The 48969-nt window shown below is 39.1% G+C and carries 42 protein-coding genes, 1 tRNA gene and 1 pseudogene; 29 read left to right on the top strand and 15 right to left on the bottom strand.

What is annotated here, in order from left to right; all coding sequences use genetic code 11:
- The first annotated feature begins 64 nt into the window (after nt 1–64).
- The gene (locus I4641_RS13960; RefSeq protein ID WP_229641151.1) at nt 65–730 is read left to right on the top strand and encodes a hypothetical protein; all 666 of its coding nucleotides are present in this window, start codon (nt 65–67) and stop codon (nt 728–730) included.
- 22 nt (nt 731–752) lie between these two features.
- Here the strand turns inward: I4641_RS13960 and I4641_RS13965 are convergent, their stop codons facing one another.
- The gene (locus I4641_RS13965) at nt 753–1013 is read right to left on the bottom strand and encodes a hypothetical protein (protein WP_229641152.1); all 261 of its coding nucleotides are present in this window, start codon (nt 1011–1013) and stop codon (nt 753–755) included.
- A gap of 312 nt (nt 1014–1325) precedes the next feature.
- On the opposite strand from I4641_RS13965, the gene I4641_RS13970 reads away from it, so the two are divergent.
- The 3 genes from I4641_RS13970 to I4641_RS13980 all read left to right on the top strand — a co-directional run bounded on the left by I4641_RS13970 (nt 1326) and on the right by I4641_RS13980 (nt 4816).
- Nucleotides 1326–2543, top strand: coding sequence for an RNA-guided endonuclease InsQ/TnpB family protein (locus I4641_RS13970; protein WP_229641153.1), 1218 nt, complete (start codon nt 1326–1328; stop codon nt 2541–2543).
- A gap of 84 nt (nt 2544–2627) precedes the next feature.
- Nucleotides 2628–2699, top strand: a tRNA-Thr gene (locus I4641_RS13975).
- Between the two features lie 188 nt (nt 2700–2887).
- A complete protein-coding gene (locus I4641_RS13980; RefSeq protein WP_229641154.1) occupies nt 2888–4816 on the top strand; it encodes an AMP-binding protein in 1929 nt (642 codons plus the stop codon).
- 169 nt (nt 4817–4985) lie between these two features.
- Here the strand turns inward: I4641_RS13980 and I4641_RS13985 are convergent, their stop codons facing one another.
- Nucleotides 4986–5201, bottom strand: coding sequence for a hypothetical protein (locus I4641_RS13985; protein WP_229641155.1), 216 nt, complete (start codon nt 5199–5201; stop codon nt 4986–4988).
- A 434-nt stretch (nt 5202–5635) separates the two neighbouring features.
- Entirely contained in the window at nt 5636–6253 is a 618-nt protein-coding gene (locus I4641_RS13990; protein WP_229641156.1) for a COP23 domain-containing protein, read from the bottom strand.
- 209 nt (nt 6254–6462) lie between these two features.
- On the opposite strand from I4641_RS13990, the gene I4641_RS13995 reads away from it, so the two are divergent.
- The gene (locus tag I4641_RS13995; RefSeq protein ID WP_229641157.1) at nt 6463–7551 is read left to right on the top strand and encodes a serine/threonine-protein kinase; all 1089 of its coding nucleotides are present in this window, start codon (nt 6463–6465) and stop codon (nt 7549–7551) included.
- 30 nt (nt 7552–7581) lie between these two features.
- On the opposite strand, the gene I4641_RS14000 is transcribed toward I4641_RS13995, so the two are convergent.
- Nucleotides 7582–9789, bottom strand: coding sequence for a CHAT domain-containing protein (locus I4641_RS14000; protein ID WP_229641158.1), 2208 nt, complete (start codon nt 9787–9789; stop codon nt 7582–7584).
- A gap of 346 nt (nt 9790–10135) precedes the next feature.
- Here I4641_RS14000 and I4641_RS14005 point away from each other — a divergent pair, with 346 nt between their 5' ends.
- From I4641_RS14005 to I4641_RS14020, 4 genes are all read left to right on the top strand, one after another.
- On the top strand, nt 10136–10585 hold the full coding sequence (locus I4641_RS14005; RefSeq protein ID WP_229641159.1) for a YlqD family protein: 450 nt from the start codon (nt 10136–10138) through the stop codon (nt 10583–10585).
- Between the two features lie 144 nt (nt 10586–10729).
- Entirely contained in the window at nt 10730–11725 is a 996-nt protein-coding gene (locus I4641_RS14010; protein WP_229641160.1) for a carbohydrate kinase family protein, read from the top strand.
- Nucleotides 11726–11848: 123 nt separating this feature from the next.
- The gene (locus tag I4641_RS14015; RefSeq protein ID WP_229641161.1) at nt 11849–12817 is read left to right on the top strand and encodes a DMT family transporter; all 969 of its coding nucleotides are present in this window, start codon (nt 11849–11851) and stop codon (nt 12815–12817) included.
- 212 nt (nt 12818–13029) lie between these two features.
- The gene (locus I4641_RS14020; RefSeq protein ID WP_229641162.1) at nt 13030–13224 is read left to right on the top strand and encodes a hypothetical protein; all 195 of its coding nucleotides are present in this window, start codon (nt 13030–13032) and stop codon (nt 13222–13224) included.
- Nucleotides 13225–13241: 17 nt separating this feature from the next.
- On the opposite strand, the gene apcB is transcribed toward I4641_RS14020, so the two are convergent.
- Nucleotides 13242–13751 carry an allophycocyanin subunit beta gene (apcB, locus tag I4641_RS14025; RefSeq protein WP_229641163.1) on the bottom strand — a complete coding sequence of 170 codons (510 nt, stop codon included), beginning with the start codon at nt 13749–13751 and terminating at the stop codon, nt 13242–13244.
- Between the two features lie 498 nt (nt 13752–14249).
- On the opposite strand from apcB, the gene I4641_RS14030 reads away from it, so the two are divergent.
- Both I4641_RS14030 and I4641_RS14035 read left to right on the top strand, forming a co-directional pair.
- Nucleotides 14250–16424 (top strand): glutamine synthetase III family protein, encoded by a 2175-nt coding sequence (locus tag I4641_RS14030; protein ID WP_229641164.1) that lies wholly within the window; start codon nt 14250–14252, stop codon nt 16422–16424.
- 448 nt (nt 16425–16872) lie between these two features.
- Nucleotides 16873–18357 (top strand): ammonium transporter, encoded by a 1485-nt coding sequence (locus I4641_RS14035; protein WP_229641165.1) that lies wholly within the window; start codon nt 16873–16875, stop codon nt 18355–18357.
- A gap of 75 nt (nt 18358–18432) precedes the next feature.
- Here I4641_RS14035 and I4641_RS14040 read toward each other — a convergent pair whose 3' ends face one another.
- Nucleotides 18433–19596 (bottom strand): class I SAM-dependent methyltransferase, encoded by a 1164-nt coding sequence (locus I4641_RS14040; protein WP_229641166.1) that lies wholly within the window; start codon nt 19594–19596, stop codon nt 18433–18435.
- A 190-nt stretch (nt 19597–19786) separates the two neighbouring features.
- Between I4641_RS14040 and I4641_RS14045 the strand changes: the two genes are divergently transcribed.
- Together I4641_RS14045 and katG are read left to right on the top strand one after the other, a co-directional pair.
- Nucleotides 19787–21562, top strand: a complete 1776-nt coding sequence (locus I4641_RS14045; protein ID WP_229641167.1) for a fatty acyl-AMP ligase — start codon at nt 19787–19789, stop codon at nt 21560–21562.
- A 350-nt stretch (nt 21563–21912) separates the two neighbouring features.
- Nucleotides 21913–24117, top strand: a complete 2205-nt coding sequence (gene katG / locus I4641_RS14050; RefSeq protein ID WP_229641168.1) for a catalase/peroxidase HPI — start codon at nt 21913–21915, stop codon at nt 24115–24117.
- 9 nt (nt 24118–24126) lie between these two features.
- On the opposite strand, the gene I4641_RS14055 is transcribed toward katG, so the two are convergent.
- The 3 genes and pseudogenes from I4641_RS14055 to I4641_RS14065 form a co-directional block, all read right to left on the bottom strand.
- A complete protein-coding gene (locus I4641_RS14055) occupies nt 24127–25314 on the bottom strand; it encodes an aspartate aminotransferase (RefSeq protein WP_229641169.1) in 1188 nt (395 codons plus the stop codon).
- Nucleotides 25315–25428: 114 nt separating this feature from the next.
- Nucleotides 25429–25656 (bottom strand): annotated as a pseudogene (locus tag I4641_RS24175) (D-aminoacyl-tRNA deacylase); the annotation flags it as partial.
- 9 nt (nt 25657–25665) lie between these two features.
- A complete protein-coding gene (locus I4641_RS14065) occupies nt 25666–26355 on the bottom strand; it encodes a Bax inhibitor-1/YccA family protein (protein WP_229641171.1) in 690 nt (229 codons plus the stop codon).
- 203 nt (nt 26356–26558) lie between these two features.
- Between I4641_RS14065 and I4641_RS14070 the strand changes: the two genes are divergently transcribed.
- From I4641_RS14070 to I4641_RS14105, 8 genes are all read left to right on the top strand, one after another.
- Nucleotides 26559–26846 carry a YiaA/YiaB family inner membrane protein gene (locus I4641_RS14070; protein ID WP_229641172.1) on the top strand — a complete coding sequence of 96 codons (288 nt, stop codon included), beginning with the start codon at nt 26559–26561 and terminating at the stop codon, nt 26844–26846.
- A gap of 54 nt (nt 26847–26900) precedes the next feature.
- Entirely contained in the window at nt 26901–27338 is a 438-nt protein-coding gene (locus I4641_RS14075) for a GNAT family N-acetyltransferase (protein WP_229641173.1), read from the top strand.
- A 14-nt stretch (nt 27339–27352) separates the two neighbouring features.
- Entirely contained in the window at nt 27353–29842 is a 2490-nt protein-coding gene (locus tag I4641_RS14080; RefSeq protein WP_229641174.1) for a glycosyltransferase family 39 protein, read from the top strand.
- 6 nt (nt 29843–29848) lie between these two features.
- Nucleotides 29849–30397, top strand: a complete 549-nt coding sequence (locus I4641_RS14085; RefSeq protein ID WP_229641175.1) for a 5-formyltetrahydrofolate cyclo-ligase — start codon at nt 29849–29851, stop codon at nt 30395–30397.
- Between the two features lie 303 nt (nt 30398–30700).
- Nucleotides 30701–31018, top strand: a complete 318-nt coding sequence (locus tag I4641_RS14090) for a slr1957 family protein (protein ID WP_229641176.1) — start codon at nt 30701–30703, stop codon at nt 31016–31018.
- A 193-nt stretch (nt 31019–31211) separates the two neighbouring features.
- Nucleotides 31212–31640, top strand: a complete 429-nt coding sequence (gene ccmS, locus I4641_RS14095) for a beta-carboxysome assembly chaperone CcmS (protein WP_229641177.1) — start codon at nt 31212–31214, stop codon at nt 31638–31640.
- Nucleotides 31641–31740: 100 nt separating this feature from the next.
- On the top strand, nt 31741–32592 hold the full coding sequence (locus tag I4641_RS14100) for a hypothetical protein (protein WP_229641178.1): 852 nt from the start codon (nt 31741–31743) through the stop codon (nt 32590–32592).
- 56 nt (nt 32593–32648) lie between these two features.
- Complete coding sequence (locus I4641_RS14105) at nt 32649–33008, top strand: phage holin family protein (RefSeq protein WP_229641179.1); 360 nt, start codon at nt 32649–32651, stop codon at nt 33006–33008.
- A gap of 98 nt (nt 33009–33106) precedes the next feature.
- Here I4641_RS14105 and I4641_RS14110 read toward each other — a convergent pair whose 3' ends face one another.
- The 4 genes from I4641_RS14110 to dacB form a co-directional block, all read right to left on the bottom strand.
- Nucleotides 33107–33457: a DUF1257 domain-containing protein gene (locus tag I4641_RS14110; protein WP_229641180.1), complete on the bottom strand. Its 351-nt coding sequence runs from the start codon at nt 33455–33457 to the stop codon at nt 33107–33109.
- A gap of 143 nt (nt 33458–33600) precedes the next feature.
- Nucleotides 33601–35112 (bottom strand): stress-responsive protein Ycf46, encoded by a 1512-nt coding sequence (gene ycf46 / locus I4641_RS14115; RefSeq protein ID WP_229641181.1) that lies wholly within the window; start codon nt 35110–35112, stop codon nt 33601–33603.
- Between the two features lie 72 nt (nt 35113–35184).
- Complete coding sequence (locus I4641_RS14120; protein WP_229641182.1) at nt 35185–35535, bottom strand: slr0373 family blue light stress response protein; 351 nt, start codon at nt 35533–35535, stop codon at nt 35185–35187.
- Between the two features lie 128 nt (nt 35536–35663).
- Nucleotides 35664–36551: a D-alanyl-D-alanine carboxypeptidase/D-alanyl-D-alanine endopeptidase gene (dacB, locus tag I4641_RS14125; RefSeq protein ID WP_229641183.1), complete on the bottom strand. Its 888-nt coding sequence runs from the start codon at nt 36549–36551 to the stop codon at nt 35664–35666.
- Between the two features lie 548 nt (nt 36552–37099).
- On the opposite strand from dacB, the gene I4641_RS14130 reads away from it, so the two are divergent.
- Together I4641_RS14130 and I4641_RS14135 are read left to right on the top strand one after the other, a co-directional pair.
- Nucleotides 37100–38035 carry a 2OG-Fe(II) oxygenase family protein gene (locus I4641_RS14130; RefSeq protein ID WP_229641184.1) on the top strand — a complete coding sequence of 312 codons (936 nt, stop codon included), beginning with the start codon at nt 37100–37102 and terminating at the stop codon, nt 38033–38035.
- Between the two features lie 38 nt (nt 38036–38073).
- On the top strand, nt 38074–39369 hold the full coding sequence (locus I4641_RS14135) for an efflux RND transporter periplasmic adaptor subunit (protein ID WP_229641185.1): 1296 nt from the start codon (nt 38074–38076) through the stop codon (nt 39367–39369).
- A 116-nt stretch (nt 39370–39485) separates the two neighbouring features.
- Here I4641_RS14135 and I4641_RS14140 read toward each other — a convergent pair whose 3' ends face one another.
- Nucleotides 39486–40625, bottom strand: coding sequence for a pyridoxal-phosphate-dependent aminotransferase family protein (locus tag I4641_RS14140; RefSeq protein WP_229641186.1), 1140 nt, complete (start codon nt 40623–40625; stop codon nt 39486–39488).
- A gap of 208 nt (nt 40626–40833) precedes the next feature.
- Here I4641_RS14140 and I4641_RS14145 point away from each other — a divergent pair, with 208 nt between their 5' ends.
- The 6 genes from I4641_RS14145 to I4641_RS14165 all read left to right on the top strand — a co-directional run bounded on the left by I4641_RS14145 (nt 40834) and on the right by I4641_RS14165 (nt 47333).
- Complete coding sequence (locus tag I4641_RS14145; RefSeq protein ID WP_229641187.1) at nt 40834–41472, top strand: peroxiredoxin; 639 nt, start codon at nt 40834–40836, stop codon at nt 41470–41472.
- Between the two features lie 68 nt (nt 41473–41540).
- Nucleotides 41541–42359 carry a nucleoside triphosphate pyrophosphohydrolase gene (gene mazG / locus I4641_RS14150; RefSeq protein ID WP_229641188.1) on the top strand — a complete coding sequence of 273 codons (819 nt, stop codon included), beginning with the start codon at nt 41541–41543 and terminating at the stop codon, nt 42357–42359.
- 27 nt (nt 42360–42386) lie between these two features.
- Nucleotides 42387–42515, top strand: coding sequence for a hypothetical protein (locus I4641_RS23830; protein ID WP_263858233.1), 129 nt, complete (start codon nt 42387–42389; stop codon nt 42513–42515).
- A 91-nt stretch (nt 42516–42606) separates the two neighbouring features.
- Complete coding sequence (locus I4641_RS14155) at nt 42607–45384, top strand: cation-translocating P-type ATPase (RefSeq protein WP_439655349.1); 2778 nt, start codon at nt 42607–42609, stop codon at nt 45382–45384.
- A 113-nt stretch (nt 45385–45497) separates the two neighbouring features.
- Entirely contained in the window at nt 45498–46421 is a 924-nt protein-coding gene (locus tag I4641_RS14160) for a hypothetical protein (protein WP_229641190.1), read from the top strand.
- 381 nt (nt 46422–46802) lie between these two features.
- On the top strand, nt 46803–47333 hold the full coding sequence (locus I4641_RS14165; RefSeq protein ID WP_229641191.1) for a pentapeptide repeat-containing protein: 531 nt from the start codon (nt 46803–46805) through the stop codon (nt 47331–47333).
- Nucleotides 47334–47357: 24 nt separating this feature from the next.
- Here I4641_RS14165 and I4641_RS14170 read toward each other — a convergent pair whose 3' ends face one another.
- Complete coding sequence (locus I4641_RS14170) at nt 47358–48884, bottom strand: bifunctional aminoglycoside phosphotransferase/ATP-binding protein (RefSeq protein ID WP_229641192.1); 1527 nt, start codon at nt 48882–48884, stop codon at nt 47358–47360.
- Nucleotides 48885–48969: the final 85 nt, after the last annotated feature.

Raw genomic sequence — 48969 nt, forward strand, 5'->3', positions numbered from 1 at the left:
TCCCACTAATAACACACTCATTCTTAGTGTAATTAATTTTGCCTAAGTACTTATTAATTTCCGAATGAGCAATCAAATAGTTGTCTCTATTCCTATAACTTTAAACAATAGGCAGAAAATTGCCAATGCTCTATGGGATAAGTACGGTACAGATTATTTATTTATCGGTCGAGTATTTCAAGAAACTACTACTAATCAAAGTTGTGCGATCGAGATAATTCAGACTATCGATCCCATGACAGAATGCGATCAAGCAATAATTTATCTGACTTCTCATGATGTAGGATATCAAGCTTGTCTGACAATTGCTCGCTTTGCTCAAGTATTGCTCAACATTGGCGGAATTGCAGTCAAAATCGAATCTGCTGAATTAACTCACAAAAGCAATAAATGGCTTTCTAACTACAATTCTCAAGATGTTTTTGAGATCTATTCTTTGTATGTAGGCTTAATTGAAGGAGAAGACACCTACTATTCCTGTGGGATGCACAATTTTGGCAAAGCAGATGTGTTTATCGGAGCTAGGGAAAACATCTGCTTAGCAATTTATGTGATGAATGTATTTAATTATTATCGTCTAACAGAGTCTCCCATACTGCAAGACAAACATACTTTTCAGCCTGATATTGAATCTCCCACTTATCAGATGAAATTACTAGAAGATCGAGAATATGAAGCAACCAGTCTACAATATAATCCCTTCGGCAGATGGTATTTATATCGATGCTGATAACTATTTTTTACTCTATGCTTTATACATAACTATTAACATCCTCTTGCAACCAGGCTTCTACCGGTTTACCATCCTTACGGCGCAATTCAATTTCTTGCATCACGATCAAATCCGATCCTGGTGGTGCGGGTTTCTCATGAAACAAGATTTCATAATCATCAGGGTTTTCATTCCGCTCTCTCAGCCAATCTTGTACCTTGATGCTACAGAAAAAAGATTGTCCCTGCTCAAACATACGGCTAATTTGCATTGACAGGCTATGAATATTTAATCGCGGCATAAGTTCTAAACTGATTTAGATTGGACTAGAAAACTAAGCATTGCTGTTAAACATACTATCTCGAACTTCTGGGAGTTTCAACATAATGTAGCAAGGATTCTCGTTCCAAATTTAAAGAATGGGAATTTGGGATGAGAGGAATTGCTAAGGCGCGTTTTATGTGGGAAGCTTCCCACATAAAAGCCGCCGTACCAGTATATAAACATTGCGAAGCACCCTCGGCAGTCACTCTATGAGGGAAGGCCTCAAGACCGTGCTGCCTCGCAATACAAAACTATTCTTACTTGCGACATGGGTGATATAATATTGTTTATGAATCAAGTTACAACAGTAGCCTGTAAACTCGAAGTATCTGTAAAGTTGTCGAAAGAAATCGACGAGACATTACAGGTATTTGCTGCTGCTTGTGAATGGGTGAATGACAATACTCCTAAAGATTTGACCAGCAAAACCAAGATGCAAAAGCTGGTATATAGCGATGTTAGAACTAGATTTGGTTTGTCAGCTAACTTGGCAATACAGGCACTTAGGAGAGTTTGTGCTAATAGAAAAACTGCCAGACAAAAAAAGCGTAATGTTAGAAAGTTCAGTCCGACCTCAGTAAGCTACGATGCCAGAATTTTTAGTTTTAAAGAGTTTGACTATACGGTTAGTTTAAGACTACTTGAGAATAGAGTTCGTTTTGAGCTAGACATTGGTAACTATCAACGTGGCATTTTGAAAGGACAAGATCCCAAATCGGCTACATTAGTAAAGCGTAAAAACGGTGATTACTACATTCATATAAATCTAGATAATGAAACCCCAAATCCTATCACTACAAAGGATGTGTTAGGTGTCGATCTAGGTAGAACAGATATTGCATACACATCGGATGGAGACTCTTGGAGTGGACACCAGTTAGACAAAGTTAGAAACAAATATGGGTGGGTCAGAAAGGTTCTCGCTAAAAAAGCCAGCTTAGGCACGAGAAGCAGTCGGCGCAGATGTCGGCAACTTCAGAAACGGTTATCTGGTAAGGAGAAACGATTCCAAAAGCATATAAACCATGAAATATCGAGACAGCTAGTTAATAATGCAGTGGCTAGCAAACAAGCTATATCTTTAGAAGACCTTACAGGAATTAGAGAGGGAACAAACCAGCAACCGAGAAACAAGCAAGAACGTAGAAAGTCTAACAGTTGGAGTTTCTATCAGTTAAGACAGTTTTTGACTTATAAATGCTTGTTAGCTGGCATTCCTTTGTACTTGGTAAACCCAGCCTACACTAGTAGAAGCTGCTATAAGTGCGGTTACATCGGCAACCGAAGTGGCAAGGGGTTTAGCTGTGTAAATCCTGCTTGTAAGAACAAGTGTGATGCCGATTATAACGGCAGCCAAAATATTTCTGCATTAGGGCTGACTATAAACCAGCCTGGAGGTTCAGGTTTAGTCTGTAGACTAAGGACTGGGAACGTAGAATACTTCCAGCTTAGTCTATTCGGCGACGACTTAGGGCTACTGAAAACTCCTTCTAAATCTTTGATTTAGGACGAGTAGTTTATGATTCCACCTTTTTTAATAATTCCTTCAATTACTCAAGAGTAGATGCTATACTGTTTTTTGAAGTTAAATGCCCCAATGGCTCAGTGGTAGAGTACATCTTTGGTAAAGATGAGGTCGCGAGTTCAATTCTCGCTTGGGGCTTAAAATAGGTCCCAGGTTGCATTTAATTGACAATTTGCGATCGCTTTTCGGGGGACTTTACCATTATAAGTCCGAGTTCGTATTGCAAATATTAAATTGTCCACTTATAGCATAGACATAGAGATATTACTGATTATCATTTGTTTATTCGTGGTAACAATAAACAAATAAATATACGATCGAGAATTATGACTAGGACATCAGATGCGATCGCTTTTGATTATATTAATCTTGAGTCTTTACCCGCCGTGTGGCAGATAGCAGCCGATAAGTTTGGCGATACTATCGCCCTCAAAGATCCTCATGCCAAACCAGAAGTAGCCATTAGCTACCGAGATTTATACGCCAAAATAAAACAATTTGCTACTGGCTTACAAGCATTAGGCATTCAACCCCAGAATAAAGTCGCCTTGTTTGCTGATAATAGCCCCCGTTGGTTTATTGCCGATCAGGGAATTATGACGGCAGGTGGGGTTGACGTAGTAAGATCTGCTGGTGCAGAACAACAAGAATTGCTTTATATCTTAGAGAATAGCGACAGTACTAGTTTAGTTGTTGAAGATTTAAAGACTCTCAAGAAATTAAGTTCCAAGTTGGGAGACTTATCGATAGAATTGATTATTATTCTTAGCGATGAAACCCCGCCAGAAGAAACATCAATTAAAACTGTCAATTTTTTAGGATTAATGGAGTTGGGAAGTAATAACTCCTTACAACCAGTAGAACAAACTAAAGACATCCTAGCGACTCTACTATATACTTCTGGTACGACAGGAAAGCCCAAAGGGGTGATGTTGAGTCATGGTAATCTTCTCCATCAGGTAAATTATGTTAAAACCGTCTTTCAGCCCCAAGCGGGAGATGTATTACTCTCAATTCTTCCTAGTTGGCACGCTTACGAAAGAGCGGCAGAATATTTCTTTTTAGCTCATGGTGGCACGCAAGTATATACCTCCATACGCTATTTCAAACAAGATTTAAAACAGTTTCAGCCGACTTATATGGTGGGCGTACCCCGTCTTTGGGAGTCTTTGTATGATGGAGTGCAAAAACTTTTGGGCGGACAGTCAGCATCCCAACAAAAGCTAGTTAAATTCTTCCTTAAACAGTCGGAGAAATATATTGCAGCCAAAAGAATTGCTGATAATACTAGTTTAGAACACTTTAATGCTTCTTCTCTAGAGCGATCGCTTGCCGATTTCAAAGCAGGATCTCTCTATCCCATCCACGCTTTAGCAGATAAATTGATTTACCGCAAAATAAGAGCTGGCATCGGTAACATTCAAGCAGTCTGTAGCGGTGGTGGATCTTTAGCAAAATATCTCGACGACTTCTATCAAACTATTGGTGTCGATGTTTTTGTGGGTTATGGACTTTCCGAAACCTCTCCCATTACTAACGCTCGTACTCCCCAGCATAATGTTAGAGGATCGGCAGGAAAACCCCTACCCAAAATAGAAATAAAAATCGTTCATCCTGAAACCCGTCAACCTTTATCCCAAGGAGAAAGAGGATTGGTTTTAATTAAAGGGGATTCGGTGATGCAGGGCTATTATAACAATCCCGAAGCAACGGCTAAAGCGATCGATTCTGATGGTTGGTTTGATAGTGGCGATCTCGGCTGGGTAACGCCCTATAATGACTTAGTACTAACGGGTAGAGCTAAAGATACTATCGTTTTAACCAATGGGGAAAACATCGAACCTCAACCCATCGAAGATGCTTGCGTGCGCAGTGTCTATATCGATCAGATTATGTTGGTAGGACAAGACCAAAGAGCTTTAGGGGCATTGATCGTGCCTAATTTAGAAACCCTACAACAATGGGTAACAGAACAAAAGTTAGACCTGAAATTACCAACTCCCGATAGTACCCCTGAAGAAGTAAATCAAAGCGATCTTAATAGCAACCCTATTATTAATTTATATCGTAATGAAATAACTCGCGAAGTGAAAAATCGCCCAGGCTACAAAGCAGACGATCGCATTTCTGATTTTCGTTTTATTAGCGAACCTTTTTCCCAAGCTAATGGTTTGATGACTCAAACATTCAAAATTAAACGCCCTCAAGTTAAAGAAAAATATCAACATCTCATTGATGAAATTTTTGCTAATTAGAACTTAAAAACATAATAAAGGCGATCGCAATATCGGGATTTTTTCAGTAGTACGATCGCCTAAAACTATAAATTATCACTTTTCAAACTTGGATATTAACTCGTCAATAGATCTTTGAAACATCGGGATCGATAGCTCATCTAAGTCGTAACTACATTCAATTTTGGCTCTAGTAGTTTGTGGGATGGTATTCATCACATATTTCTTCTGCTATCACTCCTGCAATCGTCCCTGGTGCTGCATAATCTTTTTCTCGACCTTGATTGGATTGCAAGTAATATTCGTCTGTTCGACAATTTACGGCGAATAGTCCACGTCCAAAATTTTCGTGGTCAACTTTGGCTGAACGCACTTCCCCTTTAATAACGACAGATTCGTTATCCATATGTATTGGAAAGTCATCAGATGAATAACCCACAACGTACCATTCTGCTTTTGCTTTGAGGGGAAACCAGAAAAATAAAATGTTACAAGTTGTTAGGATAGATAGACGAATGCACCATTTTTGTGTTCTTTTTATGTCTATAGATTGAAAAAATAATGGGTTTATTTAATAGAGTTATCTTATAGCGATCAGGAGTATCTTTTCCAGTATTTATATTCCACAGTAAGCAGTTTTTCTGTTGATTTGACTACAGAGTAATCAACATTCAAGTAAAGCAATAAAGTAAAAAAATATTATTAATAAAATGTCATGGCGAGACAGCAATACAAAATATCTACATAATAAATTAATATTCTCTAATCCTAAATCAATACAAGCATCAAAACTAGTAATCCGTTTTTTTTTGATAACGAGAATGCGATCGCACTATTTTTTTAGAAAACAGTAGTATCTTCTTCGGTAGCTTCTTCCGACTGAGCATTTTCTAAATTATCGGCAAAATCATAATAGACTCGGCTTCCTTCTTCAAAAGTTGGCTTATTCGCGCTTCTAGTTAAAGCTTGATTTTTACTGGGAGCTTGGCGAAAAGCCATAAAGTCTTGCAAAACTTCATTAGGATCGTCTTGAGTTTGTAGGGTAAACAAAAGATCGTCTTCTTCGCATCTAGTATCAATCTTTTTAGTACTACAAACTACATTTACTTCTCCGTCTCTAATCCATTGGGCACGATCGACGGTAATATAGCCCAAAGAATCGCGATCGTAAATAGCTTGAAATCTTTGGGAAACTTCTTCACAGCGTTTTTGGGGAGTCCACTCGCTACCAAAATATCCATTGTTAGGATCGAAATAGATGACTGTTAATGGTTGAGGAAGTTTGGGGTTATTAACTACTGTTGCGGGTACTGTTTCCCCATTCAACTGGCTTGTTCCACAAGAAAAAGTTACGCGCTCCGAATTATTATTAGTAGCATCTGCTTGATTTTCTTTGCTACAGGCAGAACTAACAAATATTGAACCACAAATAACTAAAGATAAATATTTCAGATTCATAATTAAAAGTTTTTCGATCTATATTTGTAGATTTTATAGAGTCTAAGATAGTACAAAAGAGGTTTTAGCTGTAGATCGAGCAGGAATTGTATCAAACCTTAATAAAGTTAGCCCTTAAAGAGCAAATACCCCATGATTTTTTTAGCTTCACCAAGTTAAGCCAGAAGTTCTAGGCTATATAGTTAAAAGATGTGTAGGGCAATTGATTTATGAAGGCAATAATTGGGGGACATTACCAAATAGTCAAAGAGTTGGCTAGTGGAGGTTTTGGTCAGACATATATAGCGAAAGATATTCATCTTCCAGATAAACCCCTGCGGGTAGTTAAACTGCTCAAACCTCTAACCATCAGCGGTTCGGAAATTGTTCCTTTAGCCAAAGATCATCCTACTTTTAGTCTGGCTCGACGCTTATTTGATAAAGAAGCCCAAGTCCTTTATAAATTGGGAGTAAACGACCAAATTCCCCAACTTTTTGGTCATTTTGAAGAAGAAGAAGATTTTTTTCTCGTTCAACAATTAATTGAAGGTAAAGATCTCAGTGAAGAAATTTTAGACAAACAATTGAGCCAAACAGAAGTTATAGATCTCTTGATTGATATTTTGACTCCTTTAGCTTTTGTCCACCAACACAAAGTTATTCATCGAGACTTGAAGCCAGATAACTTAATTCGACGTAAGAGCGATCGCAAAATTGTCTTGATTGATTTTGGTGCAGTTAAAGAAGTTATTTCCCAAACGACTATCACAGATCGCCAAGCTCGAACAATTGCTATTGGTACTCCTGGCTATATGCCTACCGAACAGGGCAATGGTAAGCCAACTTTGAGCAGCGATATCTATGCAGTGGGAATGATTGGCATTCAATCCTTAACTGGTTTATATCCCACTTTAATTCCCAACGATCCGATGACGGGAGAAATTCAATGGCAAGATAGCATTGAAGTAGATCCTAAACTGGCAGAAATCCTGAATAAAATGATTGCTGAAGATTTTCGCCAGCGTTATAAATCGGCGCAAGAAGCTTTGGAGGCAGTTAGCAGTTTACAAGATAAATCTGACGCTAGATCGGTAAGTTCCAAACCTGTAGAAACTTTTGTTATCGATGACAATACGACGGAGAAAAATAGCGATCGCACTAAAAGCAAGATTAACAACAAACTGATGCTATCAATAGTTGCTTTATTCTTAGCATTAGTCACGGGCTATGTAATTTTAACTCGCACCCTAGATACTACCAACACAAATAATTCACCCTCATCTCCAGAAAAATCTAAAGATGCCGATCCTGCATTTTAAGAGGCATTACAAGGATTGCTTGCTACTTACTCAATTGGATTCGCCAATCAAGCTAAATGCAGCCCAATTGTAAGGTTCTTTATGTTTTTTCATCGTTTCTAACATCGCACTTCGTAAAGCTTGAGCCTTATTTACCTCTTCGTCTAAATTTTCATAAAATGCTGTCATCAAAGTCGCAGTAGGTGCGTCGGGAATAGTCCACAAAGATGCAACTACACTAGGCGTTCCCGCAGAGATAAAAGAACGAGATAACCCAATCACTCCATCATCCCTAATATCGCCCCTAGCCGTCTCGCAAGCACTCAAGACAACTAAATCCGCGTTGAGTTGCAGATCGAAAATTTCGCTAGAAGTCAACCAACCATCATTGCTACTATCGGGAGTAAGAGCGATCGCCCCAGGCAGATCTAATCCTTTGATATCCTCGTGAGCGATAACGGCATGAGTAGCAAAATGCAACCTGTTTGATTGAGAAATTTGTTCTAAAATAGACGTTTCTGTGGCTTGACTGCCAATAATAGGCTGAATATTCAAAATTTCGGCAATATCTCGCGCTTCTTGCTCTGCTCCTGGTAAAGAAACCAGATCGGCTGGCATTTCAGGATTGCCGACTACTAAGCTGGCTTTGGATGTAGAATTCTTTGCTTGTAATGCTTTACTTTTATCCCTGGCTAGAGCCAAAAATTCAATAGCTGGGGAAGTAGAAATAGTATGTCTTTGAACCAAATATTTACCCCACCAGTTTTGTAAGGCTGCAAAAGGCACGAGAAACATAGACTCGTGGGGGATAAACACTACCTCTGCATCTTTATCTTTGGGCAAAGACTTGGCAATAGGATCGATTAATAATTTGTGTAATTCTTTTAAAGATTCTTGATTAGATAAACCAGTTTTTACACCATCATGCCAGTTGTCTGTCAAGTCTTTAATCGAGCTATCTCTTCCCTTAAGATCGACTTCTTCAAATACAATGTCGCCTGTAGGTTGCACTACCCAAATCAACAACTTATCTTCTTTTCCCTGAAACTTATCAAAAGTGCGATCGTGGATAACCGAATATTCAACTATGGTGATGTTTTTTTGCTGGGCTATTTGTTTGATTTCTTCAATGTTAGGCGATTTTATTTCAGGTGCTGCTGATTGCTTCACTTCATGTCCGTGTTGCGAACAACCTATTTGCTGTATATATTGAAGTTGTTCTGGGGTCAATTGATGGCTCTGTTGACTCCAATATTGGCAAGCATTAGCAAGAGGACTCTGACTGCTTGACTTAGGTGCAGAATTTGCAGTTGGTTCTAGTTTTCGACCAAATTTATCTATGGTGACGCGAGCGCGACCAGATTCTGAGGCTTCCAAAGCTTTTTCTGGTAAATCCTGCTCTATTAAAACTTGTTGTAACAACGAAGCAATAGAAGATGATGTTTCAAATTGCTCGACATCATCTTTCTTCCCATTGTGATAGTCATCCATATTAAAAGCAAATTGCGAGCGACCGATTAAATCGTTTACACTCGTTCTTTCATTTCTGTCTTGCTCGAAAGCTTCGTAGGATTTTCTCAGATAAGTTTCTGACTCTGGTAATTTATTTAACTTCCATAATGCCGTTCCCATCAACGCGGTGGCATCTCCCAAATCGTCTTGCTCTAAAGAATCAGCATCGACTAAAATCTTTTCGGCATAACTAACTGCTTGCTTGTAGTCGCCCATTGCACCGTAAACATTACCAATAGATAAATAAGCTAGTTGTAGATCTCTGGTGTCGTTAGTTTCCAGGGCTAATTTTTCTAGATCTTGAAACTGTTTTAAAGCTTGGGAATAATTTCCTTGTTGATAATAAGCTCTCCCCAAAAATAATTTAGTGGCATCATCTACAGACTTGGATGTTTCTTCGCTTTCCAGAAGAGCCACACGCTGTTCTAAAATATTGATACTTTTTTCATATCTACCTTCTGCAAAATTAGATATCCCTTGAACTAATAAAATATTCAACTGCATATCAGTGTTGCCACTATCTTGAGCAATTTTTGCTGCTTGGTCTAGTTTAGGGATAGCATCATCATGATTATAGTCATGTCCAAGTTTTCCAGCCTCCAATAACAATGAAGTGGCGGTATCTGGTTGTTCGGATTTAGTTTCTGGATCTGGTTGAGATGTATCGCTAGATTCAACGGGAGTTTGAGTTAGCTTTGATGTTGATTCTTGAGATTTTGAACCACAAGAAACCAAAAAACTGCTCAATATCAGAACTAGAAAAAATCTTGGCTGGAAACATTTCATGATGAATTATTTAAAAAGTATTAGAGAGAAAGTATCATGACAAGCTCGTAATACAAATCATTTACACAATCGATTTAAGATTTCTCAACACAAGAGTTAACACAGGAAATAAGTAAAGCGATCGCCTTTTGTGCCGTAACTTTTTGATGGTTCTTTTTTAAATTCTTATAAAAACTATCTAAAATGAATTTTTTGAGCTACAACTAAAAAGATTAAAAATTCAGGAAATAACCTAGCCAGACTAGTAAATAACCTGTACCCTTTAAGCTGCAATCGCAATCAAGAAATTAAAGAAGGAGTCGAGATCGTGGATTATTCCAATGCTAGTTTGCTTTTAAAACGCCCAGTGACAGTCAAAGCTATTGTGACGGCGCAATGGAAAGAAGAAGTAACTCAACAACTGCAAAAGCAAACCGCTCAACTAGACAAACAAATGCAGCAACTAGAGATGCAGGGCAAAAGAACCATTGAAGAAATCACCAAACAAATCAACGATCCTGCAAGCCCTCAACTCAAAAAACAAACTGAGAATATTATGGGGCAGGTCAATCAGAAAAAAGCAGAAATGCTAGAAAAGAAAAATCAATTCTTGCAGCAATTACAGCAGATTCAGCTATTGGAATTAGATCAAGAAGTAGTTCAAGCTCAAATGGAAAGCTTTTTTAGATTAGAGAAAGGAGACAATTTAGTTAAAAAACTTAATGTAGAAGTTGTCTTGAGAGATGGAGTAGTCGAAGAAATTCGTGGTGAGGTTTAAATTTCGCAGTAAAACGTTGCTTTATTAAATAAATATAAAAGTGACTACACTCAAAAATTTAAACCTTCTTAAACACTCTTGTTTTCGGGAAACGATACCCTGAGAATTAGTAAAGAAATTGGTATGTACTGATGAGGGAGCAAGTTGAATAATAAAGCGATCGCCCATGAACCAGCAAGAGTGATATGTTTGGGTGAAATATTGTTTGATTGTCTTGCTGATGATATTGGCAAGTCTGTTGCGGAAGTTTCTAACTGGACTCCCTACCCAGGAGGCGCGCCAGCTAATACTGCTTGTGCCTTGGTTAAATTGGGAACTCCCTCCGCTTTTATTGGCTGTGTCGGTAAAGATAAAGCAGGTAGTGAATTAGTTGAGTTGCTGCAATTGATTGGAGTTTCCACAAGTGGTATTCAATACAACGATCGCTTTCCCACTCGACAAGTGTATGTCACTCGTACCGTTGATGGCGATCGCTCTTTTGCAGGTTTTGGCGATAAAAAGCCAAATGAATTTGCCGATGCCTATCTAGATGCTAAATATCTACCCCCAGAGTTGTTTTTTGAAGCTGAATTTTTAGTCATAGGAACTCTAGAGCTAGCTTATCCTCAAACCCGTGCAGCAGTTTTTAGAGCCTTGGAATTGGCAGAAGAGTATCATCTGAAAATAATTCTTGATGTCAATTGGCGACCTATGTTTTGGCTTGACGAACAAGAGGCACTCCCCTTAATCAAGCAGCTTTGGCAATATGTTGATTTTCTCAAACTAGCAGCAGAAGAAGCCGAGTGGCTGTTTGATACTAGAGACGCAGGGGCAATTGCTCATCGTCTCAATTCAGTTGAAGGGGTTCTAGTCAGCGATGGAGGTGCTAGAGTAAGCTACTGTCTGAGCGAAAATGAAGGTACAGTAAACCCAATCAAATTATCCGCGATCGATACTACAGGGGCGGGAGATGCTTTTTTAGCAGGTTTTATTCATCGGCTATGTCATTATGGCAATCAACAATTACAAGACCCTAAAATAGCCCAGAATATTGTGGAATATGCCTGTGCGGTAGGTGGTTTAACCACTACCAACTCTGGGGCGATCGCGGCCCAACCAACTGCCGAGGAAGTTGAAGCATTTTTGGATCGCAGTCTGTAGGCTGGGTTCAACCTGATTCTCTATAAGTACTTAAAAGGTGAAAGTCAAGTAGACTATACTGCTAGATGCTATGGTTAAGGTTAAATTAAGCAATTATCAAAAATAAATTAACTTTTAATTAATTTGAATAAAAATAGCTTTTTAACCTCCTCCAAAGAAATAAATGAAATTACTAACAGCAGCAAGCAATCAAAAACAATTACAGATATTTTCAGTTGGGGAATTCTGGCGATCGCCGTAATTGCTTTAGCATTTTCTCCTGTATTTACCAAACTCAGCGAGATCGAAATTAGCCCCACTGCAACCATCTTTAATCGTCTGTGGATTGCAACTATCATTATGGGTGTTTGGCAGCTAATTCAAACGCCAACAGATTTTCCCGCGCTTAACTTAAAAGAATTTAAGTTTGAATATAAGCAACAAGGTTTATTAATTCTGGCTAGTATCAGTGCAACTGCTTCTTCAGTTTTGTGGGCAATTTCTTTTACCCAAACTAGTATCGCTAGCTCTACAGTATTACGTAGTCTGACACCGTTATTTATTAGCTTGGGTGCGTGGTTAATTCTCAAACAGCAATTTAACCGCCAATTTATCATCGGCATGACATTAGCCATAATTGGTGGAATGGTTATTGGTTGGGACGATCTACACCTAAGTACGGAGTATTTGGTGGGGGATAGTATTGCTATAGCTTCGGCTGCTTTGCACGGAGCAAATATACTAACCGTGGGCTATTTGCGCGATCGCAATTGCACTGTTTCTAGAGTTTTATTTTGGCGATGCGGTTTTGGCGCATTAATTGTTTTACCAGTTGTTTGGTTTACTGATGTCCAATTATTTCCCATTACTCTTCAAGGCTGGCTTATGGTAATTGCCTTAGCATTTGTCTGTCAGACTTTTGGACAAGGATTACTGGTATATAGTTTAAAAAAGTTTTCTTCTAGTTTTGTTGGAATTGTTACCCTGCTCAAGCCAATATTTACAGCTTTTTTAGCGTGGATTATCTTCAGGGAAACCGTAAGCTTGACTAGTGGTGGTGCATTACTACTGATCTTACTTGGCATTTATTTAGCGAAATCTAGCAGCGATTAATAACTGATGTTACGCATAAGGCATCACGCAGAAATAAATTCCCCTTATTTAGTTTAAATTAGGCAGAATTGAATAATTCCAATTTCCTTGAAAGCGATCGCGCTGAAGATTTACTTTCTCTAGCTCTTCATCACTAATTTTTTGTCCAATAATTCCATAGGGGATAACTTTTCATAGTTCCTGATCGGGAAAATCATGTGTCTTAAGCAAGATTGGCTCTATTAAGAATAACTCTAACTACGGAAGAAAATAAAACATTACAAGAGCTAGAAGTGGCAGACTCTGTGCCTCGACGAACAAAGCAAAGAGCAACCGCACTTCGTCTAAATGGAACAGAATGGAAAGTAAAAGCGATCGCCTTAATCTTTAAAAAGCGATCGCACGATCAACAATTGAATTGTATTTAAAATAAGCTCATAGCTATTTAAACTGAAACTTCACTCAACTGACGAGTCATATACTCAAAAGGCTCATCAATAAAACTAGTGTCAGCCACTCCGTTATCTGTTGCCATTTTTTTGAGCATATCCTTCATAATTTGGATGCCCACTACAGTAGGACCAATAGGTACGCCCAAAGAGTTGTAAGTTTCTCTCAAACCTTGCAATACCCTTTCATCCAGAACATCCATGCTACCTGCGACTAAAGCATAGCTAGCATAACGCAGATAATAGTCCATATCCCGCAAACAAGCAGAATAGCGACGGGTAGTATAGGCGTTGCCACCAGGACGAATTAGTTCGGGAACATCTTCAAACAGCTGTAAACCAGCGTCTTTGACAATTGTAGCTGCATTACCACTAATCATTGTGGCTACGGCAACTCTGGCTGTGCCAGAAGTAAAATAGTCTTTAAGACTATCCATCGCATCGCGGTCTAAATAGCGACCTGAAATATCATAATTTTTAATTAGGTTGGTAACTGCGTCTCGCATCTTCCTTGATTTCTCCCAACAGCATTTTTATTTAATTTGGCTAGTTAGATTAGCCTTTATTTTTAAGCTATGTCTTAAGCTATATCTATTTATAATCCCACATACCGCGACGAGACTATTATTCGCTTCAAATTTTGACATCTTTTAGATTATTCTTGACAAGATTTAATTTGGTTAATTTGGTTAATTTGGTCACAATTTTCTAAAATCTACAGATTTGAAGTTCAAATAAGCAGTGATAATTCTGTAACATCGATCCCAAACAGCAGCCTTCTAGAATCTATAAAATTTCGGAGATACAATCGAAAATCTTCAGTAGTTTTGAGTATTTAACATTATTCTGTTGCATATTTTACATTTTCTTAGATCGCTACCAAGATAGGATCGGTTGAACTTAACCGCCTCTGCGGTCGAAAATCGAGGGTTATTATAGAGACAAAACTTCCCTATAGTTCCTCGTCAAAATTCAATACATATACAAAATAACTTTAAATTGTCATGGGATACGAATCTCGCAGTCAAGCGATCTACGAAATAAATAATCGCGAACCTATTGTTGTTGGGCCTCCTTGCCGTTTAGAGGATATTTGGGCAGCGGACGTTTTTAGCTTGAGCAAAATGAAGCAATGTTTGCCCAAAGCCGTTTTCAAATCTCTGAAAAAAACCATTCAAACAGGGGAACAATTAGACGTTTCAGTAGCAGATATTGTAGCGTCAGCCATGAAAGATTGGGCGATCGCTAAAGGTGCATCTTACTATGCTCACGTCTTTTATCCCATGACCAATGCTACTGCTGAAAAGCATGATGGTTTTATTTCCACCCAAGGAGATGGCAGCGCAATTTCTGAATTTGCAGGAAAATTGCTGGTACAAGGTGAGCCTGACGGTTCTTCTTTCCCCAACGGAGGTATTCGTTCTACTTTTGAAGCTAGAGGATATACTGCTTGGGATGTAACCAGCCCTGCTTATTTGATGGAAACAGATAATGGGGTGACTTTATGTATCCCCACCGTGTTTGTTTCTTGGACGGGAGAAGCTCTAGATAAAAAAACTCCTCTATTGCGCTCTATTGCCTCAATGAATAAAGCTGCCAATAGAGTTTTGAAACTTTTGGGTCATAAAGATATTGCGCCTGTTAACTCTAGTTGTGGTGCAGAGCAAGAATATTTCTTGGTAGATGCTCACTTTGCCAGCGCTCGTCCCGATTTACTCTTAAGCGGTAGAACATTATTTGGTAAGCCTCCTGCTAAGGGTCAACAGTTTGACGATCATTATTTTGGGGCAATTCCAGAGCGCGTTCAAGTCTTTATGCAGGACGTAGAAAAGAAAATGTATCGTTTGGGAATTCCTGCTAAAACCAGACACAATGAAGTAGCTCCTGGCCAGTTTGAAATCGCGCCTTTTTTTGAAGCTGCTAACGTAGCCTCCGACCACCAGCAGTTAACGATGACTCTGTTGCGTCAAACTGCCAAAAAACACGGTTTTGTTTGCTTGCTACACGAAAAACCCTTTGCAGGAATTAACGGCTCTGGTAAGCACGTGAACTGGTCTGTCGGAAATGCTACTCAAGGTAACTTATTAGATCCTGGCGACTCTCCCCACGAAAACGTTCAATTCTTAGTATTCTGTGCTGCGGTAATTCGTGGAGTACATAAATACGGCCCTTTAATGCGTGCCGTAATTGCCAATGCCAGTAACGATCATCGTTTGGGGGCAAACGAAGCACCTCCTGCAATTATGTCGGTTTATTTGGGTTCTCAATTAGAAGAACTATTTAATCAAATTGCTAATGGCAACATGAGCAATGATTATAGCCACAGTGGAAAATTAGAGTTTGGGGTAGATACTTTACCTCCTCTATCAAAAGACGCGGGCGATCGCAATCGAACTTCTCCTTTTGCTTTTACGGGGAACCGTTTTGAGTTCCGCGCGGTGGGCTCTAGCCAGTCTGTTTCTGGTCCATTAATTGCGCTCAATACTATGTTGGCAGATTCTTTGAATGCTGTAGGGGATTTATTAGAGGTAGAGTTAGGCAAAGGTGCAGATCTTAATGCTGCTATCTTGACTTGCCTCAAAGAAATTATGAACAAACATAGTGCGGTTATCTTTGGTGGCGACGGTTACTCAGATAAATGGCACAAAATGGCAGTAGAAGAAAGAGGTTTGGCTAATTTACCCACTACTGCGGATGCTTTACCCTGCCTCAAAGAGAAATACATTGAAGAATTATTTGAAAGAACAGGCGTACTTTCTCCTGTAGAGCTAGAAAGCCGTTATGAAGTTTATGCAGAGCAGTATATTCTTTCTATTGAAGTAGAAGCCAAACTAGTCATAGACATAGCCAAAACTTCAATTTATCCCGCTGCCATGAGACATTTAACAGATATGTCTCAAACTATTGCTGTTGTTGGGGATATGGGAATCGAACTAGATAAAAGCAACATCAAAACTGTTGCCGAATTGACTAATTCTCTCATGTCTAAAGTAGCTAAACTTGCTTCGGCGATCGAGAAAAAAGACTTTGCCAATACAGAAGAACACATGAAATATTGCGCGGGTACTATTCGTTCTCTGATGGATGATGTTAGAGTAGATGTTGATGCTATAGAAGCAGAAGTAGCTGACGACCTATGGCCCCTGCCAACTTATCAAGAAATGTTATTTATCAAGTAATCAATTATTTAGATAGCATTAAGATTTTTAATCAGCCGTTCTTTTGAGGACGGCTTTTTTAATTTCAAGGTGAATTTTGCTGGAGGAGAATCGATAGTAAACCGTCCAATATAATTTATTATTCTTAATAAGAGCTAATCTAAGTTATTTAGTTTATATATTTTTAGTAAAGGCGATCGCCTAAGATATTCTAAAAATCTACTATTTCTGCCCGATAAAACAAGAAGTACGACATTATTTAAAAATTGTTAAGATAACTAATATAAATATTTTAATTAAGTTTTCGTCTGTATTTTAAAAAAATATAGAATTATACACTCTTTGAGTCTTAAGAAACCGTATTCATTCATACGGCACAAATGGAAAAAAAATCACAAACTAGACAGAATTGAGTTTGCAATTAGTAGACGAACCAACTATATTTTCTAAATTAATCAAAGTGTAGTAGATGAATTCTAAATTCTTAGAAACTAAACAGGCATTTCAGCGTAGAAATACGGTGAATGCTGACAATCAAATCAAGGACTTGATTCCAAGACCTTTGAGAACAATATTAAAATCTTTCTCTCCCGCATGGTTAATCTGCATTCCTTTAGCAGCAGGTATTGTTGTGCTTTGGGATTCAGCAGCCACCGCTCAAGGTCTAGATGCTCCTGCAACCCTAGACGAACTTAGAGTTGTTTTAGACTCTATTTTCTTGCTATTTTGTTCCGTCTTAGTGATCTTTATGAATGCTGGATTCGGAATGCTAGAAGCAGGGTTTTGTCGCCAAAAAAATGCGGTCAATATCTTAGCGAAAAACTTAATTGTATTTGGTATTGCAACTCTTGCTTATTGGGCAGTGGGATACGCCCTCATGTACGGTGAAGGCAATCCTTTTATTGGGTTAAGTGGATTTCTCTTTAATGCCGATTCTGCTGCCTATGGTAACGATGCTTATCCAGCAGGAGTTCCCGAAGCAATTTCCTTTTTGTTCCAGGTGGCTTTTGCAGCAACCGCAGCAACAATTGTTTCTGGTGCAGTTGCAGAAAGAATTAAATTTAGTGCATTCCTTATTTTCAGTACTCTACTGGTAGGATTTTCTTATGCCATTACTGGACACTGGGTATGGGATGGCGGTTGGTTGAGCGAAATGGGCTTTTCTGACTTTGCGGGTTCGACGGTAGTTCACTCCGTTGGTGGATGGGCTGCTTTAGTTGGTGCTGCTATTCTTGGCCCTAGAATTGGCAAATATCAAAATGGTAGAATCAGTGCAATTCCAGGACACAATATGGGTTTTGCTACTCTAGGATGTTTGATTCTCTGGATTGGCTGGTTTGGTTTTAACCCTGGTTCGGAACTAGCAGCAACCGCTAATGTTCCTTACATTGCAGTAACTACTAATCTCGCAGCAGCAGCGGGTGGTGTAACAGCTACTTTCACTTCTTGGATTAAAGATGGTAAGCCTGACTTATCCATGGTAATTAACGGTATCTTGGCTGGTTTAGTCGGTATTACCGCTGGTTGTGCTGACGTTAGCTATCTATCGGCAATAATCATTGGGGGGATAGCTGGTATTATCGTCGTATTCTCTGTTGCTTTCTTTGATAGCATCAAAATCGATGACCCTGTTGGTGCAACTTCCGTCCACTTGGTATGTGGTATTTGGGGAACTTTGGCAGTAGGCATCTTTGGTACTGGTAACATTGTTACTCAAATCATTGGTATCGTAGCGATTGGTGCATTCACCGTCATCTTTAGTGCCATTGTTTGGACTCTGCTCAAGGTAACTATTGGTATCCGAGTTCACGAAAATGAAGAAAGAATCGGTTTAGATATCAGCGAACACGGTATGGAAGCATATAGTGGATTTGTCAAAGAAGCTGATGTTCTATCTTCTGGTGGTTCGGGAATAAGCGTTGGTATGAATCCTGCTGAAACTTCAGAATTCTAAATTTAAGCCAAAAATTTTAGCATAGCTAAATTTATCTCATTAAAGCGATCGCAATATAAAAAAGCGATCGCTTTTTTATATTGTAGGAATAGTTAAACCTTTAAGAAATTTTTCCGATTTAGTTAGATTTTTGCCTTGAATTAAGACGCCAAAATTACCCAAGCCTGTAGGATCGATTAATTGATGTAAAGCATCGCGACGTTGAAATATTTGGCTAATACTATATTTACCACTAGAAAGGTCATTCAAGCGATCGCCCAAACCCAAAGCCATGAGAAATAGTCCTTGTTGAGTAAAACCGATAGTTTCTAGATTACACGACTCTCCTTGAACTTCTAAAGCCGTGAAATCGACATGAGTAGTAATATCTTGATAGCCCAAATTTGCGTAGGGATTATTGTGACGACGATGTTGAAAGTAACACTGTAAAGTACCTCGATCACGACTAGGACGATAATATTTATTGGCAGGATAACCGTAATCTATGGTTAAAATATATCCTCGCCTTAGTTTCGCCGATACTATATAAAGCCAATTTAGAGCATTTAGATTGACTTCAGTGCGGTAATTTGAGGGGTATTGCGGGTCGGACAAGTCTATCTTCACTAAATCAAAATACTGGCTTATTTGGTCGCTAGAGATAGGGTAAATAATTTCGGTTAATTCCTCTCGGTCTAAACTAATATATACTTCTTGTAGGCGACCGCTCTCTTTTGTAACTAAATGAACGGGAAAAGCATCCACTAGTTCGTTAGAAAAAAAACAGCCGACAACACTATCATCAGGAATATCTGATAGAGTTTTCCAAGTCAGATCGAAGGCTGTAAAAGATTTGAGTAGTTTTTTTTGGGCTATAGCTAAAGCTGGTGATTGCTCGATGATGATATATTTGAGAGCTTTAATCAACAATTGATTATTCTCAAACTGAAAATAATTTAAGATGTCTTGAGCTAATTGCCCATTTCCCGCACCCATCTCAACCAGATAAAAAGGATTGGGACAGCCCAAATTTTGCCACATTTGGTGAAGTTGAATCGCCAATAATTCCCCAAAATCTTGCCCCAAAGAAGAAGAAGTAAAAAAATCTCCTCCTTTGCCAATGACAATTTCTGGCGAATTATAGTAACCATATTCGGGGTGATATAAAACAAGAGCCATATATTGGGCAAAAGTAATCCTTCCTTCGAAAGAATTGGTAATTTTTTCAACCAAAATTTGTTTTAGTGGTTTAAAATTCATAACTTAATTATTAATCATTGGACGGACTATTTTTAAGGTGTCACACCTATATTTGGTTTTAGCAGTGATTGATGTAAGCTGTGGAGTAATTTAGTTTCTTTAGTTAAAATTTATGATTTGAGCCGAACTATAACTTGAATTCTCGATAAACAAAGATATGGTGTAAATTGATTTAAGCGGTCGAAAGTGAATGAGTGGTTTAAAAAACAAGATTAAAGCAGCTACCTTAGTCGATATCCTCCGTAATCGGGCTGAGAAGCAGCCACATCAAAAAATATATAATTTTTTGGTGGATGGAGAAAATGAGGAACTGAGCCTGACATACAGCCAGTTAGAACAAAAAGCCCAAGCGATCGCTGCCTATCTCCAATCTGTTATTTCTCCTCAAGACCGAGTTTTATTACTGTATCCTGCTGGATTAGACTACATCACCGCTTTTTTTGGTTGTCTTTATGCAGGAGCGATCGCAATTCCCGCTTATCCTCCTCGACCTAACAGATCTTTGCATCGGATTCAAAATATTCTGCAAAACGCTCAAACAGATCTGGCTTTAACCAATACAGATACTCTTCAAAGTTTAGAACGACAACTCGACAGTACTCCAGAACTAAAGAAATTACGTTGGATTACTACCAATACCATTGCATCCCATGAGGGAAAAAACTGGCAAGAACCCAATGTTTCTCAAGATAGTATTGCTTTTTTGCAATATACTTCAGGTTCGACCGCAGAACCCAAAGGTGTCAAAATAGCCTATCAAAATTTGCTCCACAACCTCGAAGCAATTCATCGTTGCTTTAGACATTCTCCTCAGAGTAAAGGTGTAATTTGGTTGCCACCCTACCACGACATGGGACTGATTGGCGGTATTCTTCAGCCCCTTTATGGTGATTTTCCCGTGACATTGATGTCACCCCTAATGTTTTTACAAAACCCTCTACGTTGGCTCAAGGCGATCGCTCGCGATCAGGCTACTACCAGTGGAGGGCCTAATTTTGCCTACGACTTGTGCGTTCGGAAGTTTAAACCCGAACAATTGACAGGATTAGATTTGAGTAGTTGGCAAGTAGCTTTCAATGGTGCAGAACCAATCAACCACGAAACTCTAAACCAATTTGCCGAGATTTTTGCTCCTTATGGATTCGACCGATCCGCTTTCTATCCTTGCTATGGCATGGCGGAAGCTACTTTGATTATTTCTGGCGGTTCAAAAAATAGTGCCGTGGTGACCAAGACAGTACAAAGAAAAGCATTAGAGCAAAATAAAATTGTCTCTAGCGATTCTAGCGATTCCCATCCCCATACTTTAGTTAGTTGCGGTCAAAGCTTAATCGATCAAAAAATTGCGATCGCCAATCCCGAAACTTTGGTTAGCTGTAAACCAGGAGAAGTAGGAGAAATTTGGGTGTCCGGTTCTAGTATTGCCCGTGGCTATTGGGAACAACCTGAGATAACCGAGGCAACCTTTAATGCTTATCTTCAGGATACCAAAGTCGGGCCTTTTTTAAGAACAGGAGATTTAGGTTTTCTAGATCGGGGTGAATTATTTTTTACTGGTCGCCTAAAAGATATGATTGTTATCAAAGGACGCAATCACTATCCCCAAGATATAGAAAAAACCGTAGAAGAAACTAATTCTTGGATTAGACCCAGTGGTGTTGCCAGTTTCTCGATTGATATTCAAGGAGAAGAGAAATTAATCGTTTTAGCAGAAGTAGAACGTCGTTATTGGACTAGCAATCGCTCTAAAGCGAAAGCTAACGGTAATTCTGCTTCAGATTTGATTGAGGTTAAGGATTTGACTCAATTAATTAAGCGAGAAATTTCCAAAAACCACGATTTGCAGGTATACACTACCTTGTTACTCAAACCTGGAAGCCTGCCCAAAACTTCTAGCGGTAAAATTCAACGTCACGCCTGTCGTACAGATTTCTTGGCTAATTCTATAGAAGGATTACCTTTATAAAAGTAATTCAACCTCGGAAAAATGATTTTCCACCAAAAATAAATAGAAAATTTCGTAGTTAGCCGTTAACTTTTGAGCGATCGCTTTTATTCTATCAACCACAGCGATCACATACTCCAGGGACTCTTATCTCATAACTTTCAGCCTTTAAACCCGAACGCAACTGGCTCAAATCCAAAGTTTAAAATTGATTTGCAGATATATCCTCAATCGCACCATAATTGGAACAATGAAAATGATGTCGATTATGGATTAGGTGCAAGATCTCAGTCATAAAACGCTAAGTTTTTAGATAGATTTAAACCTCACTCAGATCTATAGATACAATACTAAAAACGATCATAAATATTATGAACAGCGAAAATAAATGCCCTTTTATAGGTGGTACTCAGAAATTGGCGGCGGGTAGTGGCACAGCAAACCGTGACTGGTGGCCGAATCAGTTGAACCTGAAGATCCTGAACCAACACTCACCCCAATCTAATCCTATGGGCGTAGCATTCAACTACGCCGAAGCATTCGAGAGCCTAGATCTAGATGCGCTCAAGAAAGATATTTTTGAGCTGATGACCGCATCTCAGGACTGGTGGCCAGCGGATTACGGTCACTATGGACCTCTCTTCATTAGGATGGCATGGCACAGTGCTGGAACTTATCGCATTGGCGATGGTCGAGGTGGTGCAGGGACTGGAAACCAAAGGTTTGCACCGCTCAACAGTTGGCCCGATAACGCAAATCTTGACAAAGCGCGCATGCTACTATGGCCTCTCAAGCAAAAATATGGCAAAAAAATCTCCTGGGCCGATCTGATGATTCTCGCTGGTAACTGTGCTTTAGAATCCATGGGTCTTAAAACTTTCGGCTTTGCAGGTGGACGGGTAGATGTTTGGGAGCCAGAAGAAGACATTTACTGGGGTAATGAAACCGAATGGCTGACAAATGACAAACGATACACTGGCGATCGTGAACTCGAAAATCCCCTCGGTGCAGTTAAAATGGGTCTGATCTACGTTGACCCAGAAGGACCAAACGGGGAGCCTGACCCTGTTGGCTCGGGTCGGGACATTCGCGAAACCTTTGGACGGATGGCAATGAATGATGAAGAAACAGTGGCACTCGTTGCGGGGGGACACACCTTCGGTAAATGTCACGGTGCTGGTGATGCAGCACTTGTTGGTCCTGAACCTGAAGGCAGCAGTATAGAGCAGCAAGGTCTCGGCTGGAAGAATAGTTTTGGCACTGGTATAGGAGTTCATGCAACTACTAGTGGTATCGAAGGTGCATGGACTAATAACCCCGTGCAATGGGACAACAACTATTTTGAAAACCTGTTTGGCTATGAGTGGGAATTAACAAAGAGTCCTGCTGGCGCACACCAATGGATACCTAAAGATGGAGCTGGAAAAAATGATGTTCCCGATGCCCACGATCCTAATAAGCGTCATGCACCCATTATGACTACAGCCGATATGGCTATGCGCATGGACCCTGCCTATGAAAAAATTTCGCGTCGCTTTTACGAAAATCCCCAAGACTTTGGAGATGCCTTCGCGAGAGCTTGGTTCAAACTAACCCACCGCGATATGGGACCTCGCATTCGATATCTTGGTAAAGAAGTTCCTCAGGAAGAGCTTATTTGGCAAGATCCCATTCCCAAAGTGACTCACGAGCTTGTTAATGAAGAAGACATTGTTCTGCTTAAGGAAAAAATCTTAGCTTCAAGACTTTCGATTTCGCAACTGGTTTCCACTGCTTGGGCATCAGCTTCCACCTTCCGCGGTTCAGATATGCGCGGTGGAGCAAACGGGGCGCGTATTCGTCTCGCTCCACAAAAAGATTGGGAAGTTAATCAACCCAAGCAATTAGCTATGGTGCTAGATCGGCTAGAAAAGATCCAGACGGAGTTTAATAATGCACAACTTAATGGCAAAATGGTATCTCTTGCCGATTTGATTGTTCTAGCTGGATGCACAGCAGTCGAGCAAGGGGTGAAGAAAGCAGGATACCGCGTCAAACTCCCTTTCACACCAGGACGTACAGATGCGTCGGCAGAACAAACTGATGTAGAGTCTTTTGCAGCACTCGAACCATTCGCAGATGGATTTCGTAACTATGTCAAAGCTAAATCTGCTGTATCGGCAGAAGAATTATTGATTGACAAAGCACAATTACTCAAGCTAACAGCACCTGAGATGACAGTTTTGATTGGTGGACTCAGAGTTTTGGGGACAAACTACGATAGTTCTAAATATGGAGTTTTTACTAGTTCTCCTGAAACCCTCAGTAATGATTTCTTTGTAAATCTGCTGGATATGGGTACAACATGGAAAGCCACTTCTGAAGCTGAAGACATTTTTGAAGGGCGCGACAGAGCAACTGGCGAGCTAAAGTGGACTGGTACTCGCGTTGACTTAATCTTTGGTTCAAACTCCCAGCTAAGAGCTATTGCGGAAGTTTATGGTTGCCAAGATTCAAAAAAATCGTTTCTGAGAGATTTTATCATTGCTTGGACGAAGGTAATGAACCTCGATCGCTTTGACTTGAAGAAGGGATAAATATATAGTCTACATTTGATAAGAAATTCCCGCTTGTTTGAAACGACGTAACACTTCTCCCAGGCGATCGCAATCTGCAATTAGACTAATTCTGACATAGCCTTCTCCTGCTTCGCCAAAAGCATTTCCTGGGGTAATAACCACCCCAGTTTGTTGTAAAACATCAAGGGCAAACTGAGTCGAACCTTGCCCTAGAGGAGTTTCTATCCAAAGATACATAGTTGCTTTAGAAGGAGTGATATTCCAACCTAATTCTGCCAAACCTTTAATTAAAAAGTCTCTTCTGGTGCTGTAGCGATGTTGAACGTCTTGAATGTATTCATCGGGTAACTGCAAAGCGGTTTCGGCAGCTTTTTGAATGGCAGAAAAAATACCGTAGTCTAAATTGGTTTTAAGCGTCCGCAAGCCCTGAATTATTGTAGAGTTCCCCACCACAAAACCAACGCGCCAACCAGCCATGTTATAGGTTTTGGACAGGGTATGGAATTCTACACCAATCTCTTTTGCTCCTGGTATTTCTAGCAAAGATGTGGGTTGATAGCCATCGAAGGCTAACTCGGCATAGCAAAGATCGTGAACTAGTAGGATCTCATAGTGACGGGCGAACTTAACTGCCTCTTCAAAAAATTTCCTGGGTGCGGTGGCAGTAGTCGGATTATTGGGGTAATTAAAGTAAAGAATTTTAGCTTTTTGGGCTACATCTTCGGGGATAGAGCTAAAGTCAATCAGCCAATCTTGCTCTGCTGATAAATGTATGGGATAAATTTTTGCCCCTGCAATTAGAGGCCCGCGAAAGTGCGCGGGATAGGAGGGAGTGGGGACGAGAATCGTATCTCCAGGATCGACATAAGCCATTGCCAAATGTCCTAAACCTTCCTTTGAACCAATCAAGGGTAAAGCTTCGCTGTCAGGGCTTAATTCAACGCCATAGCATCGTTGATACCAAGTTGTAATGGCTTGACGAAAGCTAGCTGTGCCTTCAAAGGGTGGATAGCCATGATTTAGAGGATCTTGTAAAGCTGCGATCGCAGCATCGATAACGGGTTGGGGTGCAGCACCATCGGGGTTGCCCATTCCTAAATCTATCAAGTCGAGTCCTTGCTCTCTGGCGCGGGCTTTTAGTTCGTCTAAACGAGCAAATACGTAGGGAGGCAATGCACTTAAACGCTCGGCACGACTAATCCAATCTAAACTCATATTCACAGCTAACAATTTACGTAGCTTCCTATTCTCTCATTAAATTGTTGAATTTTGTGGTGGAAAATCTAAGAAATAAGTGACAGGAGATATGTATTGAGATATTCTATAGCGGTCCTCAATCGGACAAGAATATGTAGATTTGTCTGTTGCTTGGTCGGTAAACAGACGTAAATCGAGACATTTGCGCGCTATCCAGTCGAGTTCGGCTTCGGTATCGGTGGCAGAAATTCCCACTAACAAGTTTAAACCGCGATCAATACTGGCTATTTCTTGACTGGCTATTTCTTGTCCTTCAACTGTTACTGAAGAAGATTTGACTCGCTGGATGATAACGCGCATTTGATTGATTTAGTTACGAGAAGATCGTAAAAGAGTCATCAAAATGTAGTAGAACAATAAAGCTACTGAAGCAAATAACTCTAAAGAAGCTGCAACATATTGATGGGTTTGATATTTGTGAATGATATTAGAAGTAGTATACAAAATTGCAGCGGTTGCAAATACTATCATCACCGCAGAGAAGATCAATCCCAGGGTAAAGCCAAAGAGAACGCTACAGATAATCAAACCTAATGCAATAAAACTACCAATTCTCAGGAAATTTCCCAGAAAAGAGAAATCTTGTTTAGTCGTAAAAGCGATCGCCGTAATACCTGCAAACATCATTCCTGTCAGAATAGCAGCCATCGGAATCAGATTGGGATCGTTGGCATAATACGCAGCAATATAAAGTATGGGTGCAAAAATCAGGGCTTCCCCCACAACATACATACCCAACCCCGCATACTGGGTATTAACATCATCTGCTTTGGCGATTAAGCTTCTAGACATCCACCCTAATAGGGAAAAACCACCCAAAATCATCAGCCAACCAAATCTATTTTGATAGATAAAATTGGTAATTCCTTCGGCAATACCAGTTTGGAATAAAATAAACTCTACTAGAATAAAGGCTGCAACTGCCCCTGCTAGATGAGTATAAGTCTTTTTAATAAATTCTTGGCGATCGCTCGGACGCGCCTGTGCCACACTTACCATAGTTTTTTTTTACCTCATCGAGGTTTAATAATAATTTTCACTTGAGAACGAATACTAACTGTATTTTAGCTAACTTCAATAATTGCTATAGCGATCTCAAACAATGACAATAAATCCAATTGAGGAACTGTCATCTAGGTTTAATTCTAGCCAGCAAACTTTTATAAGATATTTGGTAATTGAATTGTAGTTCACAAAAAGTTATGGTAACAAGCAAAAAATCTCTCAATCAAGATCATAGTTCGGCTTGGATAATTCAAACTTGGTTGTCTTTTTTTATTTCTATATCTGCCACAGCAGTGGGTGTGATGTATTTACCTGTAGATGGTTGGATCAAAGGTTTTATGGGAATGGGATTAACCTTTACCGTTGGTTCGACTATCAGCTTGACTAAAACTCAGAGAGATATTCACGAAGGCAAAAAATTAACGAGCAAAATTGAAGAGGCGAGAGTGGAGAGAATTTTAGCCGAACACGATAGCCTCAAATAACAGGATAGTACAGTAGTGGAGTAAAGTTTTAACCATTACTTGTGGAAATATAATATGGATTCATTACAAATCAAGACGGTAGGATATCAAGCTGAAATAGCTGCAATCAAACATATTAGGACAAAAGTATTTCAGGAAGAACAAGGAGTATCCGCAGAACTAGAATTTGATGGTTTGGATGCAGATACAACTCACTTTCTGGCTTATATCAACCATGAAGCTGTAGGTACGGCGAGAATTAGAGAAATCGATCGCGATACAACTAAGATAGAAAGACTGGCAGTATTACCCCAAGCCAGAAAGCAAGGTATTGGTAAAAAATTAATGTCTGCTGCTTTGGAAGTTATTTCAGACCAAAATAAAATTAGAGCAATAGTCTACTCACAAGAATATATTACACCTCTCTATCAGGGATTGGGTTTTGAGATAGTCGGAGAAAAGTTTAGCGAAGCTGGTATGAGTCATGTAAAGATGGTCAAGCAGTTATCGTAAAACGATTGAGTTTGGTGAGAGAAAACAGACAGTTTAGTTGGCAACAAGGGTTAATTATTCTCGGTTTGATTTGGTTATTCGGGGCGGTGTGCGATCGCTTTTGGTATTCTCTAGATAATTCTGTACCAGCGTGGGATCAGGCTGACTATCTCAATGGTGTCTTGAATTATGCCGAAGCTTTGCAAACTTCTCAATGGTTGAGTGGGGAATGGTGGCGAAGTTTTTGGTTGCTGTCGAACAAGATACCACCTCTAAATTATATTCTCACCGCACCTTTAGTTAATTTATTCGGTACGACTGAAGATGTGGCAACTTTGATTATGTTGTTTTACAGTGCGGTATTGCTGGTTTCTGTCTATGGCTTGGGTGTAGTCTTGTTTGATGTTAACACTGGCTTGTGGGCAGCAGGGCTATGTCAATTAATTCCTGGTTTATATTATTATCGTTTGGAATTTATTCTGGATTATCCCCTGACTACTGCTGTTATTTTTAGTTTTTGGTTGCTTACTCTTTATTTTTTCAATCAAAATAAACTAAATGGCTGGATACTCGGCATTTTATGGGGAATATCCTTTGGCTTGGCTATGTTGATGAAGCAAACCGCTTTATTCTTTTTATTTTTCCCTTTATTGTGGGTTTTTCTGAGCGTCCTCAAGAAACGTCAATGGTTGCGTTTGTTGCAGCTAATTAGTTCTTTGCTAGTCGGTATCGCCGTCGCTTTCCCCTGGTATCGTACTAACTGGCTATTGATTCTTACTTCAGGAAAACGGGCAACGGTTGATTCTGCGATCGCCGAAGGAGATCCTGCCTTAAATACTCTCAATGCTTGGACTTATTATGGCAAAATTTTACCTTACCTGCTTTCTTGGCACTTGTTAATCATTCCTTCAGTAGGATTATTAATATATCTAATCCGCAAATATATTTATCGACGCAGTAATACCAAGAATTTAATTTATGCAAACAAAAAAGCCTGGATCTCGATCGCAGTCTTCTTGTTAGGGGGTTATTTTCTTTCTTCCCTGAATATTAATAAGGACGCTCGTTATATTTTACCTCTACTACCCGTACTATCCTTAATATTAGCTGTCGGCTTATTATCTTGGCGCGATCGTGGAAGAAAATATATTCTATGGATAACAGCTAGTTTGGGAATTATTTTGATACTGTTGAATATCTTTCCTGTGGGTGGAGAGGCTATTGCTAGCAAACTCAATCCTCGTACTCAACGCTATCCCTATACTGGGAAATCTTATCCCCATCCTGAAGTAATCGCCGAAATCCAAAATATTTCTCCATATTTGAGAACAGTACTGGGAATCCTGCCTTCAACTCTCCAAATAAATCAGCATAACTTTTCTTTCTACGGCAAGCAAAACAATGCTCGTATTTCTGGTCGTCAAGTAGGAGTTAGAAAATCAGAAATATTACCAGATTCGCGATCGCTAGATTGGTTTATTACCAAAACAGGAGAACAAGGATCTATCCCAGAATCTCAACCAGCTATAGTCAAACTAGTTGAACAAGGAAAAGACTTCAAATTGCAAAAAACCTGGCAACTACCCGATGATAGCTGGTTAAAACTCTACCATCGCGATCGCCCTGCTGTCGAAGTTGTCCCCATCACCCTATCACCCAGTCTCCCCATCACCCTATCTCCCTATCTCCCCATCACCCAGTCTCTCCCAGGCGTACCTATTCCTGTTACCTATCAATGGCAAGGCGATCGCCATACTTTAGAATCTGGTATGGTGTTATTAACTTGGGAACACGAAGATAACCCTAATTCTTTTTGGATACACGATCTCGCTATAGGAATGGGTGCATTAAACTTTTCTCATACTGTTGAAGATGGAGAATTTTTCCAAGTTATAGCACGAACGGCTATGTTACCTCCTGGAAATATACAGCCAGGTAAATATAATTTGCAAGGGGTTTATTTAGATCGCCATACTGGAAACACTCAACCCATAGATCTTAGTTCCACCTCAATTATTATCGATCCCCAAGCAGCCCCAATTACCGCGCCAGAATTGGATCTTGTGACTCAATTACGCAATACTGCACCGAAGATGGCAGAAAATATTCAAGGATTAGAACCTATTTTTGCCCAAACTGCCCGCATCAATCAATATGATGCCCAACAAGACTATTTAAAACAAGCAGAATTAAGCTTATCTTATCGGTTAAAACACCAACAGGTTAGCCCCCCGCAACAAAAAGATTGGCTATATGCGATCGCTTTGTCTCAAGTCTTACAGCAAGACGTAAACGGCGCGATCTCCTCTTTTAAGCAGATTACTAATTTATATCCTCAAAACCCCTATGGATATGCTTATTTAGCCTTTGTGTATCTCTATGATTGGCAACCCAGACTTGCCGAAGTCGCACTAAACTCTGCTATCGAAATCAATCCCAATATTCCTGAACTAACAACTCTTCAGGGAGCAGCAGCAGTTATGCAAGGAAGGTTGATTAAAGCTTGGAAACTGTTTAATTATTAATTACTGATGGAAAAAAGTATTCTCAGGAAAAAAATATTAAAACAAAGACAAGAACTCTCAGAACTAAAATGGCAAACTAAAAGCAATTTAATTTGCGATCGTCTTATAAGTTCGCCTTTATTCTTACAATCGAATACTATTTTTGCTTACTTTAGTTTTCGTAAAGAAGTAGATCTAAATCCTTTATTTTCTCTTAATAAACAATGGGCTTTTCCTCGTTGCGTTAACAAATCTTTAGTCTGGCATTTATGGCAGCCAGGAGACTCTTTAATTAAAGATAAATATGGCATTCCAACACCTTTAGAAAGCGCGCCCATAGTAGAGGCTTTATCGGCTGATTTAATTCTCATTCCTACCGTTGCTTGCGATCGAGAAAAATATCGTTTGGGCTATGGAGGAGGCTTTTACGACCGATTGCTGAGTTCTTCTCAATGCTGTGGTATTACTACTATTGGTGTCGTTTTTGACTTTGCTTATCTAGATCGACTACCCAGAGATTCGTGGGATATAAAATTAGATTTTGTTTGCACCGAAACTAAATTTTTAAATCCATAAAATAGCATTCTCAGGGAAGTTTGTTAATAAGGAACTTAATTACTTTATAAACCAAATAACAATAACAAGTAATGAAGATATGTTAAGAGTTATCTAAAATTTATTAAGCAATTGTGCTGATCAACTTTTTCATAATAGATAATTTCATTTAAGGTTTGTTAAGTAAATAGAGATAAGCATTTAAAAAAAATAATGCTTTTGCTAGTCTGTTAAGACAGCAATTAATTCAAATAATATTTAAAGCTTTAATTCCATCATATTTTTTACTAAATAAACATAAAAACCAAGTTTTTCTCAAATCTTATGCAACACTTTCACGACGAATGGATTCAAGAATGGTGCGATCTCAATGGATGGACAGATTTAGTTCGCGAACGCTACAACAGCTATTGGGCTTTTCCTCCTAACTGTGTTATGCCAGAACCTATTCCCCAAAAAGTGATGAGACTAATCAAAAGCGAAAAAGGTTTAAGCCATAGCGAACAAAAGTTGTCACTAGCCACCGTAGCTATAACCGTTCTCGCTTTGGTTTTTACCTGCTTATGGATGTCACCAATGCCATTAATCTTAGCCTTTGGATTTAGTGCGATTAGTTTTGCTAAAATGGAATGCGAAATCTAAATTATTCATCAATCTTCAAAAACCTATCAGAGTTCAAAATAACTAGGATAAGTTCAAAATATTTGACTTTAGTTTAGTATCAGAAGACCATAAATAATATAAATAATAATGTAGCTGAAAATTTGGCAATTATTTTTGAGATAGGGCTGCCAATTGGCTACATTAAAAACTATGTTATATAGATATTTAAACTATGTTTGACTTGGGTGGTAATCGACCAGAAATAAAACAACAAAAATGGCGATCTCAATTAGATCGTTTTGTTACAGATCAGCAATTAGAGCTTGCTGCTTTAGCTTGGGGATTAAAACAAGAGTGGGGGGAAAGCAATGATATTTTGGGCATAGACCTAAAACCCACCCCCCATTTTGTTGCTTGTTCTTCAGAGGATCTCCAAGCATTAAACAAAAATACTAGAGGACAACTACAGGAAATTTTAGGTATTGTTGATGGCTACGACCCAAAAATCGAAGTTGTAATCATCGCAATTGGAGAAGGACAAGTTAAATTAATCAATTTTCAACCAGAATCAACACCATCTGATTGTTTCTCTACAACTGATGGTAATATAGATCGACTAATTGCTACTTTAGAAACTGCATTGGCAAACTATATTATTTAATCAAACAACAAGCCATTAAAATGTAGGGTAATATGTTATTTATTCATAAATTAATGGGCATATTTGAGATATAAGAATAAAATTTATAATTTTCTTTTATATGTCTAGCTATAATAGCCAAGCTCAGTTAGTTGTCGCTCCAAATTATTCTTCGATCACTCTAGCTTTACCCGAAATAAAACTGACACAAAAATTATGGCACAGCCCTATCTGGATATTGAGTAGCTTAGGGTTGTTTATGACTTTAATTAGTTTAGTTGTTTATGGAAAATGGAAATATAAACAACTGAAAAAGGCTATTCAATACGAACAAACCAAAGTAGCTAGTTTAGAAAAAAGATTAAACACTGCGTTAGGGACTATTCGTCAGTGGGAAGAAAATCCTGACTTAATCAACTCTAGGGACTGTAATCTAGACTATATTAGAATGCGAATGCAAGAATCCGTATTCCGCAATGTACTGGTCAATCAAGCTAAAGTAAAAGTCAAACAGTTTGTTAGTACTGCCATGCGGATTAACCTGTCTCAGAATGCTGGAGGTGGTATTGCTAGCAAGAATGGCTTCAATATTAACGAAACATTTGACGTTACTTACAATACAGATAGCCAAGGCAAGAGTATTCGTCGAGTGCTATTTCGCATTCAAGTCAAATTGACTAAATTACCGACTCAATCTACTTCTCAAACTATTAATCAAATTGTCGAATGCGTAGAAATGTTTCTTAGTCCGACGGAAAGACGGAGTGAATGGCAATCTGGTAATTTGAAATCTGACCGACGCAGTGACAACTGGCTACCGACAATTCAAGGACATATTGTTACCATGAGTTGGAATCAAAAAGCCAAACCAACGCCCCTACTTTTATTAGAACAACATAGTGGTGATGTCAATGTGAGTTTTCGCACCAAAGTTGCTCGCAAATACCGAACTTTTACCAGTAGAAAGGGATAACGTAAATTTACTAATATTAAAGCAAGTGAATTTTCATACTTTTTCAGGTAACTAAAATGTTGCAATTTTTGTTGACATGGTTAGCGACAGCAGTTTCGCTGATTATTACTGCCTTTTTTGTCCCAGGCTTTGCTATTGTAAGCTTCTCTTCCGCTATTCTAGGAGCAGCTATATTGGGACTCGTTAATGCAATTGTCAAACCAATACTAGTTATATTTACTCTTCCTCTGACAATTTTAACTTTCGGTTTATTTTTGTTAGTTGTTAATGCAATTTCTTTAGGTTTGGTTAGTTATTTAACCCCAGGCTTATTAGTGAGTGGATTTTTCCCTGCATTACTTGGTTCTATTGTATTGACTGTAGTATCTGGGTTTGTCGATCGAATTTTCTTGGCTATTGAATCCCCCAATAACTAATTCAATTTCAGACTATACTGACGCAAAAAAGGGTTGACATCAACTAGTCAACCCCAATACTTGGGAACGCGCTTTAACTTAAAATTAAATTCTTGTTATTACTGAAGAACTAATTTAACGTTGGCATTCTGTAAACCGCGCTGTTTAACTTCAGATAAAGTTTTATTAACAGCATACTTTTGATTGATTGAATTGATCAACTCAGTTTGGTTGTGTTTTTTTGCAACACCCCAAAGATCGGCGATCAAGTCAAAAGTACCATCACTATTTTCAGACCAACCCAAATCGTATTCGCCTTCTAAAGTTGCAACGATATCAGCACGAAGTCTCTGACCGTTATAACCGCGAACATCAGCATTAGTTTGAACATTAATACCAAGATCGCGAAGAGAATTCACTAGAATTGCAGAATCGCTGATTTTGGTGCGTAAAGTACTAAAGTGAGACATAAGATTTCCTCCAGTAGAAGAGAAGTAAACAACAACTTTAAAATTAATAACCGTCTTAATTTAGAACGGATTATTTAGAAAACTGCTAGCAATTGCTAGCTCTTACCTTCCGTGAATTATTCTAACTCACAAAAGAAAGCCTGTTAAAACTCCAGTCGCTGATATTCAGCAACGGAGGCTGAGGCAGGTCTTGCCCTTTGTCCAGCCCAATCTCTTAAGGCTGTTACCTGCTCAGTCATTGTCCGAGACAGAGGTAGAGTTGCTTTGATCGCAGCAATAATATCAAGCTGCGTAAACTCCCTGTCTTGAGCAAAAGCATCATACATCGCAGCGATGATTGCTTGCTCGATCTCTGCCCCAGAAAAACCGTCGGATACTTTGGTTAGTTGTTCTAGATCGAAACGACTAATCTCTGAACGCCGCTTCCCAAGATGTATCCCAAAAATATCTTGTCTCTCTGCGGAATTGGGTAGATCCACAAAAAATATTTCATCAAATCTTCCTTTTCTTAAAAATTCTCCTGGTAATCTTTCTACACGATTTGCTGTTGCCATCACAAATACTGGAGATTTTTTTTCTTGCATCCAAGTTAAAAAAGAACCAAATATGCGACCCGAAGTACCGCCATCAGAATCCCCCGAACCGCCACCACCAGCAAAGGCTTTATCTAACTCATCAATAAAAAGAATTACTGGGGAGATGGATTCTGCTGTTTTTAGCGCGTTGCGTAGATTTGCTTCAGAGCGACCCACTGTAGAACCATCGTATACTCTACCCATATCTAACCGAAGCAGAGGTAGACCCCAAAGACGGGATGTAGTTTTGGCGATTAAAGATTTACCGCATCCAGGAACACCTAAAATCAACATTCCTTTGGGCTGAGGAAGACCATATTCTCTCGCTCTTTCTGTAAAAGCATTAGAACGTTGAGTCAGCCATCGTTTGAGTTCTTCTAGTCCTCCAACAGAATCAATAGTTTCATCTTCTTCAATGTATTCTAAAATACCATTGCGACGAATCAATTGTTTCTTTTCTGAAAGGACTATATTTACCTCCTCTCCAGTTAAGCGACCAGCTTTTACTTGAGCCTTGCGATAAACTTTTTCAGCTTCATCTTTGGTCAATCCTAACGCAGCTTTGAGCAACTTTTCTCTGGTTTCCGTATCTAAACGCTTTGTTTTACCGATCGCAAGTCTACTAGAAAGAACTTGATTTAACTCTGCGAGGTTGGGCAATGGATAATCTAATACTACTACTTCTTTTTCCAGCTCAATCGGCAAAGTCTGTACGGGAGACATCAAGATAATAACTTTATCAGAGCCCTTAAAAGATGCGATCGCATCTCTCAGCCATCTTGTTATTACTGGACCTTCTATGAATGGATGGAGATCTTTAAATATATAAATACCACCTTCTTTTTGCCTAGTGGTCCATTCTATTGCTGCTTCTGGGGATACTGTATTGTGCTGGGTTGATTGACGGGGTTGACCATATTCAACCATGCCCCTAGTCACTGTCCAAACAAATACTCGCTTATATTCAGCATTATCTTTAGCAATTTTTTCGATCGCCTGCTCTGCTCTTTCTTCCTCTGGCGTAATTAAATATATCAAAGGGTATTGAGCTTGTACGAGAATATTTAGCTCTTCTTTCATAAGTATCGACCCTGCTGAATTATGGACTCTTAACTCTCTGAGATTTTCGAACTCGCCAACTGACAAACTAGTTTACAAACAGGATACTAATTCCTCTTCGTTAGATTCTCCAGATCTTTCTGTTCTGTCGGTCACTTTAAGAGATATCTCATCATCTACTATGGTTTTTGGGTTACTTAGAGACACTAAATTACCATCTCTTTCCACCACGGCTGCGCTACATTCTGGACAAAAATGCACTTGGTGCGTCTTCCCTTGAATGGATGCCTCGATTTCCTCTACTTTCTCTGGATACTGCATATAAAAAGAGATTGCTTTTTCGACGAGAACAGACATTGATTCTACATCTACAGCAGCTTTGATTTTTAATCTTCTATGCAGTTCTGGAGGTATATATAAAGTTATTTTCTGCTTACTTTGCATATCACTAAATTTAACAATTACCCGGGTATGTATGTAATTTAGCTATTTAGATCTTGTCTGTCAAGACAGCATAACGCTATGCCGTCATTATTGTAATATTGCTTAATAAAAAAGAGATGAATCCTAGTTTAATAACAGTTTGTAAAACTGCTCAACTCCAGTACAATTTCATCAATTGCCTTAACTACGGAATAGCTAGATTGATTGCTTGACTGATTGGTAATAATGCTAAATACAACAGTGCCATATTCTGGATGGTCGATATAGCCTGATAAAGCTCTCACTCCTCGGAGAGTACCCGTTTTAGCCCGAACAGTTCCTTCTGCGGTGGTGTGACGCAAACGATTTTTGAGCGTACCGCTGATTCCAGCAACAGGAAGAGAAGCAAAAAAGACATCATTACCTTTGGCATGATACATGGCACGTAAAGTAGAAACTAAAGCTCTAGGAGTTGCCAAGTTGTTGCGAGATAATCCAGAACCATCTCTTAGACGATAGCCTTGAGAATCTATGCCTAAATTACTTAAAGCTTGTTGGACTGATTGAGAACCACCCAAGTATTTTAATAAAACATTAGCGTAAGCGTTGTCACTTTGAAGATTGGTTACTTTAATCCAATCACTAATAGATGTAGAACGGATTTGTCCGTTGAGATCTAGCTTTTGTAACGCTGCTGCTGTTACCAAAAGCTTCATATTGGAAGCAGGAACCATATAAGAGTCTGGATTGAGACTATATATATTAGTTCCACCCAAAGACTGTACCAAAATTGCCCATTTTCCTTGATTTAGCTCGGGGCGTTGAATAATCTTGTTAATTGATGGTTCTATTCGATCCGAACAAATTCCCGAATCATGATTGCTCGGAATGGGAAAAGGAAGTTCTATGGTGTCTAAACTATTTCCTATCTTAATAGAACGATCGGCAAATACAGGAGAAGGAAAGAAGAAGCTACTAAAACTTAGACAAGTAACCAAAAAACAAACACCCAGAGGCAAACCGCGTACAAATTTCATAAATTTAGCTATCAAGAACAATCAAATCGAAAAACTTTTGTTCAAGCCATAGATTCAGATCTCAAAAAGTGTAGCGTGTTGCTCGACCTGACTAGTTACTTTTGAAAGTGGCAGATTTCTTTTCAAGGAGAAGACTAATGGTTAAATCCGAAAAACTTTCCACCAAGGTTTTAATCGATAGTTTTATAGTTCGTCAAGTCTAATTTAATTTATTTTTAGATTTGGTGTATGCACTATGAACTATAATGATAATTCTTGTCATTAGGTTTGATGACTTGTTTTGAATATTTGTTAAGAAAATTTCCTTAGACAGATCTCAATATAGTCTATTACTAACCATTTACAAAGTTTATGTAAACAGATTAAGGGGTAATTTAAAGAATACGTATATTTAATGCCTAAATTGAGATAAACGTACATATAAAGAATTATATTTTCCTTTAAATCTAATAAACTATTATTTTCTTAGATTTAAAGGAAAAATGAATAGCTTTAACTTATTATAAAAACATATTCTATTAGGTAATAGAATGATTATTGATATGGTTATGAAAATATCAGCTAATAATTTATCTTATATTGCTCAGAAAGTTAAAAATATTCCTCATAAGTTGAAACGAGAGTTTTATCGCATACCTCCATTTCAAGCAATTAAAGAGCATGTTTATCAAAAAGCACTTGATAATCATGCTCAGTTTTTGCCCGAACTTGATCGTCTAGGAGAGTCGATTCTGAAGATTCTGCGTCAGGAGGGAACTTGTGTCATTCCGATAGAGGAATTGCAATTTCCTTCGACAGATATGATGATGAGTACTACTTTTTCTTTGGCAGAAAAATTAAAAACTTCTTCTGCCGAACAAAATACGAGTAATATTTGTGAAGTAGGCTCTAGTCCAGAAGATTTAAGAGAATTTATCGAGATGTTACTATGGGCATTAGAACCAAAACTGCTTAATATCATCGAAAATTATATTGGTCTACCAATTTTGTATCAAGGATTTGCAATGCGAAAAAGTGTTGCAGACGGTCAATATTCTGGGGTCAGAAGATGGCATATAGATTGGGAAGATCGCCGTATTATTAAAATAATTATCTATTTGAACGATGTAGTACCAGGAGGAGGTCCTTATAACTATATTTCTCGCACAATTACTCAAGAAGCGATCAAGAAACTAAATTACTATAATCTGGGATATATATCTGACGAGGAAATGGCGCAAGCAATACCTAGATCGGATTGGATTTCTTGTTTGGCGTCAAAAGGAAGCGTCGTAATTAGCGATACTAGTAGCGTTTTTCATCGCGCCCAACCTCCAACTCTTTACGAGCGTTATTCTATTACTTTTTGCTACACATCTGCTATGCCTCAAGTGATTTGGAATGCTAGAAAAATTTCTCCAGAACAATGGGAATTCATTGATCGCAATACAAACCAAAGACAGAAAAATTGTTTGCACAAAAAACGTTTAGCTGAGTTTATTTAAAGTTTTAGTTTTATGGTTAAAATGATATTTAAAAAAAATTGTTAGTATATTATAAATTTGGCATTGGTTGGCTAATTTTTGCTTCTCTAATTTTTATTGGTTGCGATCGCGCAGTAGATCCTTCGGCGCGTCGCCAATCCCCGGATAATTTTCAGAAAATATCAACAGGAGAATCAAATCCCACTAGTACATTTTCACCAGCAAAACTAATTAAGGTAGATGTAGAAACTGCTAGTTTGAGTTATTTATCCGAGCAAAAGCAATATAAGGGAACAACTCAACCCCAAAAACAAGTATCTTGGCGATCGCAAACTGAAGGAACCCTATTAGAATTGTCAGTAGAAGTTGGAGATAGGGTTAGTCGGGGTCAAATAATTGGCAAACTAGACGATCGCATCTTGCAGACGGATGTCGCAGGAAAAACAGGGGAATTAATAGCTTTAGAGTCAGAATTGGCACAGGCAGGAATTCAAGTCAAAAATGCTCAAATTAAATTAGAAGAAACTGAAATTCAGCTACAGCAAGCTAAAAGCGAGGCTTTAAGATACCAAGATTTAGCAAAAACAGGATTAATCGCACAACAACAAGCAGAATCATTCAAAACTGCTGCCAAAATAGCAGAAAAAGCTTTATTGACCGCCCGAGAAGCGGTTAAATTAGAAGAACAAGCAGTGGAAATAGTTCGAGGCAGAATCACTACCCAACGTTCTGCGATCGCTGAATCCAAGCAACGCCAAGCCTACAGTCAGATAATTGCGCCAATCGACGGTATTGCGATCGCAGTACCCAAAGATCCAGGTAGCTTAGTGCGCCCAGGAGAAGAAGTGATCACTATTGGTGATTTTAGTCAGATAAAAATAGTTGTACCTTTATCAGAATTAGACTTGGGTCAAGTAAATGTGGGACAAAGAGTAAAAGTCAAGCTAGATGCCTTTGCAGATCGCCAGTTTTTCGGAAAAATCAACCGTATTTCACCCACAACAAATCCTTTATCTCGTCAAATTCCCCTAGAAATATTGATAGACAACCCTAACAATTTACTCAAAGGAGGTTTACTGGCTAGAGTCAATTTTGCATCTACCACAGAGTCTCATGTCATTGTTCCTGAAAGGGCAATTATATCAGAGGGCGATCTCAATTATATTTTCACTGTGGCAAAACACAACGGTGACAAGACAAGTAAAGTAACCAAACGTAGGGTAACTACAGGGGAGCGCGCGAATGGAAAAGTAGAAATTATTGCTGGGATATCACCAGGAGAAAGGTACGTGCTTCGCAGTAGTCAACCCCTAAAAGATCGAGATTTAGTCGGTTTGAGTATTCTTTCTCAATAAAGCTGACTAGTAGGCTGTTAGGATTTTTCAATTCAATTCGATCTAAACCAATCAGATCGCTGTTAAATCAATCAAAGGAGCAAAGATCGAATCAAACTGAAGTTGAGAAATGGAGCTTAAACTAAGGCTGCTGCTGCTGCTTTTGTGCCAGATTTAGGCTCGAAATCGTGACCTAGTTCGGTTAAAGTAGCTTCTAGACAACCAATTGTCATGATTACATCGCGATCGCTAATAAAGCCCAGATGACCAACACGGAATATTTTCCCCTTGAGATGATCTTGCCCCCCAGCCAAGGCAATATCATACTTCTGACGCATAGTAGTACGAATGGCTTCTGCGTCATCGGTACGAATGGCTGTTACCGCAGTACTAGCCGCATCATCGGGCGCAAACAAAGATAAACCCATGGCTGTAGCCGCAGCACGAGTAGCGTTAGTTAGGCGTTGATGGCGAGTAAAGATATTCTCCAATCCTTCTCTCTGCATCATTTGTAAGGCTGTTTGTAAGCCAAACATCAAATTTATGGGAGGAGTGAAGGGAGTGCTGTTTTTGGCATTAGCTTTCTTATATTTACCCAAGTCCATATAGAAGCGAGGAAACTTGCTAGTTTCGTAGGCTTTCCATGCTTTATCGCTGACGGAAATAAAGCCCAAACCAGGAGGAATCATATAGCCTTTCTGCGAACCAGAAGCTACTACATCTAAGCCCCAATCATCAACGGGTACATTATATGCACCCAAGCTAGTTACAGCATCAACAATAATCAAAGCTTCGCCATGAGCTTTAACATACTTATTAATCGTTTCCAGGTCGTTGAGTACCCCCGCAGAAGTCTCCGAATGGGTAATGACAACCGCTTTAATTTCTTTGTTAGTATCCGCTTCTAATGCGGTTTTAAATTCTTCTGGATCTAAGGGAGTACCCCAGTCAGAAGTAATACGTTCAGTTTGGATACCGAACACTTCACAAATTTGCGCCCAGCGATCGCCAAATTTGCCATTGACACCGACTAAAACGCGATCGCCAGGACTCAAGAAGTTAATCATTCCTGCTTCCATTGCCCCCGTACCTGATACGTTAAGGGAGAGTACTTCGTTCTTAGTCTGATGTAACCATTTCAAATTGTCATTGATTTCGGCAATAATTTTGCTAAAGTCACCGCTACGGTGTCCGATGGGGTGAGTACCTAAAGCTTTTAATACCTTCTCTGGGACTGGAGTAGGCCCAGGAATCATTAGCATATGCTTGTCTTCCATGAAGTCGTCCTATATTGATGCTAGTCAAGTCGTTAATTTTATCTTATGGCAAACACAGATAATCATTTCCTAAAAAAATTAGTAGAAGTTAAATTTACTTAGTAATTCAAACTGTTATCAAGAACAATTAAGAGACGATCGAATCACAAGCATTTCGTGGGAAGATAAAAAACTGCAATTTTTAAGAAATTAATTCGAGGTTTTACCAATGGCTCATCTTAGATTAGGTGACACTGCCCCTGATTTTACTCAAGATTCTAGTATGGGAGAAATTTCTTTCCATGAGTGGGCTGGAGATAGCTGGGTAGTCCTTTTCTCTCACCCTGCTGACTATACTCCTGTCTGCACTACTGAGTTGGGTGAAGTAGCCAAACTCAGAGCGGAATTTGATAAACGCAACGTTAAAACTATTGCATTGAGTATCGACGATGCAGATTCTCACAAAGGCTGGATTTGCGACATTGACGAAACTCAAGAAACAAAAGTTGACTATCCCATTTTGGCGGATGCAGATAACAAAGTTTCTGACCTTTATGACATGATTCATCCCAATGCGGATGCGAAAGTAACCGTGCGATCAGTATTTATTATTGACCCCAATAAGAAATTACGTTTAACTTTGACTTATCCCCCTAGCACTGGACGTAATTTCCCTGAAATCTTGCGCGTAATCGATTCTTTGCAACTAACTGATAACTATTCCGTTGCAACTCCTGTTAACTGGAAAGATGGGGAAGATGTAGTTGTTTCTCCTGCTATTCCTACAGAAGAAGCTAAGAAAAAATTCCCTAAAGGTGTAGAAGAAATCAAACCCTACTTACGGATGACCCCCCAACCTAATAAGTAATTGATATCGTAGGGGCGAAGGACCATTCGCCCTTACATAATCTTCTGCTCAAACTATTCCCCAATTTTATGACTTCTCATTCAGCAGCTAATCAGTCTATTCTTGATGCCTTAAAGCGTTTGATCGAAGTAGTTGCAAAATTGCGATCGCCTGATGGGGGATGCCCTTGGGATTTGGTACAAACCCCCGAAACTTTGATTCCTTATGTGATTGAAGAGGCTTATGAAGTAGTAGACGCTATCCAGTCTGGAGATAAAAATGCGATCGCCGAAGAGTTAGGAGATTTATTATTACAGGTGGTCTTGCAAACTCAGATTGCCAGTGAAGCTAATGATTTTACCCTGGAACAAGTCGCTACGGGCATTACTGAGAAATTGATTCGTCGTCATCCCCACGTATTTGGCGATGTTGAAGTAAATAGTGCAACAGAAGTAAATCAAAATTGGGAACAAATAAAAGCACAAGAAAAAGGAGAAACTCCCGAACAAGCTAAGTTACTTAGCCGTAAATTAAGACGTTACGCTCGTAGTTTACCCCCGTTAATGGCAGGAATGAAGATATCAAAAAAAGCTGCGGGGGCAGGTTTTGAATGGGAAAATGTAGAAGGGGTATGGGATAAGTTTGAGGAAGAATTGGGCGAGTTTAAGGAAGCCCTGGCAACAGAAAATAAAGCTCATCAGCAAGAAGAATTGGGGGATTTATTGTTTACCATCATTAATATTGCCCGTTGGTATGACTTGAATCCTTTCGATGGCTTACAGGGAACAAACAATCGTTTTATCGCACGTTTAGCCATGATGGAAAAGTTCGCAGATAAGCCTTTGAATGAATATGATATCAATGAGTTAGAGTCTCTTTGGCAACAGGCAAAGCAAAAACTGCATTAAACATAGCTGCTATTAGATATAGCGGACATGGACGATCTTGTGGCGATCGCTCTGATGTCATTGCTGTTTGTAACGAGCGCAATTTTAGTCTCTGCCCTCACCTGTATTGTTTCTCCTTTGCTGTTACTTCCTTTACTACATCAAACAGTTAGCTAGAATGTCTGCAAATCAGTCTTCATTTTATTAGTCTTAACTAATTATTTGGTTTCTGAAGTGTTCAAAACTGTTCTAAGCTATGAATCCTGAAATTACGTTTGATACCTTTGGTACATTGTCGAGCATGAACGATTGGCACACTATTAGCCCTGAAAAAGCGATTGAATTACTCAACAGTGATGCTAGCAGTGGTTTATCTGATGACGAAGTTGCTCAAAGACGAAAGTATTTTGGCAAGAACGAACTTAAACAGACGGCTGGTCGAAGTAAGCTGAGTATCTTATGGGATCAGTTTACCAATATCATGCTCATTATGCTGATGGCGATCGCCATTATCTCGGCAATTCTAGATCTACGTCACAGTAATTTTCCCAAGGATTCCATTGCTATATTTACTATTGTTATTTTGAACGGCATTTTGGGCTATGTGCAGGAAAGTAAGGCAGAACAAGCTTTAGCTGCTCTTAAGCGTCTCTCTTCTTCTTATGTCAAGGTTGTTCGTGAAGGGGTAACTCAACAGCTTGATGCAGAAGAATTAGTGCCAGGAGACATCATACTACTTGAAGCAGGAGTTCAAATTGCTGCGGATGGACATTTGCTTGAAGCACAAAATTTACAGGTTAGCGAATCTACCCTCACGGGAGAAGCTACTGCCGTTACTAAAGATGCCGATCTAATCTTAGGGGAAGATGCTCCCCTGGGCGATCGCCTAAACTTAATTTTTAAGGGTACTCAGGTAGCCAAAGGTAGAGCCAAAGCCGTAGTCACTAAAACAGGCATGGAGACGGAAATTGGTCTAATTGCTACCATGCTTCAAACGGTAGAAACAGAACCGACTCCTTTACAGCAGCGCATGACTCAACTGGGTAAGGTACTGGTTGGTGGTTCTTTATCTCTAGTTGTCTTAGTTACCGTTGCTGGTTTAATCAAATCGGGCTGGCAGATCTTTGAAGAAATTTTAGAAACTTCTTTAAGTATGGCAGTGGCAGTAGTTCCCGAAGGATTACCTGCGGTGGTGACTGTGACTTTAGCGATCGGGACACAGAAAATGATTCGCCGTCAGGCTTTAATTCGTAAACTACCAGCAGTTGAAACCTTGGGTTCTGTGACTACCATCTGTTCTGATAAAACAGGTACGCTAACGCAAAATAAGATGATTGTACAGCAAGTATGCACCAACTCCTTTAACTTTGAGGTGACAGGGACTGGTTATCAGCCAACAGGAGAATTTCAAGGAGAAAATCATAACCTATTAGAAAAAGAACCAGAGATTAGTAAACTATTAGAAGCCTGTATATTTTGTAATGATGCTTTACTCCAGTGTTCTCGCAAAACTTCTCAGAAAACAGCTATATGGTCTATCTTAGGCGATCCCACAGAAGGCGCACTATTAGTTTTGGCAGGAAAGGCAGGACTTTTTAAGGAAGATCTTGAGCGAAATAGACCTCGGTTGGGAGAGTTTCCCTTTGATTCGGAACGTAAACGAATGTCTGTCATAATAAGTAATTCTGATTCGGATTCTCCCTATGTAATGTTTGTCAAAGGTTCGCCAGAATTAATCTTAGAGCGATCGCTCTACATTCAAATCAGCGGTAAATTTCAACCCATTACCAAACAGCACAGGCAGCAAATTCTAAATCAGAATACCCACTTGGCAAGTATCGGCTTAAGAGTATTGGGCTTGGCTTATAAACCTCTCGCGGAAATTCCTTCGGCAAATACTGAAGAAGAGAACGAACAGGAACTGGTTTGGCTGGGGTTATTGGGTATGTTGGATGCCCCTAGAGAGGAAGTCAAACAGGCGGTAGTAAATTGTTTACACTCTGGCATTAGACCAGTAATGATTACAGGAGATCATCCTTTGACCGCTATGGCGATCGCTTCTAAATTAAATATTGCCAATGCCAACGAACAAGTAATTTCAGGGCAAGAAATAGCCAAGATGTCCGCAACAGAATTAGAACAAGCTGTTAAACAGGTAAGCGTTTATGCCCGCGTTGCTCCAGAACACAAACTGCGGATAGTTAAAGCATTACAAAAACAGGGTGAATTTGTAGCTATGACAGGGGATGGAGTCAATGACGCACCAGCTTTAAAGCAGGCAGATATTGGTATTGCCATGGGAATTACGGGAACCGATGTCAGTAAAGAAGCTAGCGATATGGTTCTGCTCGATGATAATTTCGCTACTATCGTCGCTGCGATCGAGGAAGGCAGGGTGGTCTATGACAACATTCGACGTTTTATTAAATATATTCTGGGTAGTAATATTGGCGAGGTGTTGACCATTGCTGCTGCACCGTTACTGGGATTAAGCAGCGTTCCCCTTTCTCCTTTACAAATTCTCTGGATGAACCTAGTAACAGATGGTTTACCTGCATTAGCTTTGGCACTAGAACCAGCCGAACCCAACGTCATGAGTCGTCCACCCTACGATCCCAAGGAAAGCATTTTTGCTCGTGGAATGGGTTTATATATGGTGAGAATTGGGATTATTTTTGCCTTATTAACCATTGTCTTAATGGTGTGGTCTTATAATCACGATCTTGACAGTGCAAACCCCAATCATTGGAAAACGATGGTATTTACTACCCTTTGTTTGGCACAAATGGGTCATGCCCTAGCGGTACGTTCTGATACCAGACTAACTATCGAAATGAACTTTTTTTCAAATCCTTATTTACTTAGTGCGATCGCTTTAACCACTGTTTTACAAGTATTACTGATTTACGTTACACCTTTACGTAACTTCTTTGAGACTAGTATTCTCAGCTTTACCGATCTACTAATTTGTTTAGGCTTTAGTCTGCTGGTATTTGTCTGGGTAGAAATGGAAAAGCTATGCCAGCGTTATTTTTTCAAGAAATAGTTTTTGAAACAGCAGTTCCAGATAATCAAGTGAACGGAGAAGTTATCGTCACATAATCTTCATTTATCTCAGCTATAGATCGGGTGAACATAAGAAAATTAGCAGATACTGTTATGACTATTAATTTTACCGAAGTTGGCTGGACAGATGAGAATGGCAATTTACTGGGCACATGGACTAATCAAAGCGATTTTGTCAATGATGAGACGGCGATTAATGTTCCTCAAGGCTTAACAGTTAATACGTTGAACGGAAATGATCTGATTAACTGTAATAGTGAATCTCAAGGTATTTTGATTGATGATGATGCTCAACTCAATACAGGAAATGGCAATGATACTATTAATAGCAGTGGTTTTATCGCTATTGACCTCGGATTCAATGCTCAACTCAATACGGGAAATGGGAATGATAATCTCGTTGGGCAGGGGTTTGACGGCTTTTTTCTAAGGGTATCAAGTACAATCAATACGGGAAATGGGAATGATAATATCTTTGGCACTGGTTTAGCGGTTGGAGTCGGCAGTAGAGGTACAATCATCATGGGAAAAGGTGATGATATTATCTCTGGTATTGCAACTAATCCTGCTGACAATTTTTTTGGTAGTACTGGAGTAGCTAATTTCTTGGGTACGATTGACACGGGAGAAGGAAACGATATTATCTTTGCTAAGAGTAACAATGTTGCTATATCTAACCGTTCGGGTACCATTAATATGGGAAAAGGCAACGATATTATTGATGCCTTAACTGGTGGTTTTGCTGATTTTGATGGTTCTGGTCGGATTAGTTTGGGACAAGGTAACGATTTAATACGAGGTTTCGGGGACCATAGAGGAAACGTCGATGGCGGTCATGGCTATGATCGGGCAGAGTTGGGTTTTGACTATGACGAAAATTTAATCACTTTTGGTAGTACAAATTCAACTTCTATTGATATTACATTCGATTCTGCAACCATGTCTTTCAGCAATATAGAGGCATTCAATTTTAATGGTCAAGAATTTTCTCTGGCACAATTGCAAAACGAAGTGTAGTAAAATGCTGTGCCGTTAGATGTAGATAAAAAAGTAAGGGAAAGTATCGATTAGTTAAAAAGGTGTTCCTTCACAAGTTCCTCAGCATCTATATATAAACTCATTTATAGTCTTTGAATACCTCTAGAAAGCCAGCTACTCAAAGTAATTAGCATAGCTGGCTTTTACTTCAACCCAAAGAGCGATCAAGTTATTATATTGCAAAATATTTTGCACAATATATTTTCTTCACAAGTTCCTCAAGTTTTGTCACTATTATATTTTGTTATGAAGAACGCAAATTATGAGGTTCTGATCTTCACTTACCCCTGATAGTTGACTCATGTTGTTGGTGGTGTTGGCTGAGTTAACTGTTAAATCATTAGTCAAAAGGAGCAAACAATGAAAGCTACACAGTTAATCCGTCAATACCGTTATGGCATCTTGGATTTTAACAGAGCAAATTTGCATTCTGCTCATCTCGAAGCTGCCGATTTAACCAGAATCAACTTAACTCAAGCAGATTTAAGTAATGCAGATTTGAACGATGCAGATCTAAGTGGTGCTTGTTTACAGCAGGCTAATTTAACTAACGCTAGCTTGATAAACACAAGTTTGGTCGGGACAAATCTATTAGAGATAAATTTAATCGGTGCAGATTTAAAAAACGCCGATCTTAGAGGCGCAGACTTAAGTGGTGCAGATCTACGCTGTGCGAATCTCCATGGTGCCAATTTATGCAGCGCAAATTTAACTGATGTCGATCTTAGTGGCGCGGATTTGAGCTGTGCAGATTTGACTGAAGCAAAACTAGCGGGTACTGATATTTCTGTAGCAGAAACTAAAAATGCAGTCTTAGAACATATAAATTGGGGTGGATGTGAAAGAAAACAAGAAAACACATCTCATCACTGGGTTAGTTGGTCAGGTTAAAAAGCTTTTAGCTATTAACTTTTCCTATAGCGTTTCTCGCCAGTTAGATCTAGAGGTATCCACGGTAGTTACATAGGCTTTTTCTGCTGTGGTGAGTGCCTCTTCTTTTGCCTGTTGACTAACGATTAGATCGGCGGTGGCATCGGAAATGTCTCCCTGACGCTGATTGAGACGATCGCGCAATATATTAATAGGTGCTATACAGTGGATTATCTTTAAAGGAATATTTGCCGGTTGAGCTTGGGCAATTACAGCCTGGCGTAGGGCAAAACGATCGTACTTGGCATCGAGGATTATTGTAGATCCTGCTTTGGCTAATTTAATGCCTAATTCTAGAAGGCGATCGTAAGTTTTTTGGGTCATTTCTGGCGTGTAAATACTATCCGTACCAGACTCGTCTAAAGATGTCCCTGCTAGATGTTTGCGAAGGGCATCGGAACGTATCTGAATTGCACCTTTATTTTTGGCAATCTCTCTAGCAACAGTACTTTTACCCGAACCTGATAAACCAGACATTAAAATTAAACTACCCGACTTACTCTGGGTATATCGATAAGCCTGACGATAGTAATCATTGGCAGCTTTGCTCGCTTCTTGTCGATCTGTTTCAACGATCTGCGGATCGTCCAGTAGAAAGGAGTTTACCTTTGCCCTAACGTAAGCCTGTCTACTCAAATATAAAGGTAATATAAGTAAGCCTTCCCAATCTCCTGAATATTCCAAATAACTATTGAGAAAAGCATTAGTAAATTCAATTTCCCCTCTGGCTTCTAAATCCATGACGGTAAACGCTACATCGTACATCGTATCAACGAAGCGAAAAGATTCATTAAATTCAATGCGATCAAATAGTTGAATTTTGTGATGCCACAGACAGATATTTTTGAGATGTAAATCCCCGTGACATTCTTTGATTTTGTTCTGTTTAACTCTAGTTTTAAATAAATCTTGTTGTTCTATAAAAAAAGAATCAGTATAAAGTTTGGTAGCTTCAAACTGTTCTTGTGTTTGAACGATACCGATATATTTCTCCGACTGCTGATAGTTTTCGGTAAATGCAGCACTGATTTTATTTATTGTCCCAAAGCTGTTGATATAGCTATTGGTTTCGGCTGACAAATGGAACTGAGCGACAATCTTTCCTAATTTTATCAAGTCATTGTTGGATAGCTTGCTTTCTTTGAGGAGGTTACTAAATAAATTCTCTTGAGGAAATTGACGCATCTTAAGGGTGTATTCCACAATATTATCCGAACCGCCGAGAATAAACTTTTTATCGCGATCGCTAATCGGGATAACTTCTAGATAAAGTTCGGGAGCAACTTTACTATTCAGTTGCAATTCTATTTTAATAAAATGCTTTCTTTTGGCTAAAGTAGAATAATCAAGAAATCCATAGTTAATATTTTTTTTTATTTTATAGGCATAATCTCCTGTCAAAAAAATATAGGAGGCATGAGTTTGAATAAGTTCAATATTTTCCGCCACGGCATGAGGATAAAAGCCAGACTGCTGCATTCGAGTAATCAATCGATTATCATCCTTAGTCATAACCGTAAAACAACAATATTTAATAATTATCCAGGGTAATCGCATCAAAATCTCAAGTCAAAATATGCCAGAATTAGATAGAATC

The sequence above is a fragment of the Waterburya agarophytonicola KI4 genome (assembly GCF_020640915.1).
Taxonomy (GTDB): domain Bacteria; phylum Cyanobacteriota; class Cyanobacteriia; order Cyanobacteriales; family Xenococcaceae; genus Waterburya; species Waterburya agarophytonicola.

Bases quoted from the DNA above. Each gene is read 5' to 3' on its own strand.
- I4641_RS13960 (WP_229641151.1), top strand. From the start codon at position 65: ATGAGCAATCAAATAGTTGTCTCTATTCCTATAACTTTAAACAATAGG.
- I4641_RS13965 (WP_229641152.1), bottom strand. From the start codon at position 1,013: ATGCCGCGATTAAATATTCATAGCCTGTCAATGCAAATTAGCCGTATG.
- I4641_RS13970 (WP_229641153.1), top strand. From the start codon at position 1,326: ATGAATCAAGTTACAACAGTAGCCTGTAAACTCGAAGTATCTGTAAAG.
- I4641_RS13980 (WP_229641154.1), top strand. From the start codon at position 2,888: ATGACTAGGACATCAGATGCGATCGCTTTTGATTATATTAATCTTGAG.
- I4641_RS13985 (WP_229641155.1), bottom strand. From the start codon at position 5,201: ATGGATAACGAATCTGTCGTTATTAAAGGGGAAGTGCGTTCAGCCAAA.
- I4641_RS13990 (WP_229641156.1), bottom strand. From the start codon at position 6,253: ATGAATCTGAAATATTTATCTTTAGTTATTTGTGGTTCAATATTTGTT.
- I4641_RS13995 (WP_229641157.1), top strand. From the start codon at position 6,463: ATGAAGGCAATAATTGGGGGACATTACCAAATAGTCAAAGAGTTGGCT.
- apcB (WP_229641163.1), bottom strand. From the start codon at position 13,751: ATGCGAGACGCAGTTACCAACCTAATTAAAAATTATGATATTTCAGGT.
- I4641_RS14030 (WP_229641164.1), top strand. From the start codon at position 14,250: ATGGGATACGAATCTCGCAGTCAAGCGATCTACGAAATAAATAATCGC.
- I4641_RS14035 (WP_229641165.1), top strand. From the start codon at position 16,873: ATGAATTCTAAATTCTTAGAAACTAAACAGGCATTTCAGCGTAGAAAT.
- I4641_RS14040 (WP_229641166.1), bottom strand. From the start codon at position 19,596: ATGAATTTTAAACCACTAAAACAAATTTTGGTTGAAAAAATTACCAAT.
- I4641_RS14045 (WP_229641167.1), top strand. From the start codon at position 19,787: ATGAGTGGTTTAAAAAACAAGATTAAAGCAGCTACCTTAGTCGATATC.
- katG (WP_229641168.1), top strand. From the start codon at position 21,913: ATGAACAGCGAAAATAAATGCCCTTTTATAGGTGGTACTCAGAAATTG.
- I4641_RS14055 (WP_229641169.1), bottom strand. From the start codon at position 25,314: ATGAGTTTAGATTGGATTAGTCGTGCCGAGCGTTTAAGTGCATTGCCT.
- I4641_RS14065 (WP_229641171.1), bottom strand. From the start codon at position 26,355: ATGGTAAGTGTGGCACAGGCGCGTCCGAGCGATCGCCAAGAATTTATT.
- I4641_RS14070 (WP_229641172.1), top strand. From the start codon at position 26,559: ATGGTAACAAGCAAAAAATCTCTCAATCAAGATCATAGTTCGGCTTGG.
- I4641_RS14075 (WP_229641173.1), top strand. From the start codon at position 26,901: ATGGATTCATTACAAATCAAGACGGTAGGATATCAAGCTGAAATAGCT.
- I4641_RS14085 (WP_229641175.1), top strand. From the start codon at position 29,849: ATGGAAAAAAGTATTCTCAGGAAAAAAATATTAAAACAAAGACAAGAA.
- I4641_RS14090 (WP_229641176.1), top strand. From the start codon at position 30,701: ATGCAACACTTTCACGACGAATGGATTCAAGAATGGTGCGATCTCAAT.
- ccmS (WP_229641177.1), top strand. From the start codon at position 31,212: ATGTTTGACTTGGGTGGTAATCGACCAGAAATAAAACAACAAAAATGG.
- I4641_RS14100 (WP_229641178.1), top strand. From the start codon at position 31,741: ATGTCTAGCTATAATAGCCAAGCTCAGTTAGTTGTCGCTCCAAATTAT.
- I4641_RS14105 (WP_229641179.1), top strand. From the start codon at position 32,649: ATGTTGCAATTTTTGTTGACATGGTTAGCGACAGCAGTTTCGCTGATT.
- I4641_RS14110 (WP_229641180.1), bottom strand. From the start codon at position 33,457: ATGTCTCACTTTAGTACTTTACGCACCAAAATCAGCGATTCTGCAATT.
- ycf46 (WP_229641181.1), bottom strand. From the start codon at position 35,112: ATGAAAGAAGAGCTAAATATTCTCGTACAAGCTCAATACCCTTTGATA.
- I4641_RS14120 (WP_229641182.1), bottom strand. From the start codon at position 35,535: ATGCAAAGTAAGCAGAAAATAACTTTATATATACCTCCAGAACTGCAT.
- dacB (WP_229641183.1), bottom strand. From the start codon at position 36,551: ATGAAATTTGTACGCGGTTTGCCTCTGGGTGTTTGTTTTTTGGTTACT.
- I4641_RS14130 (WP_229641184.1), top strand. From the start codon at position 37,100: ATGAAAATATCAGCTAATAATTTATCTTATATTGCTCAGAAAGTTAAA.
- I4641_RS14140 (WP_229641186.1), bottom strand. From the start codon at position 40,625: ATGGAAGACAAGCATATGCTAATGATTCCTGGGCCTACTCCAGTCCCA.
- I4641_RS14145 (WP_229641187.1), top strand. From the start codon at position 40,834: ATGGCTCATCTTAGATTAGGTGACACTGCCCCTGATTTTACTCAAGAT.
- mazG (WP_229641188.1), top strand. From the start codon at position 41,541: ATGACTTCTCATTCAGCAGCTAATCAGTCTATTCTTGATGCCTTAAAG.
- I4641_RS23830 (WP_263858233.1), top strand. From the start codon at position 42,387: ATGGACGATCTTGTGGCGATCGCTCTGATGTCATTGCTGTTTGTAACG.
- I4641_RS14160 (WP_229641190.1), top strand. From the start codon at position 45,498: ATGACTATTAATTTTACCGAAGTTGGCTGGACAGATGAGAATGGCAAT.
- I4641_RS14165 (WP_229641191.1), top strand. From the start codon at position 46,803: ATGAAAGCTACACAGTTAATCCGTCAATACCGTTATGGCATCTTGGAT.
- I4641_RS14170 (WP_229641192.1), bottom strand. From the start codon at position 48,884: ATGACTAAGGATGATAATCGATTGATTACTCGAATGCAGCAGTCTGGC.